At 66.7% G+C, this 56962-nt stretch carries 51 protein-coding genes, 1 tRNA gene and 1 rRNA gene (1 of these 53 cut by a window edge); 37 read left to right on the top strand and 16 right to left on the bottom strand.

The window, feature by feature from the left end:
- Positions 1 to 243 precede the first annotated feature (243 nt).
- The 11 genes from rrf (at position 244) to K4G53_RS20075 (ending at position 11568) form a co-directional block, all read left to right on the top strand.
- Positions 244 to 360 (top strand): 5S ribosomal RNA (rrf, locus tag K4G53_RS20025).
- A 375-nt stretch (positions 361 to 735) separates the two neighbouring features.
- A complete protein-coding gene (locus tag K4G53_RS20030) occupies positions 736 to 2583 on the top strand; it encodes a hypothetical protein (RefSeq protein ID WP_221387445.1) in 1848 nt (615 codons plus the stop codon).
- A 6-nt stretch (positions 2584 to 2589) separates the two neighbouring features.
- The gene (locus tag K4G53_RS20035; protein WP_221387446.1) at positions 2590 to 3579 is read left to right on the top strand and encodes an HAD-IIA family hydrolase; all 990 of its coding nucleotides are present in this window, start codon (positions 2590 to 2592) and stop codon (positions 3577 to 3579) included.
- A 9-nt stretch (positions 3580 to 3588) separates the two neighbouring features.
- Entirely contained in the window at positions 3589 to 3840 is a 252-nt protein-coding gene (locus K4G53_RS20040; protein WP_221387447.1) for a hypothetical protein, read from the top strand.
- Positions 3840 to 4655, top strand: a complete 816-nt coding sequence (locus tag K4G53_RS20045; protein ID WP_221387448.1) for a TlyA family RNA methyltransferase — start codon at positions 3840 to 3842, stop codon at positions 4653 to 4655. Before K4G53_RS20040 ends, K4G53_RS20045 begins: the two co-directional genes overlap by 1 nt.
- A 13-nt stretch (positions 4656 to 4668) precedes the next feature.
- Positions 4669 to 5694, top strand: a complete 1026-nt coding sequence (locus K4G53_RS20050; protein WP_221387449.1) for an NAD kinase — start codon at positions 4669 to 4671, stop codon at positions 5692 to 5694.
- A gap of 4 nt (positions 5695 to 5698) precedes the next feature.
- Positions 5699 to 7438: a DNA repair protein RecN gene (gene recN, locus K4G53_RS20055; RefSeq protein ID WP_221387450.1), complete on the top strand. Its 1740-nt coding sequence runs from the start codon at positions 5699 to 5701 to the stop codon at positions 7436 to 7438.
- 115 nt (positions 7439 to 7553) lie between these two features.
- Positions 7554 to 9341 carry a CTP synthase gene (locus tag K4G53_RS20060; protein ID WP_221387451.1) on the top strand — a complete coding sequence of 596 codons (1788 nt, stop codon included), beginning with the start codon at positions 7554 to 7556 and terminating at the stop codon, positions 9339 to 9341.
- Positions 9342 to 9366: 25 nt separating this feature from the next.
- Positions 9367 to 10026, top strand: coding sequence for an NUDIX hydrolase (locus K4G53_RS20065; RefSeq protein ID WP_221387452.1), 660 nt, complete (start codon positions 9367 to 9369; stop codon positions 10024 to 10026).
- Complete coding sequence (gene xerD / locus K4G53_RS20070; protein ID WP_221387453.1) at positions 10026 to 11063, top strand: site-specific tyrosine recombinase XerD; 1038 nt, start codon at positions 10026 to 10028, stop codon at positions 11061 to 11063. Before K4G53_RS20065 ends, xerD begins: the two co-directional genes overlap by 1 nt.
- 22 nt (positions 11064 to 11085) lie before the next feature.
- Entirely contained in the window at positions 11086 to 11568 is a 483-nt protein-coding gene (locus K4G53_RS20075) for an 8-oxo-dGTP diphosphatase (RefSeq protein WP_221387454.1), read from the top strand.
- A 139-nt stretch (positions 11569 to 11707) separates the two neighbouring features.
- Here K4G53_RS20075 and K4G53_RS20080 read toward each other — a convergent pair whose 3' ends face one another.
- From K4G53_RS20080 to K4G53_RS20095, 4 genes are all read right to left on the bottom strand, one after another.
- On the bottom strand, positions 11708 to 12847 hold the full coding sequence (locus tag K4G53_RS20080) for a bifunctional 2-methylcitrate synthase/citrate synthase (protein WP_221387455.1): 1140 nt from the start codon (positions 12845 to 12847) through the stop codon (positions 11708 to 11710).
- 62 nt (positions 12848 to 12909) lie between these two features.
- Entirely contained in the window at positions 12910 to 13812 is a 903-nt protein-coding gene (gene prpB, locus K4G53_RS20085; protein ID WP_221387456.1) for a methylisocitrate lyase, read from the bottom strand.
- A complete protein-coding gene (locus tag K4G53_RS20090; protein WP_221387457.1) occupies positions 13812 to 15332 on the bottom strand; it encodes an MmgE/PrpD family protein in 1521 nt (506 codons plus the stop codon). The genes prpB and K4G53_RS20090 overlap by 1 nt, the downstream gene beginning before the upstream one ends.
- On the bottom strand, positions 15325 to 15984 hold the full coding sequence (locus tag K4G53_RS20095) for a GntR family transcriptional regulator (RefSeq protein WP_221387458.1): 660 nt from the start codon (positions 15982 to 15984) through the stop codon (positions 15325 to 15327). Before K4G53_RS20095 ends, K4G53_RS20090 begins: the two co-directional genes overlap by 8 nt.
- A gap of 172 nt (positions 15985 to 16156) precedes the next feature.
- Between K4G53_RS20095 and K4G53_RS20100 the strand changes: the two genes are divergently transcribed.
- Positions 16157 to 18061, top strand: coding sequence for a propionyl-CoA synthetase (locus K4G53_RS20100; protein ID WP_221387459.1), 1905 nt, complete (start codon positions 16157 to 16159; stop codon positions 18059 to 18061).
- 33 nt (positions 18062 to 18094) lie between these two features.
- Here K4G53_RS20100 and K4G53_RS20105 read toward each other — a convergent pair whose 3' ends face one another.
- Both K4G53_RS20105 and K4G53_RS20110 read right to left on the bottom strand, forming a co-directional pair.
- Entirely contained in the window at positions 18095 to 18808 is a 714-nt protein-coding gene (locus K4G53_RS20105; RefSeq protein WP_221387460.1) for a response regulator, read from the bottom strand.
- Complete coding sequence (locus K4G53_RS20110; protein WP_221387461.1) at positions 18805 to 20439, bottom strand: sensor histidine kinase; 1635 nt, start codon at positions 20437 to 20439, stop codon at positions 18805 to 18807. The genes K4G53_RS20105 and K4G53_RS20110 overlap by 4 nt, the downstream gene beginning before the upstream one ends.
- A gap of 162 nt (positions 20440 to 20601) precedes the next feature.
- Here K4G53_RS20110 and K4G53_RS20115 point away from each other — a divergent pair, with 162 nt between their 5' ends.
- The 10 genes from K4G53_RS20115 (at position 20602) to K4G53_RS20160 (ending at position 30203) form a co-directional block, all read left to right on the top strand.
- Entirely contained in the window at positions 20602 to 21948 is a 1347-nt protein-coding gene (locus K4G53_RS20115) for a cation:dicarboxylate symporter family transporter (protein ID WP_221387462.1), read from the top strand.
- A 231-nt stretch (positions 21949 to 22179) separates the two neighbouring features.
- Positions 22180 to 23079 (top strand): ParA family protein, encoded by a 900-nt coding sequence (locus K4G53_RS20120; protein WP_221387463.1) that lies wholly within the window; start codon positions 22180 to 22182, stop codon positions 23077 to 23079.
- A gap of 7 nt (positions 23080 to 23086) precedes the next feature.
- Complete coding sequence (locus K4G53_RS20125; protein ID WP_221387464.1) at positions 23087 to 23902, top strand: ScpA family protein; 816 nt, start codon at positions 23087 to 23089, stop codon at positions 23900 to 23902.
- Between the two features lie 14 nt (positions 23903 to 23916).
- Entirely contained in the window at positions 23917 to 24558 is a 642-nt protein-coding gene (locus tag K4G53_RS20130) for an SMC-Scp complex subunit ScpB (RefSeq protein WP_221387647.1), read from the top strand.
- 110 nt (positions 24559 to 24668) lie between these two features.
- Positions 24669 to 25871, top strand: coding sequence for a pseudouridine synthase (locus tag K4G53_RS20135; RefSeq protein ID WP_221387465.1), 1203 nt, complete (start codon positions 24669 to 24671; stop codon positions 25869 to 25871).
- A gap of 3 nt (positions 25872 to 25874) precedes the next feature.
- Complete coding sequence (locus tag K4G53_RS20140; protein ID WP_221387466.1) at positions 25875 to 26984, top strand: prephenate dehydrogenase; 1110 nt, start codon at positions 25875 to 25877, stop codon at positions 26982 to 26984.
- A complete protein-coding gene (gene cmk / locus K4G53_RS20145; RefSeq protein WP_221387467.1) occupies positions 26984 to 27697 on the top strand; it encodes a (d)CMP kinase in 714 nt (237 codons plus the stop codon). The genes K4G53_RS20140 and cmk overlap by 1 nt, the downstream gene beginning before the upstream one ends.
- Positions 27690 to 28406: a 1-acyl-sn-glycerol-3-phosphate acyltransferase gene (locus tag K4G53_RS20150; RefSeq protein ID WP_221387468.1), complete on the top strand. Its 717-nt coding sequence runs from the start codon at positions 27690 to 27692 to the stop codon at positions 28404 to 28406. The genes cmk and K4G53_RS20150 overlap by 8 nt, the downstream gene beginning before the upstream one ends.
- 10 nt (positions 28407 to 28416) lie before the next feature.
- Entirely contained in the window at positions 28417 to 29967 is a 1551-nt protein-coding gene (gene der, locus K4G53_RS20155) for a ribosome biogenesis GTPase Der (protein ID WP_221387469.1), read from the top strand.
- Positions 29968 to 30126: 159 nt separating this feature from the next.
- A tRNA-Pro gene (locus tag K4G53_RS20160) sits at positions 30127 to 30203 on the top strand.
- A 73-nt stretch (positions 30204 to 30276) separates the two neighbouring features.
- Here the strand turns inward: K4G53_RS20160 and K4G53_RS20165 are convergent.
- Positions 30277 to 31146 carry an Fpg/Nei family DNA glycosylase gene (locus tag K4G53_RS20165; protein WP_221387470.1) on the bottom strand — a complete coding sequence of 290 codons (870 nt, stop codon included), beginning with the start codon at positions 31144 to 31146 and terminating at the stop codon, positions 30277 to 30279.
- A 166-nt stretch (positions 31147 to 31312) separates the two neighbouring features.
- On the opposite strand from K4G53_RS20165, the gene gcvH reads away from it, so the two are divergent.
- The 5 genes from gcvH (at position 31313) to K4G53_RS20190 (ending at position 34396) form a co-directional block, all read left to right on the top strand.
- Positions 31313 to 31699 (top strand): glycine cleavage system protein GcvH, encoded by a 387-nt coding sequence (gcvH, locus tag K4G53_RS20170; protein ID WP_221387471.1) that lies wholly within the window; start codon positions 31313 to 31315, stop codon positions 31697 to 31699.
- A gap of 154 nt (positions 31700 to 31853) precedes the next feature.
- Positions 31854 to 32330, top strand: coding sequence for an FHA domain-containing protein (locus tag K4G53_RS20175; RefSeq protein WP_221387472.1), 477 nt, complete (start codon positions 31854 to 31856; stop codon positions 32328 to 32330).
- Between the two features lie 23 nt (positions 32331 to 32353).
- Complete coding sequence (locus K4G53_RS20180; RefSeq protein WP_221387473.1) at positions 32354 to 33070, top strand: MerR family transcriptional regulator; 717 nt, start codon at positions 32354 to 32356, stop codon at positions 33068 to 33070.
- On the top strand, positions 33070 to 33573 hold the full coding sequence (locus K4G53_RS20185) for a bifunctional nuclease family protein (RefSeq protein WP_221387474.1): 504 nt from the start codon (positions 33070 to 33072) through the stop codon (positions 33571 to 33573). The genes K4G53_RS20180 and K4G53_RS20185 overlap by 1 nt, the downstream gene beginning before the upstream one ends.
- Positions 33574 to 33802: 229 nt before the next feature.
- On the top strand, positions 33803 to 34396 hold the full coding sequence (locus K4G53_RS20190) for a MerR family transcriptional regulator (RefSeq protein ID WP_018763528.1): 594 nt from the start codon (positions 33803 to 33805) through the stop codon (positions 34394 to 34396).
- Positions 34397 to 34474: 78 nt separating this feature from the next.
- On the opposite strand, the gene K4G53_RS20195 is transcribed toward K4G53_RS20190, so the two are convergent.
- Positions 34475 to 35293 (bottom strand): ParA family protein, encoded by an 819-nt coding sequence (locus tag K4G53_RS20195; protein ID WP_221387475.1) that lies wholly within the window; start codon positions 35291 to 35293, stop codon positions 34475 to 34477.
- Positions 35294 to 35595: 302 nt separating this feature from the next.
- Here K4G53_RS20195 and K4G53_RS20200 point away from each other — a divergent pair, with 302 nt between their 5' ends.
- Positions 35596 to 38994, top strand: a complete 3399-nt coding sequence (locus K4G53_RS20200) for a pyruvate carboxylase (protein WP_221387476.1) — start codon at positions 35596 to 35598, stop codon at positions 38992 to 38994.
- A gap of 76 nt (positions 38995 to 39070) precedes the next feature.
- Here K4G53_RS20200 and K4G53_RS20205 read toward each other — a convergent pair whose 3' ends face one another.
- Positions 39071 to 40879, bottom strand: a complete 1809-nt coding sequence (locus K4G53_RS20205) for a long-chain fatty acid--CoA ligase (RefSeq protein WP_221387477.1) — start codon at positions 40877 to 40879, stop codon at positions 39071 to 39073.
- A gap of 171 nt (positions 40880 to 41050) precedes the next feature.
- On the opposite strand from K4G53_RS20205, the gene K4G53_RS20210 reads away from it, so the two are divergent.
- Positions 41051 to 42148, top strand: a complete 1098-nt coding sequence (locus K4G53_RS20210; RefSeq protein WP_260323899.1) for an ROK family glucokinase — start codon at positions 41051 to 41053, stop codon at positions 42146 to 42148.
- Here the strand turns inward: K4G53_RS20210 and K4G53_RS20215 are convergent.
- The 3 genes from K4G53_RS20215 to K4G53_RS20225 are packed head-to-tail and all read right to left on the bottom strand — an operon-like array spanning position 42145 to position 44268.
- Positions 42145 to 42714, bottom strand: coding sequence for a hypothetical protein (locus K4G53_RS20215; RefSeq protein WP_221387478.1), 570 nt, complete (start codon positions 42712 to 42714; stop codon positions 42145 to 42147). The genes K4G53_RS20210 and K4G53_RS20215 overlap by 4 nt on opposite strands.
- Complete coding sequence (locus tag K4G53_RS20220; protein ID WP_221387479.1) at positions 42701 to 43483, bottom strand: carboxylesterase; 783 nt, start codon at positions 43481 to 43483, stop codon at positions 42701 to 42703. Before K4G53_RS20220 ends, K4G53_RS20215 begins: the two co-directional genes overlap by 14 nt.
- Positions 43480 to 44268, bottom strand: coding sequence for a carboxylesterase (locus K4G53_RS20225; RefSeq protein WP_221387480.1), 789 nt, complete (start codon positions 44266 to 44268; stop codon positions 43480 to 43482). Before K4G53_RS20225 ends, K4G53_RS20220 begins: the two co-directional genes overlap by 4 nt.
- Before the next feature lie 111 nt (positions 44269 to 44379).
- On the opposite strand from K4G53_RS20225, the gene K4G53_RS20230 reads away from it, so the two are divergent.
- On the top strand, positions 44380 to 45198 hold the full coding sequence (locus tag K4G53_RS20230; RefSeq protein ID WP_221387481.1) for a 1-acyl-sn-glycerol-3-phosphate acyltransferase: 819 nt from the start codon (positions 44380 to 44382) through the stop codon (positions 45196 to 45198).
- A gap of 96 nt (positions 45199 to 45294) precedes the next feature.
- The gene (locus K4G53_RS20235; protein WP_221387482.1) at positions 45295 to 46689 is read left to right on the top strand and encodes a class II 3-deoxy-7-phosphoheptulonate synthase; all 1395 of its coding nucleotides are present in this window, start codon (positions 45295 to 45297) and stop codon (positions 46687 to 46689) included.
- A gap of 54 nt (positions 46690 to 46743) precedes the next feature.
- On the opposite strand, the gene pknB is transcribed toward K4G53_RS20235, so the two are convergent.
- Positions 46744 to 48777, bottom strand: coding sequence for a Stk1 family PASTA domain-containing Ser/Thr kinase (gene pknB, locus K4G53_RS20240; protein ID WP_221387483.1), 2034 nt, complete (start codon positions 48775 to 48777; stop codon positions 46744 to 46746).
- A 105-nt stretch (positions 48778 to 48882) separates the two neighbouring features.
- A complete protein-coding gene (locus tag K4G53_RS20245) occupies positions 48883 to 50274 on the bottom strand; it encodes a lytic transglycosylase domain-containing protein (RefSeq protein ID WP_221387484.1) in 1392 nt (463 codons plus the stop codon).
- Between the two features lie 249 nt (positions 50275 to 50523).
- Here K4G53_RS20245 and K4G53_RS20250 point away from each other — a divergent pair, with 249 nt between their 5' ends.
- Entirely contained in the window at positions 50524 to 50877 is a 354-nt protein-coding gene (locus K4G53_RS20250) for an Rv2175c family DNA-binding protein (protein ID WP_221387485.1), read from the top strand.
- 18 nt (positions 50878 to 50895) lie between these two features.
- On the opposite strand, the gene K4G53_RS20255 is transcribed toward K4G53_RS20250, so the two are convergent.
- Both K4G53_RS20255 and K4G53_RS20260 read right to left on the bottom strand, forming a co-directional pair.
- On the bottom strand, positions 50896 to 51990 hold the full coding sequence (locus K4G53_RS20255) for a polyprenyl synthetase family protein (protein WP_221387486.1): 1095 nt from the start codon (positions 51988 to 51990) through the stop codon (positions 50896 to 50898).
- Positions 51987 to 52511 (bottom strand): hypothetical protein, encoded by a 525-nt coding sequence (locus tag K4G53_RS20260; RefSeq protein WP_221387487.1) that lies wholly within the window; start codon positions 52509 to 52511, stop codon positions 51987 to 51989. Before K4G53_RS20260 ends, K4G53_RS20255 begins: the two co-directional genes overlap by 4 nt.
- 156 nt (positions 52512 to 52667) lie before the next feature.
- Between K4G53_RS20260 and dinB the strand changes: the two genes are divergently transcribed.
- From dinB to K4G53_RS20285, 5 genes are all read left to right on the top strand, one after another.
- The gene (gene dinB, locus K4G53_RS20265; RefSeq protein WP_221387488.1) at positions 52668 to 53846 is read left to right on the top strand and encodes a DNA polymerase IV; all 1179 of its coding nucleotides are present in this window, start codon (positions 52668 to 52670) and stop codon (positions 53844 to 53846) included.
- 264 nt (positions 53847 to 54110) lie between these two features.
- Entirely contained in the window at positions 54111 to 54482 is a 372-nt protein-coding gene (locus K4G53_RS20270; RefSeq protein WP_221387489.1) for a DUF3040 domain-containing protein, read from the top strand.
- A 311-nt stretch (positions 54483 to 54793) separates the two neighbouring features.
- Positions 54794 to 55222, top strand: a complete 429-nt coding sequence (mraZ, locus tag K4G53_RS20275; protein ID WP_009358613.1) for a division/cell wall cluster transcriptional repressor MraZ — start codon at positions 54794 to 54796, stop codon at positions 55220 to 55222.
- A gap of 167 nt (positions 55223 to 55389) precedes the next feature.
- On the top strand, positions 55390 to 56382 hold the full coding sequence (gene rsmH, locus K4G53_RS20280; RefSeq protein ID WP_221387490.1) for a 16S rRNA (cytosine(1402)-N(4))-methyltransferase RsmH: 993 nt from the start codon (positions 55390 to 55392) through the stop codon (positions 56380 to 56382).
- On the top strand, positions 56379 to 56962 hold the 5' portion of the coding sequence (locus K4G53_RS20285; RefSeq protein WP_221387491.1) for a hypothetical protein. Its footprint extends 109 nt past the window's final position; 584 of the gene's 693 nt are visible here — the first part of the coding sequence; the start codon lies at positions 56379 to 56381; the stop codon falls past the right edge of the window. The genes rsmH and K4G53_RS20285 overlap by 4 nt, the downstream gene beginning before the upstream one ends.

A 56962-nucleotide genomic window follows, 5' to 3' on the forward strand; every position in this document is an offset into this window, starting at 1 on the left:
TGGAAGCGAGGACTAACGACTCGTGAAGCTGACCGGTACTAATAGGCCAACAACTTACACCACACAGAAACATACAAACTCTGCTTGCGTCCACTATGTGGTTCCCAACCAACAACCCCAACACCGGGTTGCACAGCCAGGAACCAACAATTGAATAACACCACTACCTGCCCCCAATCGGGCAGGGATGTTGTAACCACACAGTCTTCCCACCCCCCTGCAAGGGGGGACGGGTACAAGGGTTACGGCGGTCATAGCGTGGGGGAAACGCCCGGTCCCATTCCGAACCCGGAAGCTAAGACCCACAGCGCCGATGGTACTGCACCCGGGAGGGTGTGGGAGAGTAGGACACCGCCGGACACACACCACATGGTCGAGGCCCCAACCACACGGTTGGGGCCTCCCACATTTAAAACACCACCCACCACCCACCCCACCAAACACCACCACTTCCCGACACCCTTCCCGGCAACCCGCTGGCAGGCGGCCTGATAACGCGTCCCCGGGGAAGCGGCAGGACGTGATGGCGCGTTGGGGGAACCTGGCCTGGGGGACGTTTTGTGAAGATGGCCACGATGCCGTCGTCCGGGCCCGCGGTGTCCCGGCGGATTTTGCGGCTCCACTAGAATTGATGAAGATGTACGGGCTTCCCAGCGCTTGATGTGGGGTCGCGTAGCAAACGAAACGAGCGGCTGCCTTTGCGCCAGTGGTCGGCTCACAACAGGAGGAATCCATATGGCCGAGCACAACGGCGGCAACCGCGGCAACGACCGTGGCGCCTTCCGGGGCAACAACAACTCCGGCGGGGACCCACGCGGTTTCCGTTCACGCGGGGACCGGGACGGCAACTACTCCTCCCGAGGCTCTGGCAGCGGCGGTGAGCGTAAGCCGTTCGGTGATCGTGATCGGAAGCCGTTTGGTGACCGTCCGCGCCGTGATGGCGAAGGTGAGCGTAAGCAGTTCGGTGACCGCGACCGCGCGCCCTATGGCGATCGGGACCGCAAGCCCTATGGCGACCGTCCGCGCCGTGATGGTGAAGGTGACCGCCGCGGTTTTGGCGGTGGTGAGCGTAAGCAGTTCGGTGACCGCGACCGCGCGCCCTATGGCGACCGCGACCGCAAGCCGTTCGGTGACCGTGACAAAAAGCCCTTTGGTGACCGTCCGCGCCGTGATGGTGAAGGTGAGCGCCGCGGTTTTGGCGGTGGTGAGCGTAAGCAGTTCGGTGACCGCGACCGCAAGCCCTTTGGTGACCGCGACCGTGCGCCCTATGGTGACCGCGACCGCAAGCCCTTTGGTGATCGCGACAAAAAGCCCTTTGGTGATCGTCCGCGCCGCGAGGGGGATGAGCGCCGCAGTTTCGGTGATCGTGACCGCAAGCCGTTTGGCGACCGTCCCCGCCGTGAAGGGGAAGGTGAGCGCCGCGGTTTTGCCGGCGGGAACCGCAAGCCCTTCGGCGACCGCCAGGACCGTGGACCCCGCAGTTTCGAGGGAGGCCCGTCCCGCGGTGGATCTCCCCGCGGCGAGTCCGGTCCGCGCAGCTTTGGCCGCGGCCAGGAGGAACGTCCGGCCCGTGTACCCAATGCTGCCGACCTGCGCAGCGCCAACCGCCCGGACCGCGAACGCTCGCCGGAAATCGACGAGGACGTCACAGGCAAGGAGCTTGACCGCGCCACCCAGCACCAGATCAAGACCCTCGAGGCCAAGAGCGCAGAGTGGGTGGCCCGCCACCTGGTGATGGCCGGACGGCTCATCGACGACGAACCCGAGCTCGCCTTCCAGCACGCGCTGGCTGCCAGCCGCCGTGGCGGCCGGCTTGCCGCCGTCCGCGAGGCCGTCGGACTGACTGCCTACGCGGCTGGCCACTACGGCGAAGCGCTCCGTGAGTTCCGCACCTTCCGCCGTATCAGCGGTTCCAACGTGCACCTCCCTGTCATGGCGGACTGCGAGCGTGGCCTCGGACGGCCCGACCGTGCACTCGATGTTGCCCGCTCGGAAGAGGCCCAGGACCTCGATGCACCCGGCAAGGTGGAGCTTGCCATGGTGGCCGCGGGGGCCCGCACGGACCTCGGCCAGCTGGACGCCGCCGTGGCGGAACTCGAAATCCCGCAGCTGGACATCAACCGCGCGTTCTCATACAGCCCGCGCCTGTTCCGTGCCTACGCCGACGCGCTCAAGGCCGCAGGCCGTGAAGCCGAGGCTGAGAAGTGGAGCCGGCAGGCAGTGGTAGCCGAGAACGCCCTGGGACAGGGTGTGGACGAGGAACCTGAAATCATCGACCTTGGCTGGGACGAGGAAGAAGAGGCCCGCGAAGAGGCCGAACGCCGCAGGATGCTGGAGCGCGCGTCCAAGGCCTCCGCGGCAGGGGCTTCCGAAGCACCTGCCGCCGAAGCGCCTGCCGCCGAAGCAACCCGTGCCACCGAAGCGAAGGCTGCCCAGGACAGCAACCTCGATGACCAGGACGCCGACTACTTCGTCTCCGATGATGCAGAATCGGACGAGGACTCGGTGGGAGACGACGAGCTTGAATCCCAGCTGGATGAAGAGTCCACTACGGGCAACGGCCAGGACACCAGGGAAGACTGACAACGGATGAGTGAAGTTTCCCTGGTATCGCGCTTCGACGCGCTCCTCGCGGACCTGGACGGCGTGGTTTACGCCGGCCCGCACGCCATCCCCGGAGCAATTGAGTCGCTCACGCAGCTTTCAGGGTTGGGCATCGGGCTGGGTTATGTAACGAACAACGCCTCCCGGTCGCCGGCAGAAGTTGCTGCCCATCTCCGCGAGCTGGGCGCGCCGGCAGAGGACAACCAGGTGGTGAGCTCCTCGCAGGCAGCGGCGGACCTGCTGGCCTCGCTGTTGGCTCCCGGCTCCAGGATCCTCATCACCGGCAGCCCGGCTCTTGCCCGGGAAATCGAGTTGGTGGGCCTGGTGCCGGTGGGCAGCCAGGACGAGGAGCCCGTGGCCGTGGTCCAGGGGTTCAACCCGGCCATCGGCTGGAAGGACCTTGCCGAAGCCACCTACGTGGTCAACGCCGGTGCGCTCTGGGTAGCCACCAACACGGACATGTCCATCCCGCAGGCACGCGGGATCGCCCCGGGCAACGGCACCCTTGTGGCCGCCGTGGCTGCGGCCACCGGCCAGCAGCCCAGGGTGGCAGGCAAGCCCGAGGCCCCGCTCTTCCACTCAGCCGCCAAGCGTCTCGGCGCCGAGCGGCCCTTGGTGGTTGGCGACCGCCTGGACACTGACATCCTGGGCGGCAACAACGCCGGCTTTGCCACCGTCGCCGTCCTGACCGGCGTCGACACGCGCGAGACCATCCTGGCGGCCCGGGCTGCAGAACGTCCGGACTACATCATCGGCTCGCTGACCGACCTGCACCGCCCCTACCCGGACGTGACGCACGACGACGGCACGTACACCTGCGGCAACGCGACGGCACGGGTGGCCAACGGAGCTGTGGGCGTCATTGGCAGCAGGGACGACTTGGATTCCTGGCGGGCGGCCTGCGCTGCGTGGTGGGCAGCCACCCCCGGCGCCGCAACGGCAAAAGCGCCCAAACTGGCCTGGCTGGATCACTAGACTGGTCGGATGACTGAGCTGAGCACCGACGACGGACCTGCGGCTGTCCAGCCCTCCCCGGACTGGCCTGCCAGCCAAAAGGAAGTAGCGGACCCCTTGGTGCAGCGCGCGCTGGACCACCTGGAGACACTGCCGCAGGCCCCGGCGTCGGAGCACGAAGCGGTGTACAACATGCTCCACGACGAACTGCTGGCAGCCCTCAACGAGGACCCCGCCGGCAGCGGTCCCGAAGCAGATCACCCCACGGGCGGTGCAGGCTGATGGCAGTGCGCCTCGACCAGGCACTGGTTGCCCGCGGGCTGGCGCGGTCACGCACGCACGCGGCCTCGCTGATCGCCGACGGCAAGGTCAGCTCCGGCGGCCAGGTCCTCGCCAAGGCGTCCCTTCAGGTTGATGACTCGAGGGATCTCGCCGTGGAACATGATGACCGGGACACCTACGCCAGCCGTGCAGGGCACAAGCTGGCCGGTGCCCTCGACGCCTTCCCCGAGGTCTCGGCCCACGGCAAAAGGTGCCTCGACGCAGGTGCCTCCACCGGGGGTTTCACCGACGTCCTCCTGCGCCGCGGCGCGGCACACGTGGTGGCGGTCGACGTCGGGCACGGCCAGCTGGTGCCGCACCTGCGCGAGGATGCCCGCGTGGAGGTCCACGAGGGCATGAACGTCCGGTACATGGCTCCGGAGGACATCGGCGGCCCGGCCGCCCTGACCGTCGCCGACCTGTCCTTCATCTCCCTCACCCTGGTGGTGCAGCCGCTGGCGCACTGCACCGAACCCGGCGGCGACCTGGTCCTGATGGTCAAGCCGCAGTTCGAAATCGGCAAGGACCGCCTGGGCCGCACCGGCGTGGTCACCTCGGAACGGGAACGCCGGATGGCCGTGGAGAAAGTCGCCGCGGCAGCGCTCAACGCCGGGCTGGACCTGTGCGGACTGGCGGTGAGTCCGCTGCCGGGCCAGGACGGAAACGTCGAATACTTCCTGTGGATAAGACGCAGGATCAGCAAAGACTTGCCTAAGATCGAAGAGCGGGAGGCAGCAGTGGCTGCCTTGCTCGGACAAATCTTGCCGAAACACTAGAGAGCGGAACCTGATGAGCAGGCGTGTACTGGTCCTCGCCCACACTGGCCGCGAGGAGTCCTTGAAGGCCGCCTGGGAAGCCTGCGCCCTGCTGCATGGATCAGGAATGGTCCCTGTGATGCAGGAATCCGAGCTGGCGGACATGGAACGGTTCTTCGGGCACCTCGCCCAGCCGGTGGAGGTGCTGCACGACCATGTCCAGCTTCCCGACGTCGAACTCGTCATGGTCCTCGGCGGTGACGGCACCATTCTCCGGGCCGCAGAGCTGGTCCGCGAGGTGGACGTCCCGCTGCTGGGCGTCAACCTCGGCCACGTCGGATTCCTTGCCGAAAGCGAGCGGGCCGACCTCGCCCAGACCGTCGAATGGGTGGCGAGCCGCGAGTACACGGTGGAAGAACGCATGACCATCGACGTCCAGGTATGGGTCCGCGGCCAGAAAATCTGGCACACCTGGGCACTGAACGAGGCCGCCATCGAGAAGGCCAACCGGGAGCGGATGCTCGAAGTGGTCACCGAAGTGGACGAACGCCCACTGACCTCCTTCGGCTCTGACGGCATCGTGCTGGCCACCCCCACAGGGTCAACCGCCTACGCCTTCTCCGCCGGCGGCCCCGTGGTGTGGCCCGAGGTGGAAGCCCTGGTGATCGTGCCGATCAGCGCCCACGCGCTCTTTGCCAAACCGCTGGTCGTCTCACCCCGCTCAAAGCTGGCCGTGGAGGTCCTGGGCCGGACCGATGCCCAGGGGGTGCTCTGGTGCGACGGCAGGCGCTCCGTGGACCTGCCGCCCGGCGCGCGCGTCGAAGTCACTAAATCGGCCAACCCCGTGCGCCTCGCGAGGACCCACCAGACCCCGTTCTCCGCCCGCCTGGTCCGCAAGTTCCAGCTCCCCATCCATGGCTGGCGCGGGCCGGTGCCCAAGTCCGATGCCATCCACACCGGTCCCATCCCCATCGTGCGGACACCCCGGCCCATGCCCCCGCTGCAGGTTCCGCAGCCGGGAAACCCCGATCCCGATCCCGATCCCTCGACTGCAAAGTGAAGTCATGCTTGAAGAACTGAGAATCCGCGATCTTGGCGTCATTACCGACGCGACGCTCCCGCTGGGGCCGGGCCTGAGCGTGGTGACCGGTGAAACCGGTGCCGGCAAGACCATGGTGGTTACCGCCGTCGGCCTGCTGCTCGGTGCCCGCTCTGACGCCGGCGCGGTGCGGAGCGGGGCGAAGAGTGCCACCGCGGAGGCCGTGCTCAAGCTCGACGCCGGACATCCCGCCGTCGCCCGTGCCCTGGACGCCGGCGCCGAGGCAGAGGAGTTCGACGGCGGCGCGGAGCTGATCCTCGCCCGGCGCCTGGGCGCCGACGGCCGGAGCCGTGCCTTCCTGGGCGGGCGCGCCGCCCCCGTGGGCGTCCTCGCCGAGATCGGCGAATCCCTGGTGGTGGTCCACGGCCAGTCGGACCAGATCCGGCTCAAGGGGGCGGCCGCCCAGCGCGGAGCCCTGGACAAGTTCGCCGGCGAAACCCTGGCCGGCCCGCTGGCCGCCTACCAGGACCTCTTCAGCCACTGGAAGTCCAGCCAGGCGGAACTGGACACCCTGCGCAGCGCGGCACGGGACAGGCTCCGCGAAGCCGAATCCCTCGAAGCAGCCCTCGCCGAGATCGACGCGGTGGACCCGCAGCCGGGGGAGGACGAGCTGCTGAAGGCCGAAGCCGTGAAGCTCGCCAACGTCGAGGAACTGAGGATCGCCGCCAGCACGGCGCACCAGGCGCTGATCGCGGAGGACTTCGGCGAAGCGGGCGACGCCACCACCATGGTGGACACCGCGAAGCGCACTCTGGAGCATGTGGCCGAACACGATGCCGAGCTGGGTTCCGCCGCTGCGCGGCTGGCAGAAGTCGGCTTCCTGCTCAATGACATCGCCACCGACCTGGCGAGCTACCAGGCGGGGCTGGACACCGAAGGCCCGGAACGCCTCGCCGAAATCGAGGACCGCCGGGCGGCCCTGGCCAAACTTGTACGCAAGTACGCTCCCACCATCGACGAAGTGCTGGTGTGGGCGGAAACCGCCCGGGTCCGCTACGACGAACTGCAGGACGATTCCTCGCGGATCGAGGCGCTGGACGCCGAGGTGGAGCGCGCCGCGGCCGAACTGACCAAGCAGGCGGCCGCCATCAGTAAGATCCGGGCCAAGGCAGCGAAGGACCTGTCCGCCCGCGTGAGTGCCGAACTGAAGGCCCTGGCGATGTCGGACGCCACGCTGGTCATCAACATCGAGCCGGCCGGCCAGCTGGGACCGCACGGTGCCGACGAGATCTCCTTCCTGCTGCAGCCGCACTCCGGCGCGCCGGCCCGGCCCCTGGGCAAGGGCGCGTCCGGCGGTGAACTCTCCCGCGTCATGCTCGCCATCGAGGTGGTGCTGGCAGCCGTGGATCCCGTCCCCACCTTCGTCTTCGATGAGGTGGACGCGGGCGTTGGCGGCCGCGCCGCCGTCGAGATCGGCCGCCGCCTGGCCATGCTGGCCCGCCACGTCCAGGTCCTGGTGGTCACGCACCTGCCGCAGGTGGCTGCCTTTGCGGACCAGCACATCACCGTCACCAAGACATCCGTCCGGGGAGCCGACGGCGGCACCGCCACCGGGTTTACGTCCAGTGATGTTCGCCTCCTGGACGGGGCGGAACGCGTCCGCGAACTGGCCCGCATGCTGGCCGGGCAGGAGGACTCGGAGTCGGCGCAGGCGCACGCCCAGGAACTGCTGGATGACGCGAAACTCCTGCCACAGCGGGCCTGAAGGGCGAAAGCCGGAAGGCCCAAGGCGGGGAATACCCCTTGAATAAACAGGCCGTGGACCAGCAGACTGGAACGCTTGGGAACCCGTCCCTCCCGATCCGTGGAAGGCTCAATTGATGATAGGCTCGAATTCCGTGGTGCAGCGATCAAATTCCCGTGTAAATTCCCGGTTCCCGGGTTCCTCCAAGACGACCAAGCACATCTTCGTCACCGGCGGTGTGGCGTCCTCGCTCGGAAAGGGGCTGACGGCTTCCAGCCTCGGCCACCTGCTGCGGGCACGCGGCCTGTCAGTAACCATGCAGAAGCTCGATCCCTACCTGAACGTGGATCCGGGCACGATGAACCCCTTCCAGCACGGCGAGGTCTTCGTCACCGACGACGGCGCCGAGACGGACCTGGACATCGGGCACTACGAGCGCTTCCTCGACGAGAACCTCGAGGGCTCCGCGAACGTGACCACCGGCCAGGTGTACTCCACGGTCATTGCCAAGGAACGCCGCGGCGAGTACCTCGGCGACACTGTGCAGGTCATCCCGCACATCACCGACGAGATCAAGCGCCGCATGCGCCTGCCTGCCGAGGGCAAGAACGCCCCGGATGTCATCATCACCGAAATCGGCGGCACCGTGGGCGACATCGAGTCCCAGCCGTTCCTCGAATCCGCGCGCCAGGTCCGCCAGGACATCGGCCGGAACAACGTCTTCTTCCTGCACGTCTCGCTCGTTCCGTACATCGGCCCGTCCCAGGAACTGAAGACCAAGCCCACGCAGCACTCCGTGGCTGCGCTGCGCTCCATCGGCATCCAGCCCGAGGCGATCGTGATCCGCTCGGACCGCGAAGTGCCCGATGCCATGCGCGAGAAGATCGGCCGCATGTGCGACGTCGACATCGACGCCGTCGTTAACGCCGCGGACGCCCCGAGCATTTACGACATCCCCAAGACGCTGCACAGCCAGGGCCTGGACTCCTACATCGTCCGTGCACTCGACCTGCCCTTCAAGGATGTCGACTGGACCAGCTGGGACCGGCTTCTGGAAGCGGTCCACAACCCCAAGCACCACGTCGAGATTGCCCTGGTGGGCAAGTACATCGACCTGCCGGACGCCTACCTTTCGGTCACCGAAGCGCTGCGCGCCGGCGGCTTCGCCAACGAGGCAAAGGTCAAGATCCGCTGGGTCCCGTCCGATGAATGCGAGACCCGGGAAGGTGCCATCAAGGCGCTCGACGGCGTGGACGCCATCTGCGTGCCGGGCGGCTTCGGCATCCGCGGGCTTGAAGGCAAGCTGGGCGCCCTGAAATTCGCCCGCGAAACCAAGCTGCCTGTCCTGGGACTCTGCCTTGGCCTGCAGTGCATGGTGATCGAATACGCCCGCAACGTGGTGGGCCTGGAGGGCGCCTCCTCCAGCGAGTTCGAGCCCGACTCCAAGTACCCCGTGATCGCCACCATGGAGGAGCAGCTGGAGTTCGTTGAAGGCCGCGGGGACCTGGGCGGCACCATGCGCCTGGGCCTCTACGAAGCCAAGCTCGATGAGGGCTCCGTCATCGCCGGTACCTACGGCAAGACCACCGTCAGCGAACGCCACCGGCACCGCTACGAGGTCAACAACAAGTACCGCCAGCAGATCACGGACAAGGGCCTGGTCTTCTCCGGCACCTCCCCGGACGGCAAGCTGGTGGAGTTCGTGGAGCTGCCTGCCGACGTCCACCCGTACTACGTTGCCACCCAGGCCCACCCCGAGCTGAGCTCCCGGCCCACGCGTCCGCACCCGCTGTTCGCGGGCCTGGTCAAGGCGGCGCTGGACCACCAGGAAGCCGCTCAGCGGACCGCAGCCCAGGGCGTTGCCGACACGGCAGTGCCCGCGGCTGGCGAGCCCGCAGCATCGGGTAGCGTTGCCGCTAAGTAGTCAATAGAACAAAAAGGACGGCGCTATGCCTGGTACACACGAAGCCACCCCTGCCAAACAGGTTTCGGATGCACCAAGCCCGCGCCGTCTTTTGTCTACCGAGAAGGTGTACCAGGGCCGGATCTGGGACGTGGTGAGCGATACGTTCCAGCTCTCCGACTCGGGCGACGCCCTGACCCGGGACTACATCGACCATCCCGGGGCGGTGGCAGTGCTGCCCATGAACGACGAGGACCAGATCCTCCTCCTGAAGCAGTACCGGCATCCGGTGGGCATGGACCTTTGGGAGGTCCCGGCAGGCCTGCTCGACGTCGAAGGCGAAGATTTCGTGGTGGGGGCTGCCCGAGAGCTGGCTGAGGAAGCAGACCTTGCGGCAGGTACGTGGAACGTGCTGGCCGACGTCTTCAACTCCCCGGGCTCCTCCAGCGAAGCCATCCGGATCTACCTTGCCCGCGACCTTACCGAAGTACCGCACCACGAACGGCACGAACGTACGGACGAAGAAGCCGAAATCGAGTTCCACTGGATCAGCCTGGACGACGCCGTGGCCTCGGTCCTGGCCGGCCGCCTGCACAACCCGTCCGCCGTCGTCGGAATCCTCGCCGCCGCCGCCGCCCGCGCAGGCAACTATGAAGGCCTCCGCCCCGCGGACGCCCCCTGGCCCGCACGCCCCAGCCAGCGCTGATGGTCAGTGCTTCGGTGAGCGCCGGTCCCTCGGCTGAAGCGGTACCTGCGGTCGAACCTGTTCCGAACGCGGTAGCTGCCGGAGCCGCCCCGCCGGACATTCCTGCCGCCATCGACCGCGGCATCACGGACTACCTGCAGCACATGGGTGTGGAACGCGGATTGGCAGCCAACACCCTGGCGGCCTACCGGCGGGACCTGGCACGCTATGCACGCTACCTGGCCCGGGCCGGGTGCCAGCGTCCGGAGGATGTCACCCGCCACCACGTCACCGGGTACGTACGGGCCCTTGCGGATGGATCCGACGGCGGCTCGGCGCTCGGGGTGCGGTCGGCAGCAAGGACGGTGGTGGCGGTCCGCGGGCTGCACAAGTTCTGGGCGCTGGAAGCGTACACGCCGGCCGATCCGGCAAGCGACGTGCATCCCCCGATGGCCGGCAAGCGGCTGCCGAAGGCCATCACCGTCGACGAGGTCACCCGGATCCTCGAGGCCGCGGGAACGGATACAGCCACGGGGCTGCGGGACCGCGCCCTGCTCGAATTCCTTTACTCCACCGGTGCCAGGATCAGCGAGGCCGTGGGGCTGGACGTTGACGACATCTCCCTGGCAGAGCCGGACGCCGGGCCCGCGATTGTCCGGCTGTTCGGCAAAGGATCCAAGGAACGGCTGGTGCCGCTGGGCTCCTACGGCGCACGTGCGCTGGACGCCTACCTGGTGCGCGGCCGGCCCCTGCTCGCCGCCAAGGGCAAGGGGACGCCGGCACTGTTCCTCAACGCCCGGGGTGGCAGGATCAGCCGGCAGAGTGCCTGGACCATCCTGAAGGCGGCCGCTGAGAAGGCCAACATCACCCGCGATGTTTCACCCCACACTCTTCGGCATTCGTTCGCCACGCACCTGCTCGAAGGCGGTGCGGACGTCCGGGTGGTACAGGAACTGCTGGGCCATGCGTCCGTGACCACCACCCAGGTGTACACGCTGGTCACTGCCGACACCCTCCGCGAGATCTATGCCGCGGCGCATCCCCGGGCGCTGGGATGACCGGCCGGTTGGGGGTTCTGGAATGAGCGCCGCTGCCGTGACCCTGTGCTTCCTTCTGCGGGAGGGGGAGAACGGGGCCGAAGTGCTGCTGGGACTGAAGCAGACAGGCTTCGGCAAGGGCAAGATCGTGGGCATCGGTGGCCACGTGGAGCCGGGGGAGAGCGACGCCGAGGCCGTCATCCGGGAAGTGCTGGAAGAGACCGCGGTGGTGCTCCGCCAGGAGGACCTGGCCGACGCCGGCACTGTTCGCTTCGTTTTTCCCGCCAGGCCGGAATGGAACATGGCCACCCGGCTCTTCACGGCCCGGACCTGGAACGGCGAACCAACGGCAAGCGATGAGATCCTGCCCGAATGGTTCAGCGTCAGTTCACTGCCGGTGGACCGGATGTGGCAGGACGCCGACCATTGGCTTCCCGTGGTGCTTGAAGGGGGCAGGGTCAACGTCGTGGTCACGATGCACACGGACAACGAATCCGTGGCATCCTCGGAAAGCCTCCTGGACTGAGCAAAGCCTCCTGGACTAACCCATGCCTCCTGGGGGCTGGGCAAGCCTCCCGGGCTGACGGTTAAAAGGCCGACGGCGGCCGGGCACCAAAGTGCCGGACCGCCGTCGTACGTCCCTTGGTTGCTTCCCGGCAGGGACGCTAAGCCAGGTGGCGCTCCTCGTGCCCGTTGTATTCGCTCAGGGGCCTGATCAGCGAGTTGGAGTCCAGCTGCTCCATGATGTGCGCGGTCCAGCCGGTGATGCGGCTGGCCACGAACAGGGGAGTGAAGGTCTGCGTGTCGAAGCCCATCAGGTGGTACGTCGGCCCGGCGGGATAGTCGAGGTTCGGCTTGATCGCCTTCGCCTCATCCATGGCCGTCTCCAGCCCTTGGTAGAGGCCCAGGATTTCCGGCCGGCCGTAGTGCGCGATCATCTTGTCCAGGGCGGCCTTCATGGTGGGCACGCGGGAGTCGCCGTGCTTGTAGACGCGGTGGCCGAAGCCCATGACCTTCTTCTTCTGCGCCAGGGCGTTTTCCATCCAGGCCTTCGCCCGGGCCGCGGCCTCTTCGAGGGACTCCTCCTGCCGGATGCCGATCTCGTCGAAGGTGTGCATGACGGCCTCGTTGGCGCCGCCGTGCAGCGGGCCTTTAAGTGCTCCGATCGCTCCGGTGACTGCGGAGTGCAGGTCCGAGAGAGTGGACGTGATGACCCGGGCCGTGAAGGTGGAGGCGTTGAAGGAGTGCTCTGCGTACAGGATCATGGAGACGTTGAAGGCCTCCACCACCTCCGGCACCTGCTCCTCGCCGAAGGTCATCCACAGGAAGTTTGCCGAGTAGCCCAGGTCATCCCGGGGTTCCACGACGTCCTGCCCGTGGCGGCGGCGCTGGTCATAGGAAACGACGGCAGGCATCGCCGCGAACAGGTCCACGGCCTTCGCCATGTTCGCTTCCCGCGAGGAGTCCTCGGCCAACGGGTGCCGCGCCCCCATCACGGAAGCCGCGGTCCGGCACACGTCCATCGGGTGCGACGTTGTGGGCAGGGCGTCGATGACCTGTTTGACCACCGGGTCCAGGGCACGCCCGGCCCGTTCCCGCGCGGTGAATTCGGCCAGCTGCTCCTGGGTGGGCAGTTCGCCGTTCCAGAGCAGGTACGCCACTTCCTCGAAACTGCAGCGGGCGGCCAGTTCCTGGACGGGGTAGCCACGGTAGAGCAGCGAGTTCGTGTCCGGGTTGACCTTGGAAACCGCGGTGTAGTCCACCACGACGCCGGCAAGGCCCTTTTTGATCTCATTTTCAGCCACGCTGAAACTCCTTTGTTCCTCAAGCCAGTTGTCCGGCAGCTGCCGGCATTCCGGTGGTTGGTTTAGGTGCCGGGGATCTGGAAATTGAAGACCCCGGTGTCAAAGCGGTTGTAGGCCTCATAGTCAACGAGGTCGTAGAGCCGGGCACGGGTCAGCATGCTTGGAACCTGTGCCTCCTGAGTGCCGTCGGATTTGATCGATTCCAGAGTACGCTCAGCGGCACCCATGGCACTACGGAGCAGGGTGACCGGGTAGATGACCATGTTGACGCCGACGCCCGCCAGCTCGTCCACGGTGAACAGCGCGCTCTTGCCGAACTCGGTCATGTTGGCCAGGACCGGCACGTCGACGGCGTCGCGGATCGCCTTGAACTCGCTGAGGTCCTTCATGGCTTCAGGGAAGATCGCGTCCGCGCCGGCTTCGACGAGGGCCTTTGCACGCTGCTGGGCCGCCTCGAGCCCGTCGGTGGCACGGATGTCGGTCCGGGCCATGATCAGGAAGTTGGGGTCCCTCCGGGCGTCGGCGGCGGCGCGGATCCGCTTGGTGGCGGTGTCCAGGTCCACCACGTTCTTCCCGTCCAGGTGGCCGCAGCGCTTGGGGTTGAACTGGTCCTCGATGTGGCAGCCGGCCAGGCCGGCGTTTTCAAGCTCCTGGACGGTGCGGGCCACGTTCATCGGCTCGCCGAAGCCGGTGTCGGCGTCGACGATGGCGGGCAGGTCCGTCATGCGGGCGATCTGCCCGGCGCGGGTGGCGACCTCGGTGAGCGTGGTCAGGCCGATGTCCGGCAGGCCGAGGTCGTTGGCGAGGACGGCGCCGGAAATGTAGACCCCGGCGAAGCCCTTTTCCTCGATCAGCCGGGCAGAGAGCGGGTTGAACGCGCCCGGGAACTGCTGGATGGTCCCGGAGGACAACAGTTCCCGGAACCGGATCCGCTTCTGCTCCGGCGTGGTCTTCGAGTACAGCATCAGAAGAGTCCCTTCGGTGCCGCGGCCAGGTCGATGACACCCGGGGCCGCGGTGATGTTCAGCTGGTCCAGCTCCCCGGCGGCGAGCTGTGGGAGGCGTTCGACGGCGGCGAGGAACCGTTCGATTTCCGCCTCCTCAACGAGGCCCGCGGCGAGGGTGCGGAACTTGTTCACATACTGCTCGCGGGCGAAGGGCCGGGCGCCGAGCGGGTGGGCGTCGGCGACGGCGATCTGGTCGGTGATGACGGTGCCGTCCTTGAGCGTGATCTCGACGGAGCCGCCGAAGGCCTTCTCGGCGATATCGAGCGAGTGGTAGCGGCGCGTCCACTCGGGGTCTTCCACGGTACTCACCTTGTGCCACAGCTCCACGGTGTCCGGGCGGGCAGCGCGTTGCGGGGCGTAGGAGTCCACGTGGTGCCAGGCGCCGTCCTGCAGGGCGACGGTGAAGATGTAGGGGATGGAGTGGTCCAGCGTTTCCCGGGACGCGGTGGGGCTGTACTTCTGGGGATCGTTGGCGCCGGAGCCGATCACGTAGTGCGTGTGGTGGCTGGTCCTGATCAGCACGGATTCCACGTTGGCCGGGTCCGTGACCTCCGGGTGCTCGCGGTGCAACTTGCGGGCCAGGTCGATCCAGGCCTGCGCCTGGTACTCGGCGGAGTGCTCCTTGGTGTAGGTGTCCAGGATGGCCCGCTTGGCTTCCCCGGGCGTCGGCAGCGGGACCACGTAGGACGCGTCCGGGCCGTCCAGCATCCACGCGATGACGCCGTCCTCGCCCTCATAGATCGGCACCGGCGAGGTCTGGCCGCGCATGGCCCGGTCGGCGGATTCGACGGCCATCTTGCCGGCGAAGGCCGGGGCATGAGCCTTCCAGGTGGAGATCTCGCCCTTGCGGGACTGCCGGGTGGCCGTGGTGGTGTGCAGTGCCTGCCCCACGGACTGGAAGATGGTTTCGACGTCCAGGCCCAGCAGGGTGCCGATGCCGGCGGCCGCGGAGGGGCCCAGGTGTGCCACGTGGTCGATCTTGTGCTTGTGCAGGCAGATGGCCTTGACCAGGTTCACCTGGATCTCGTAGCCGGTGGCGATGCCGCGGACCAGGTCCCTGCCGCTGGAGCCCACGTGCTGGGCGACCGCGAGGATCGGCGGGATGTTGTCCCCAGGGTGGGAGTAGTCGGCCGCGAGGAAGGTGTCGTGGTAATCGAGTTCCCGGACCGCCACGCCGTTGGCCCAGGCCGCCCATTCCGGTGCCACGCGCTCCTCGATGCCGAACACCTTGGAGCCCTTACCGCCGGTGCTGGGGCCATGGGTAAGCGCCTGTGCCCGGGCCGCGACGATCGGTGCGCGGTTCAGGGAAGCGATGGCCACCGAAGCATTGTCGATCACGCGGTTGATCACCATGTCGGTGACCTCATTGGACACCTCCACGGGGTCGGCGGCGACCTGGGCGATCTTGTAGGCAAGCTGGTCCTCGCGGGCCAGGTTTTCCTCGCTCTTGTAGACGCGGACGTGGTGTTCCTTAACCATGGTGCTCCTTCTGGTGCGGTACGTGGGTTGCTTTGACGTGGGAAAGGCTGCGGTGCAGGTGGATGGTGGTCGCGGCCTCGGCGAGCTTCGGGTTGCCGGCCGCGATCGCCTCGGCGATGGCAGCGTGCTCGGCGGCCGCGGCGGTCAGGCGGCCGGCGTCGTCGGCTGCCAGCCGGCGGACCCGGACCAGGTGCACGCGCAGGCTGCGCATGGCCTGGGCCAGGTAGGAGTTGGAGATGGCGGCGTCGATGGCCGTATCCAGCCGGCCCACCAGTTCGTAATAGTCATGCAGCGCCGGGTTCGGCCCCCGGACCAGCTCCGGAGCCTCGAGCAGCTCGCGCTGCAGCTGCTCGAACGTCGCGCGGTCACCCCGTTCGGCAGCAAGCGCTGCGGCCTTGCCTTCCAGGGTTCCGCGCAGTTCGAACAGTTCGTCGATGTCCTCAAGGGAAATATCGGTGACGACGACGCCGCGACCTCCCGCCGCCGCCGTCAGGCCTTCCGCCGTGAGCCGGCTCAGCGCCTCCCGGAGCGGAGTGCGCGAGACACCCAGGCGTGCGGACTGTTCCACCTCGGCCAGGACGGTCCCCGGCGCCAGGCGCCACTCGATGATGTCGTCCCGCAGGGCAACGTAGGCTCTGTCGCTGGCCCGCATCACTGGCTCCTTCCTCATTGACTCCATCAGTGTATACAAGCAGGAGCGAAAAGCCAGAGGTTTCGCGCCTTCTTCCATCACGAAGCGCATCTATGTATACAAAGGCCTTGTGCGGCGTGGATCCCCGGCGCTACCATGAGCTGCATCACAACGCCGTGGATGGGATAACTTGATGGTCACCAGCAGCTACCGGGACACCTACCAGCGCAGTGTGGAGCAGCCGGAGGAGTTCTGGCTCGAGGCCGCCGGACAGATCGACTGGAGCACACCGCCGGTGAAGGCGCTGGACGCCAGCCGGGCCCCGCTGTTCCGCTGGTTTCCCGGCGGCGTGCTGAATACCTGCCACAACGCCCTCGACCGGCACGTGGCGGAAGGCCGTGGCCAGCAGGACGCCTTGATCTACGACTCTGCCATGCTGGGCGTCCAGCAACGCTTCAGCTACGCCGAGCTCACCGACCTCGCCGCCCGCTTCGCCGGGGTGCTGCGCAGCAACGGTGTGGGCAAGGGCGACCGTGTGGTGATCTACATGCCCATGATTCCCGAGGCCGCCATCGCCATGCTGGCGACCGCCCGGCTGGGAGCGGTCCATTCGGTCGTGTTCGGAGGTTTCGCGCCAAAGGAGCTCGCTGCCCGGATCCGGGACGCGGGTCCGGCGGTGGTAGTCACCGCGTCCGGCGGCATCGAACCCAGCCGCCGGATCGAGTACCTGCCATCCGTCGCTGAAGCCCTCGAACTGGCCGATGTGCCGGAGACCCCGGTTCTGGTCAAGGCACGCGAGGGTTTTGCGGCCACGACAGCCGACTACCCGGGCTGGCTGGACTGGGATATCCAGATGGGCCGGGCGGAGCCTGTGGCTCCGGTCGACGTCGAGGCCACCGACCCTCTCTACATCCTTTACACCTCCGGAACCACCGGTTCACCCAAGGGCGTGGTGCGGGACAATGGGGGACACGCCGTCGCCCTCCGTTGGACGCTGGAGAATATCTACGACGTCGGCCCCGGCGACGTGATGTGGACGGCCTCCGACGTCGGCTGGGTGGTGGGGCACTCGTACATCGTCTACGGTCCGCTGCTTGCGGGCGCCACCACCGTGCTGTACGAGGGCAAGCCGGTGGGGACACCGGACGCCGGTGCGTTCTGGCGCGTCATCCAGGACCACCGGGTCAACGTGCTGTTCACGGCCCCGACGGCGCTGCGGGCCATCCGCAAGGCGGATCCGGAAGCGGAACTTCTGAAAGGGTACGACGTCAGCAGCCTTCGTACGCTTTTCGCCGCAGGCGAGCGGCTGGACAGCGATACCTTCCAGTGGGCCTCCCGGATCCTGGACGTGCCCGTCGTGGACCATTGGTGGCAGACCGAAACCGGCTGGGCGATCTGTGCCAATCCGCGCGGCCTGGAGCAGCTGCCGATCAAGGCGGGGTCGCCGAGTGTTCCGATGCCCGGCTTCAAGCTCCAGATCCTTGACGGCGCGGGGGAGGAAGTCGAACCCGGGACGGAGGGCAACATCGTCCTGGGGCTCCCGTTGCCGCCGGGAACACTGGCCACCCTGTGGCGGAACGACGAGCGCTATGTTTCGTCCTACCTGCAGGCTTTCGATGGCTGCTACGCCACGGGAGATTCCGGTTACCGCGACGGGGACGGCTACGTGTTCGTCATGGGCCGCACCGATGACATCATCAACGTCGCCGGCCACCGGCTCTCCACCGGCGCCATGGAACAGGTCATCGGCCAGCACCCTGCGGTGGCGGAATGCGCCGTCATCGGCCTCGCGGACCCGCTCAAGGGCCAGCGCCCCAGTGGCTACGTGGTGCTTAAGTCTGGGGTGGACGTTCCGGAGGATGTCCTGGCCAAGGACCTGGTGGCCCTGGTTCGGCGCGACATCGGTGCCGTGGCGGACTTCAAGCACGTGACGGTGGTGGATGCCCTGCCCAAGACCCGCTCCGGGAAGATCCTGCGAAAGACCATGCGCCAGATAGCGGACGGCGAGGAGTACACGGTGCCCTCCACCATCGAAGACCCGGGGGTCATCGACCAGCTGATCGGCACCCTGCGGGTGGGCAGGGAACAAACCGGCTGAGGGCGCTGCCGGCGCGTTGGGACACCCAGTTCCTCAGCGGCCGCTCCAACGGTATTCGTTCTCGGGCCGGCCGGGGGTGCCGTAACGCGCCGTCCTGGATACCGTCCCGGCGTCGGCGAGGTACTCAAGGTAGCGCCGTGCCGTGACGCGGGACATCCCCAGGGCGTCCATGACTTCGGTGGCCGATACGGCTTCCGGCTGACGGCGGAGGAAATCCTGGACGGAACCCAGGGTGGACGTTGACAGCCCCTTGGGCAGGGGCAGCTCGGACGGCGCCCGAAGGCTTGCGAACGCCTGGTCCACCTCGCTCTGGGAGGCGCCGCCCTTGCCGGCGCCTCCCCCCGAACCGGCCAGCTGCCGGCGGAACTGCCGGTAGCTCTCCAGCTTGTCCGAGAAGGTAGCGAAGGTGAACGGTTTGATCAGGTACTGGACCACGCCGATCGCCACCGCGCTGCGGACAATGGCCAGTTCGCGGACGGCCGTGATGGCGATGATGTCGGCCAGGATCCCCGCGGAACGCATCCGTCGGGCGATGTCCAGGCCGTGGAGGTCGGGAAGGTTCATGTCCAGCAGGACCAGGTCCACCGGTTGGCCGGCGGCCACGAATTCGTTCAGCAACCGCAGCGCTGACTGCCCGTCCGGTGCTGTTCCGGCGAGCTCGAACCCTTCCAGCCGCTCCACATAGGCTGCATGGGCTGCCGAGGCGATGGCCTCGTCCTCGACGACGAGGACCCTGATGTTGCTCACTGTCTCTGCTCCTTTGCCGGGGGCGCCGCTGCCGGCAGGAAGACTTCGAACTTGGCGCCGCGCTGCCCGTTGATGGCCAGCGTACCGCCCAGCCGGCTGACAGCCTGCCGGACCAGGGCGAGGCCGATGCCCCGGCCGCCCATACCTGCGGGCTTCGTGCTGTAGCCGTGCCGGAACATTTGGTCCACAGCCGCGGCGTCGATTGCCGGGCCGGAGTCGTTGACAGCGATGTCCAGCCCCTCTTCGTCGGATTCGACGGTCAGGTCCACCCGCCGCGGCGGTGCCCCATCGGCGGCAGCGTCGATGGCGTTGTCCAGCAGGTTGCCCAGGATGGTCACCAGGTCCTGCACGGCAACACCGGGAGCCGCGCCCGAACCCAGGGTGGACACCTCCAGCTGTACGCCACGCTCGTGCGCCTCGGCCACCTTGCCCATGACCAGCGCACCCAGCACGGGTTCGTCGATGGAGCTCACCATGTCATCGGTCAGCCGCTGGCTCAGGGCCAGGTCCTGGGTGGCGAAGTCCAGGGCTTCCGCCGTCCGGCCGAGTTCCAGGAGCGAAACCATGGTGTGCAGCCGGTTGGCATGTTCATGGGTCTGGGCCCGCAGCGCGTCGGAAAGGGTCCGCATGGTCTGCAGCTCGTTGCCGAGGGCCTCAATTTCCGTCCTGTCACGCAGCGTTGCCACGGTTCCGTAGACAGGGATCTTCCCGCGTGCGCCAGGGGACTTCGGACCCCTGGCTGGCCCTTGGTTCACCACCAGGACCCGGGAGCCGGTCAGGACTATCTCATCCTTGGTGCTTCGTCCCGAATCGAACAGGCTGCGCAGTTCGCTGTCCAGGGGAAGGTCTGCCAGCGATGGAGGCCGCGTAGGATCGTTGCTGCCGGTTTCGGGCAAGCCCAGCAGCTCGGCGGCCTGGTCGTTGTACATCACCACGCGCTTCCTGGCATCGATCAGGATCAGGCCCTCGCGGACCGAGTGCAGGACGGATTCGTAGTAGGCGAACAGCTGCGCCAACTGTTCCGGCCCCCAGCCCCGGGTGACTCCGCTCAGGTACCGGCCCAGCAGCCAGGACGCCAGGGATCCGCCAACCAGCAGCGCGACGCCGAGGGCAAGCAGGGCGGGCAGGCGTCCGGCGAGGGCGACGTCGACGTTTCGGACGGTAACACCCGCAGCCACCAGCGCCTTCACCGTTCCCGCGGAATCCTTGACGGGGACGATGGTCCGCACTGAAGGGCCGAGCGTGCCGGCCGTGACTTCCGTGAAGGACCGTCCCTGCAGGGCGGCGTCGATGGAGCCGATGTACGGCCGGCCAAGCTCCTCGTCCTTGGGATGCGTCCAGCGGGTCCGGTCCGGAGCCATGATGGTGATGAAGTCAACATGCGCGGCAGCTGTCACGTCCCTGGCATAGGGCTGCAGGAGGGCGGACGGATCCTGTGTCGCTGCCGCCTGGAGCACCAGGGGATTGGCCGCGATGGACGCTGCCACCCCTTCCATGCGGCGGCCTTCCTCATCGTAGGTGCGGTCCTTCGCATCCACGTAGGCGGCGGTACCCACGATGGCGATGAAGGAAATGACGATCAGCAGGTTTGCCAGGAAGAGCCGGCGCGCGATACTCCAGCGGTGGATCATGCGTACCTCCAGCCTCTTCCCGGCCTGTGCGCCGCGACCAATATGAACGCAACGGTGAGCTGGATCACGGGGTGCCCAATGATGGATATCACATCGCAAGGACGTGTTGAGCCCAGAGACTGCGCCGCAGCGTCTATCAGAATATCCACAAGGAGACACATCATGGCTTCTCAACGAGGAGAGTCGCCCGAGACCGCGACGCCGCGGCGCAAGGGACTGGACAAGTCGCATTACCTCTACATTGCCGTTATCGCCGCCGTCATCCTCGGCGCAGTGGTGGGCCTGCTCTTCCCCGAGGTGGGCAAGTCCCTGAAGCCCCTCGGAGACGGCTTCATCAAGCTCATCAAGATGATGATCGCGCCAGTCATCTTCTGCACCATCGTCCTGGGCATCGGCTCCATCGCCAAGGCCGCCACCGTCGGCAAGGTGGGTGGACTGGCGCTGGGCTACTTCATCATCATGTCCACCTTCGCGCTGGCCATCGGCCTGGTGGTGGGCAACCTCATCCACCCCGGTGAAGGATTGAAGCTGACACCCTACGACCCCAACAAGAAGGCAGCCACGGACAGCACCGTCGACTTCCTGCTGGGCATCATCCCGGGTGACGTCCCCGTACTGCCCACCCTGCTTGCCGCCATCCTGGTTGGCTTCGCGCTCCAGAAGATGGGCGCCCAGGGCGCGCCGATCCTGAAGGCCATCGGCCACGGCCAGGCGCTGGTGTTCCGCATCCTCATCATGATCATGTGGCTCGCTCCGGTGGGCGCCTTTGGCGCCATCGCCGCTGTCGTCGGGGCAACCGGCGTCCAGGCGATCGTGAGCATGTTCACCCTGATGATTGCCTTCTACATCACCTGCGCCCTGTTCATCGTGGTCATCCTCGGCGGCCTCCTGCAGGTGGTGGCAGGCGTGAACATCTTCAAGCTGATGAAGTACCTGGCCCGCGAGTACCTCCTCATCTTCTCCACCTCGTCCTCCGAGGCCGCCCTGCCGCGCCTCATCGCCAAGATGGAACACCTTGGTGTCTCCAAGCCCGTCGTCGGCGTCACCGTTCCCACCGGCTACTCGTTCAACCTGGACGGCACGGCCATCTACCTGACCATGGCCTCCCTCTTCGTGGCCAACGCCATGGGAACCCCGCTGGACCTTGGTGCCCAGATCTCCCTGCTGGTCTTCATGATCATCGCCTCCAAGGGCGCCGCCGGTGTCACCGGCGCCGGCCTGGCCACCCTCGCGGCAGGCCTGCAGGCCCACAAGCCGGAGCTGCTGGGCGGCGTGGGCATGATCGTCGGCATCGACCGCTTCATGTCCGAAGCCCGCGCCCTGACCAACTTCACCGGCAACGCCGTTGCCACGGTCCTGATCGGCACCTGGGTCAAGGAAATCGACGGCGGCCAGGTGGGCCGCGTACTGTCCGGCCAGGAGCCGTTCGACGAAGCCACCATGCTGGCCCACCACCACGGCGAGATGGCACCGAAGGAAGAAGGCGCCCGCGAGGCAGCCAAGGCCTAGCCTTCGGCAGTACCATCGCGAAAAACCGCCCCCGCAGCCGTGCTGCGGGGGCGGTTTTCTGCATGCCAAGGGACAACCTTCGACCTCAACTAGAGGGTCAAGGCTCAACATCCGCGGAAAGTCAAGTTCCCTCGAATACCGTGTCGGGCGCTGTAACCTTGGGAGCAAGAACGAACGGCGCTGGCGAGCCAGCGGCAGGAAATCACCGTCATCGAAAGTGTGGACAGATACGTGAGCAGCGAACAGGGTTCGGCAACTCTGGAAGGCACGGAATTCGACCTGGATAACGCGGTGATGGGCCCCACGGGACGGCCACTGCGCGAGTTCCCCGAACCCGCGCCGCTGTCCTCCCATGGCCCGGCCCGCGTCATCGCCATGGTCAACCAGAAGGGCGGGGTCGGCAAGACCACGTCCACCATCAACCTTGCCGCGGCGCTCGCCGAGTATGGCCGCCGCGTCCTCCTGGTGGATTTCGATCCCCAGGGTGCGCTGTCGGCAGGGCTGGGCGTGAACCCGCACGAACTGGACCTCACCGTGTACAACGTCCTGATGGACCGCAAGGTGGACATCCGGGAAGCGATCCACCAGACCGGCGTGGAGAACGTCCACCTGCTGCCGGCCAACATCGACCTCTCCGCGGCGGAAGTGCAGCTGGTCAACGAGGTGGCCCGGGAGCAGGTCCTGGACCGTGCCCTCAAGAAGGTCGAGGACGACTACGACGTCGTCCTGATCGACTGCCAGCCCTCCCTGGGCCTGCTGACGGTCAACGCCCTCACGGCCGCCCATGGCGTCATCATCCCGTTGATCTGCGAGTTCTTCGCCCTCCGCGCCGTGGCACTGCTGGTGGAGACCATCGACAAAGTCCAGGACCGGCTCAACCCGCGGCTGCAGGTCGACGGCGTGCTGGCCACCATGTATGACGCACGGACGCTGCACAGCCGGGAGGTCATCACCCGCCTGGTTGAGGCCTTCGGCGAGAAGGTATTCGAGACAGTCATCAAGCGCTCCATCAAGTTCGCCGATGCCACCGTCGCCGCGGAGCCCATCACCAGCTATGCCGGCAACCACGTGGGCGCGGACGCCTACCGCCGCCTGGCCAAGGAGCTGATTTCCCGCGGCGGCGCACCCTAGCCACGCCGTGGCCGATCCCAAACCCGGCTTCGAGGTGCGGCTGGCCAACTTCACGGGCCCGTTCGACCTTCTCCTCGGACTGATCGCCAAGCACCAGCTGGACATCACGGAAGTGGCCATTGCCACCGTGACGGATGAATTCATCAAATACATCCGCAAGCTGCAGGATCTCGGCGAGGAATGGGCACTGGACGAGGCAAGCGAGTTCCTCGTGATCGCAGCCACACTGCTCGACCTCAAGGCGGCCCGGCTCCTTCCGGCCGGTGAAGTGGAGGACGATGAGGACATCGCCCTGCTGGAGGCCCGGGACCTCCTCTTCGCCCGCCTGCTCCAATACAAGGCCTTCAAGCAGGTGGCCGCCCTCCTCGGCGAAACCCTGCAGCAGGAAGGCCGGCGTTTCCCGCGGCAGGTGGGGCTGGAGGAGCATTTCGCCGCGATGCTGCCCGAGCTGGTCTGGAAACACACGCCGGACCAGTTCGCCGCCCTCGCCGAAGCGGCACTTCGGCCCAAGGCGCCGGCAGAACCTCCGCAGGTGGCCCTCGGCCACCTGCACGGCAGCAACGTCAGCGTCAAGGAGCAGGCAGAGATACTGGGGCTGCGGCTCCAACGGGAGTCGCCGCTTTCCTTCCGGTCGCTGATCGCCGACGCCGGTTCCCCCCTGGTAGTGGTGGCGAGGTTCCTGGCCCTGCTGGAGCTGTTCCGCGACCGGGTGGTGTCCTTTGACCAGCTCTCGCCGCTGGCGGAGCTGGCCATCCATTGGACCGCCGGGGACCGGGACTGGTCCGCAGAAAACGTGAGCGAAGAGTACGAGGAGCAACCGTGAATCCGGAACCGGAAATGGAAGCAGAGAATGATCCGGACTTCCTGCGGCGTCCCGGTGGCGCCAAGGCCGCGATCGAAGCAGTCCTGATGGTCCTGGACGAACCTGCCACGGAGGAGGAACTGGCCGCTGGGGTGGGGCTGACCGTGGGGGAGGTGCGGTCGCTGCTGGCAGAACTCCAGCGTGAGTACAGCGGCTATACTGTTAGTGCCCCGGATATGGAAGACGACAGCCCAGCTGGCTTCGGTTCCAGCCCCCGGGGTTTTGAATTGCGGAACATCGCCGGTGGCTGGCGGATCTACTCACGCGCAGAGTTTGCCGACGTCGTTGGCAAGTACGTGCTCGAGGGGCAGACCGCCAGGCTCACCCAGGCGGCATTGGAAACGCTGGCAGTTATTGCATACCGCCAGCCCGTTTCCCGGGCCAGGGTGTCTGCAATTCGCGGAGTCAATGTCGATTCTGTCGTACGGACACTGGCCCAGCGCGGGCTGATCGAGGACGCGGGACCGGATCCCGAGTCTGGCGCGCTCCTGTACCGGACCACCTCGTACTTCCTCGAGCGGATGGGGATTGGTTCGGTGGAGGACCTGCCTCAATTGTCGCCGCATTTGCCGGGGCTCGAGGGGATCCCGGAGTTCTACGACGCCGACACCATGTAGGCAGGAAGTTCCTGCCTGCGCGAATATTTTTATCAGGGCAGACTAAATCTGCGCGGCTGGCTAGGGTTGTCTTTGGACATCGTGCCGGCCAATACCTTGAAGGACGGGTCATGACACAGGCGGGACGCCAGGGTTCACCACGTAACGGTTCGGGACGCAGCGGCAAGGAACGCGGTTCCCAGCAGCGCAGCCCACAGGGCGGAAATTTCAGCGGGGGATCCCGCAGCGGCGCGGGCAAGCGCGCCTCCGGATTCGGCGGCGACCGGCCGCACCGCGCGCCCAAGCCGCGCGAGGAACGCTTCGTTGACCCCGATCTCGGTGGCCAGCCCGCACACGGAACGGAGGCCTCCAAGCCGGCCAAGCCGTCGTCGCGCAAGCCCGCAGCCCGCAAGCCCGGCGCCAAGAAGGCGCCCGGAACCCCCGGCGCGCCCAAGCCCAAGCCGCGCACCGGTGCCCCCGGCGCGGCAGCCTCCCGTGCCTTCGGCAGTGAACGCTTCGGCCAGAACCTGGGCCCGGTCCGCAAGCCCGGACGGAAGAAGAGCCCGCGCGGCAACGTTCCCCAGTCCGAACTCCATGATGCCGACGGCGTTCGCCTCCAGAAGGTGATGGCCTCGGCGGGAGTCGCGTCCCGGCGCGTCTGCGAGGAAATGATTGCCGAAGGCCGCGTGGAGGTGGACGGCCAGGTGGTCACCGAACTCGGCGTCCGCGTGGACCCCAAGACCGCGGTGATCCACGTCGACGGGCTGCGGATCCAGCTGGACGAAAACCTGGTCTACATGGTGTTCAACAAGCCCAAGGGCGTTGTTTCCACCATGGAGGACCCCGAGGGCCGCCCCTGCATCAGCGACTTCCTCAAGAGCAACAAGAACACCGGCGAACGGCTTTTCCACGTGGGCCGCCTGGACGTCGCCACCGAAGGCCTGCTGCTGCTGACCAATGACGGCGAACTGGCCAACCGGCTCACCCACCCGTCCTACGAGGTTCCCAAGACCTACCTGGTCCAGGTCCGTGGGCCGTTCCCGCAGGGCATCGGTGCGCAGTTGAAGGCAGGCGTTGAACTCGAGGATGGCATGGCTGCCGTCGACTCCTTCCGGCTGGTGGACTCCACGCCCGGACATGTCCTGATCGAGGTCGTGCTCCACTCTGGCAAGAACCGCATCGTCCGCCGCCTCTTCGACGCCGTCGGCTTCCCGGTCCAGCGGCTGGTCAGGGTCAAGGTCGGTCCCATCGGCCTGGGAGACCAGCGCCAGGGCAGCATCCGCAACCTGGGCAAGCAGGAAGTCGGGCATCTGCTGGCATCCGTAGGACTCTGACCAATGTCGGCATTCCACAGCCACGGCCGCGGACACCTGAGCGGACCGGTGGTGGTCATCGGAACGGGACTGCTGGGCACCAGCATCGGGCTGGGCCTGCGCGGCCGCGGCGTCCCGGTGTTCCTCTCCGACCCCTCACCGACCAACCAGGCAGTGGCCGTTGATATCGGGGCGGGGCGCCCCCTGGCCGAACTGGGCGATGCCACGCCTGAGCTGGTGGTCGTCGCGGCGCCGCCGGACGTCACCGCCCACGTGGTGCACCAGGCCCTGGAGACATACCCCGAAGCGGTAGTGGTGGACATCGCCAGCGTCAAGGCCGGCATCCAGTCCAGGCTCCGCAACGTGGGGGCCGACCTGTCCCGCTACGTCGGAACCCACCCCATGGCGGGGCGGGAAAAGTCCGGCCCGGTGGCAGCGCGCGGCGAACTGTTCACCTCCATGCCCTGGGTAGTCTGCCCCTCGGAGGAGACATCGGCGCATGCCCTGCAGGTGGCACGGTCGCTGGCCTCCGACCTGGGCGCCGTTGTTTCCCAGTTCACGGCCGACGAACATGACGAAGCCGTCGCCCTGGTCTCGCACCTGCCGCAGGTGATGGCATCGCTGCTGGCAAGCCGGTTGCAGGGTACGCCGCTGCACGCGCTGTCCCTCGCCGGCAACGGTCTGCGGGACACCACCAGGATCGCCGCCAGCGATCCCACCCTGTGGGTGCAGATCCTGGGCGGGAACGCTGCCAAGGTGGTCGAAATCCTCTACGGCGTCCGCGAGGACCTGAACCGGCTGATCGGAACACTGGAACACCCCACCGCGCCCGGAGCGCGGCTGGACCTTGCCCAGCTGATCAGCGAGGGCAACGCCGGCCAGGCGCGGATTCCGGGCAAGCACGGCGGACCGCCGCAGGCGTACTCATGGCTTACCGTGCTCGTGGACGACAGGCCCGGGCAGATCGCTCAGCTGCTCACCGAAATAGGTGAAATCGGCGTGAATGTTGAAGACCTCCGCCTGGACCATTCGTCCGGGCAGAACGTGGGCATGGTGGAATTGTCAGTGTTGCCCAACAAGCACGACCACCTGATCGAAGCACTTAACGACCGCGGATGGCGGGTACTCCAGTAATGACACAGGAACTTCTCGACACACTGCCCGCGCTCCGCGTCGGACGGCCACTGGTGGTTGCCATCGACGGGCCATCCGGCTCCGGCAAGTCCAGCGTCAGCAAGGAAGTGGCCCGCAGGCTGCGGCTCGCCTACCTGGACACGGGTGCAATGTACCGCGCCCTCACGTGGCACTGCGTCACCAACGGCATCGACCTCGAGGATGGCGCGGCGGTGGAGCAGGCTTCCCGGGACCTGGTCCTGGAACTGAGCACCAGCCCCAATGAGGAATTCGTTCGGGTGGACGGGGTGGACGTCACCGACGCCATCCGCGAACCCGCCATCTCCTCGGCCGTCAGCTCCGTCGCCACCACCCTCGGCGCCCGGACCGAACTCATCCGGCGCCAGCGCGAGCTGATCGAAAAGCACCACCGCCGCATGGTGGTGGAAGGCAGGGACATCACTACCGTCGTCGCGCCCGGCGCCGAGGTGCGGATGCTCCTGACCGCCAGCGAGGAAGCGCGCCTGCGGCGCCGGGGCATCCAGCTGGGCGGAACGCAGAATGCCGAGCAACTCGCGGCGCAGGTCACCCGCCGGGATGCCAGGGATTCCACCGTGGTCAACTTCACGCAGGCCGCGTCCGGCGTGGTGACGCTGGACTCCTCCGACCTCGACTTCGAACAGACCGTGGACGCCGCCCTCGTGATAGTGACCAAGGTCCTCAACCGTGACTGACGGGAGGGCTGGCGTGCCGTCCGGCCTGACCCTGGCATGGAGCAGGCCCGTGGGCTGGATCCTGGACCATCTGGTCTACCGGACCTCGGTGACGGGCAAGAGCCACGTCCCCACCGGGGGACCGGTGATCTTCGCGGCCAACCACATCAGTTTCCTCGATGGCCCCGTGATGTTCGGGGCGGCGCCGCGGCCCATGCACATCCTGGTCAAACAGGAAATGTTCAAGGGCTTCCTGGGGCGCGTGCTGACAGCGTCCGGCCAACTTCCGGTGGACCGAAGCGGGGACCGTGCCGCGCTGCAGCGCTGCAGGGAAGTGCTCGACGCCGGCCGGTGCGTGGGGATTCTCCCTGAAGGAACGCGGGGGAGCGGCGCGGCCGCGGACATCAACGGCGGCGTGGCTTGGCTCGCGCTGAACTCAGGGGCGCCGGTGGTGCCGGTCGCCATCCTGGGCACCCGGACCGGCCATGAGCACCTCGACTCAGTGCCGCGGCCGGGGCGGCGGTTCTACGTCAGCTTCGGTGGGGCCCTCACCCTGTCCCGCCGGGCCGGCGAAAGCGGCCGTGCTTCAATGGACAGGGCGGCGCAGGAGATCCGGGCAGCGCTCGCGGGGCACGTCCAGGACACCGTACAACTCAGCGGGCAGCCCCTGCCCTTCGCTGAACATCAAGACTTGACAGCAGTAGCCGGGACGCCGGCAGATGACCACTAAGGACAGTGCAATGAGCGACACCACCCAGACTTCGGGATATCCCGGCGCGGACGACGACGAATACACTCCCAGCGGCGCCGACCAGGTTGCAGAACGGCTGGCAGCCATCGACGACGACGAAGCGGAGCTGCGCGCGGCCTCCCTCCGGGCCGGGCTGGAGGACTACGACCTCGATGAGGACGACGCCGCCCTGCTGAGCGGAGAGTACGGCGACGAGGAGTTCGAAGGCCCCGTCAAACTGGACCCCGTGCTGGCCATCATCGGCCGGCCGAACGTGGGGAAGTCGACCCTGGTGAACCGCATCCTGGGCCGCCGCGAAGCCGTGGTGGAGGACACCCCCGGGGTCACCCGTGACCGCGTCATGTACTCGGCCAACTGGAACGGCCGCAACTTCACGCTGGTGGACACCGGCGGCTGGGAACACGACGCCCGCGGCATCCACGCCCGCGTGGCCGAGCAGGCTGAGATGGCCGTGGAGCTCGCTGACGCCGTGCTCTTTGTGGTGGACTCGGCCGTCGGGGCAACCGCCACGGACGAAGCCGTGATGAAGATGCTGCGCCGCAGCAAGAAGCCGGTCATCCTGGTCGCCAACAAGGTGGACGACTTCGCGCAGGAAGCGGACTCGGCCGTCCTCTGGGGCCTCGGCTTCGGCGAGCCGTACCCTGTTTCGGCGCTGCACGGCCGCGGCGTGGCCGACCTGCTGGACAAGGTCATGGACGTGCTGCCGGAATTTTCCACCATCGAGGGCACTGACCGTTCCGGCGGACCGCGACGCATCGCCCTGATCGGCCGCCCGAACGTGGGCAAGTCCTCGCTGCTGAACAAGCTGGCCGGCTCCGAGCGCGTGGTGGTGGACAACACCGCCGGCACCACCCGTGACCCGGTGGACGAGTTCATCGAACTCGGCGGCCGTACCTGGCGCTTCGTTGACACGGCAGGCATCCGCCGCCGCCAACACATGGCGCAGGGCGCCGACTACTACGCCTCGCTGCGGACCCAGGCCGCCCTCGAAAAGGCGGAGGTCGCCGTCGTGCTCCTCGCTGTGGACGAGGTCCTGAGCGAGCAGGACGTCCGTATCCTGCAGCTCGCCATCGAGTCCGGCAGGGCGCTCGTCCTGGCCTTCAACAAATGGGACCTGCTCGACGACGAACGGCGCCGCTACCTCGAACGTGAGATCGAGCAGGACCTGGCCCACGTGGACTGGGCTCCGCGCGTGAACATTTCGGCAAAGACGGGCTGGCACAAGGACAGGCTGGTTCCCGCCCTGGACCTGGCCCTGGAGAACTGGGACAAGCGCATCGCCACCGGACGCCTCAACGCCTTCCTGGGCGAGCTCGTGGCCGCGCACCCGCACCCGGTCCGCGGCGGCAAGCAGCCGCGCATCCTCTTCGGCACGCAGGCCTCCAGCCGCCCGCCGAAGTTCGTGCTGTTCACCACCGGGTTCCTGGACCCGGGGTACCGCCGGTTCATCACCCGCCGGCTGCGTGAGACCTTCGGCTTCGAAGGCACGCCCATCGAGGTCAGCATGCGCGTGCGGGAAAAGCGCGGCCGGAAGCGCTGATCCCGGTGTTGTCTTCGACACGTTGGGACTGAAATCCGGAAAGTGTCATTCGCACCGCTCCGGATCGTGTAAGCTCTTCTAGGTGGTTCGGCCGGACTGCTGATGGAAATCCTCGGAGGAATCCCTGGGTGGAAGTTCAGCGGAGAACGGCGGAACCAGCGGGCTGTAGCGCAGCTTGGTAGCGCACTTGACTGGGGGTCAAGGGGTCGCAGGTTCAAATCCTGTCAGCCCGACCAAAAGCGGAAGGCGCCGGAGAACATCTCCGGCGCCTTCCGCTTTTGTGGTTGCGTTACTGTTTGCGCGGGTTTCCTACTTCAGGAACTTCGAAGTCCTGCGGTCAGCCAGGATCTTGCCCTTGGTCTGGCAGGTGGGACAGTACTGCAGGGCCGTGTCCGCGAAGGAGACTTCCCGTACCGTGTCGCCGCAGACGGGGCAGGGCTGGCCTGTACGGGCGTGCACCCGCATATGGCTGCGTTTCACATCCTTGAGGTCCTTGGGCGGCTTGCCCGCCGCCTCTGCCAGGGCTTCGCCCAGCACGCTGTGGATCGCGTCGTACAGCACCTGGACCGTCTCCCGGTCAAGGGACTTTGCAGTGGCGAAGGGGGAGATCCGGGCCGCGTGCAGGATTTCGTCACTGTAGGCATTCCCAATGCCGGCGATGACACTCTGGCTGCGCAGGAGGCCCTTGATCTGTTGTGAACTGCCGGCCAGGATCTCAGCCAGCATCTCGGCGTCGAACGCCTCGGTAAAAGGATCGGGGCCCAGCGTGGCGATGCCCGGCACCTCCTGCGGATCCCGCACCACGTAGACCGCCAGGCTCTTTTTGGTGCCTGCTTCCGTCAGGTCAAGGCCCCGCGGCCCCTCCGGGCCGGAGAACGCGCAGCGGACCGCGATGAGGCCCTTGCCCATCCGGAGCTGGCTGTCCGCAGGGGACTCGGTGAACCGCACCCAGCCCGCCCGCGCCAGGTGGAACACCAGGGAAACGCCGTCGGTGTCGATGCTGATGAACTTTCCGAACCTCCGGACACCGGACACCGTCCGGCCCTCAACCGCGGTGAAGGGCGGGTCGGCCGTCTTGAGCACGGCGAAGGAGGTGATCTGCAGTTTCGTCACCGTGCAGCCCCGCAGCTGTGCGTCAAGGAACGCGGCCAGGCCGGCGACTTCAGGCAGTTCCGGCATGGCCTACCTGCCCTGTCCCAAAGATGCTGCACCTGCGCTTGCACTCATGGGTCCCATCTTGTCAGAAACCCGGGTGGTGGCCGGGGCACTTGTGCCTATACTTTCAGCGGCGGCCCGATCACCGGGGGCCGCCGTGACGTTGGTGTACCCCGATGAAAGGCCCCCCATGAGCAACATTCCCGAAGACCTGTCCTACACCGCCGAACATGAGTGGGTGTCGGCCCCCAATGCCGACGGCGTGGTCCGGGTGGGAATCACCGACTTCGCCCAGGATGCGCTTGGAGATGTTGTCTACGCCCAGATGCCCGAGGCCGGCACGAAGATTACGGCAAACGAAGTCGTGGGCGAGGTGGAGTCGACCAAGAGCGTCAGCGACATCTACGCACCCGTCAGTGGCGAAGTAGTGGCCCGCAACGACTCCCTGGACACTGATTCGGCCCTGATCAACACCGATCCATACGGTGACGGCTGGCTCATCGAGGTCAAACTGGCCGAACCTGACGCCGTTGAGTCGTTGCTCAGTGCATCGGAGTACGAACAACAGGTAGGCTAAAGCTAACCGGTATTTCCGGTCCGGCCCCGCGTCGCAGGCAGGACGTCTTCGCACGTCAGCGGCCGGATGGGGGAGCCGGGGCCGGACCTGCCAGGGCCGGAGCGTAAACGTTGGCTGCAGGCCTGGAACCTGCAGCGTCGAAGAGGAGGAATCCATGGCTGGCCACACACACAACCCTGCCGATGGGGATTACGGCGCGGGTGCGGCTAAGGCGTCGGAGACCACCTCGATCCATCTCACCCCGGTCACCGATGAACCCACTATCGCGCCGAAGCTGTCCTTCGATGAGCGCAACTCGGTTGAGGCCCTGCCGGCCGGTTCTGCGCTGCTCGTGGCGCACAGCGGCCCGAACGCCGGCGCCCGCTTCCTGCTCGACTCGGACGTGACCACGGCAGGCCGGCACCCTGACGCGGACATCTTCCTGGATGACGTGACGGTTTCCCGCCGCCACGTCGAGTTCCACCGCACCGCCCGCAGCTTCGAGGTCGTTGACAAAAACAGCCTCAACGGCACTTACGTCAACCACGACCGTGTGGACCGGGTGGAGCTGAAGTCCGGCAGCGAAGTCCAGATCGGCAAGTTCCGCCTCACCTTCTACCTGAGCCCTGCCACAGCTGCAGGCCGCGGCTGATCCGGGGACCGCTGCCTGTGGCAATGGCACAACCGGAACGCCGGGGCCCCCAGGTCCTGAACATCGGCGAAGTCCTCGCCCAGCTCAGCGCGGACTTCCCCGGCATGACAGCGTCGAAAATCCGGTTCCTGGAAGAGAAGGGCCTGATCAATCCGCGGCGCACGCCGGCGGGTTACCGGCAGTATTCCGACGGAGACGTCGAGCGGCTACGCTTCGTGCTTGCCCTGCAGCGCGACCAATACCTGCCCCTGAAGGTCATCAAGGACTACCTTGATGCCATCGACAGGGGAGAGCGGCCGGATAACCTGCCGCCCGGCGTCGTGGTTTCCCCGCGCATCGTTTCGGACGAGCTCGCCGCTGAGCTGCAGAACCGTGGGCGAAAGCTGACCGAGGAACAGTTGCGGACGGAATCCGGTGCCAGCGTGCCCCTGCTCCAGTCGCTCCTGAGCTTCGGACTCATCAGCCACAGCAACGGCCAGTTCGATGAACACGCCCTGCAGGTGGCGCGCGCGTGCGTCCAATTGGAAAGCCACGGCCTGGAGCCGCGGCACCTTCGCCCTTTCCAGGCGGCGGCCGAACGGGAATTCGGCCTGGTGGAACGAGCCGTGGCACCGCTTGCCTCGCGCAAGGACGCGGCATCGCAGGCACGGGCAGCCGAGGCTGCCCGTGAAATCAGCGACCTCTGCCTCACCCTGCACAGGGCCCTGGTGCAGGACCACATCTCACGCATGGACATCTGATGATTGAAGTCGAGATCGTAGGCGTTCGCATCGAACTGCCCTCCAACCAGCCCCTGGTCCTGCTCAAGGAGATGCATGGGGAACGCCACGTCCCCATTTGGATCGGCACCCCCGAGGCCAGCGCCATCGCCCTCGCCCAGCAGGGCGTGGTCCCGCCCCGGCCGATGACCCACGACCTCCTCGTCGACGTCGTGGAGTCCCTTGGCCACTCCGTTGTCAGCGTGAACATCGTTGCCGTGGAGGACAACATCTTTTACGGGCAGCTGCAGTTCGAAAACGGAACCACAGTGAGCTCCCGCGCTTCCGATGCCCTAGCCATCGCGCTTCGCGCCAAATGCCGGATCTGGTGTGCCGACGCCGTGATGGATGAGGCCGGGGTCCGCATCACCGAACACGATGAGGGAGAAGACGCCGAGCCCGGCCCCACGGTGGACGAGGAGCGCGAACTGCGCCGCTTCCGGGAGTTCCTCGACGACGTCGAGCCCGAGGATTTCGACGGCTAGGTCACGTTAAGGTTAAAGTCGAGGCTCAAAGTTTCGACACGCCCCTTCGAAGGGCCCAACATCTTTGACCTCGGGGGCCGCCGGGCCTAACGTCGAAGTATCAAGTTCCCTTGCCTACGGCAGCCGCGCAAGTCACACTGGAAAGTGCGCCCCGCGAGAATCACACGCATGGTCTTCATGCCAAGTCTGCTGCACTGGTTATCGGGAGCGTACGACAAGGAGGATCCACGTGAGTCCCAAAGGCGAAGCAGGCGGGCTGAAGCAGCCCACGGCTGGTGTTGCTGTGCCCGTGAGCGGTGCCCAGGGCCTCCTGTTTACCGAGGACCTCCCGGTGCTGGATGAGGACGCCGGCTACCGAGGGCCCACGGCCTGCAAGGCCGCGGGCATTACTTATCGCCAGCTCGACTACTGGGCGCGGACCGGGCTGGTGGAGCCGGCTGTCCGTGGCGCGGCAGGATCGGGGTCGCAGCGACTGTACGGCTTCCGCGACATCCTTGTCCTGAAAGTGGTCAAGCGGCTCCTGGACACCGGAGTTTCCCTGCAGCAGATCCGCACCGCCGTAGAGCACCTGCGTGAACGCGGGGTGGAGGACCTGGCCCAGATTACCCTGATGAGCGACGGCGCCAGCGTCTACGAATGCACGTCTGCCGACGAGGTTATCGACCTCGTGCAGGGCGGACAGGGCGTCTTCGGCATTGCGGTGGGCCGCGTGTGGCGGGAAGTGGAAGGCAGCCTCGCCTCCCTGCCCAGCGAGCACGCCGCCGAGCAGTCCTTCCCCGACGACGAACTCAGCAAGCGCCGCGCCGCACGCAAGATCAGCTAAGACCTTAGGAACAGCAGAAGGGGCCGCTCTCCGGATGGAGGGCGGCCCCTTCTGTGCCGGTACTTGCGGGTGGCCGTCTTACCGGGTGCGACTCCGCAGCCCGCTGCCTGCCGACATCAGGTTGGCCAGCAGGTCGTCGAACAGTCCGGCAGCGGATTTGGCGGAGTCGCCGGGCCAGTGGTGGACCGGGTGTGCTGCGCCCTGGATCTGCTGCCAGTTGGCCTGTTCCGGGATCCGCGGGCTGAGCAGGAGTTCGCCGAACATGGATTCCATCTCGGCCAGGCGGTACGTGTGCTCCGACGAGCCGGACCGGACCCGGTTGGCCACGATCCCGGCGGGGGAGAGATTTGGTGCGAACTCCTGCTTGAACAGCTGGATGGCCCGCATGGTCCGCTCCGTGCCGGCCACGGAGAACAGCCCGGGCTCGGCCACCAGTGCCACCTTGTCACTGGCTGCCCACGCCATGCGTGTCAGGCCGTTCAGCGACGGCGGGCAGTCCACCAGGACCAGCTGGTAGGCGTCGGTGCCAGCCAGGACCGCGGAAAGCCTGCGGAGGTCGCGGCGGCCCAGGTCCGGCCGGTCGTAGATGCCCGTGAAGGCGGAGCCGACGGCGACATCCAGCACCGCAGGCCCCGAGCCGTTGGTGCGGGCCCGGTCCGTCCAGGAGCTGCGCACGACGTTCTCGGCAAGTTTCGCGCGGCGGGGGTTCTTCAGCATCCGGCCGATATCCAGCTGGTCGCCCGGCTGGACGCCGAGGGCGGTGGTGGCGTCGGCGTGCGGATCAAGGTCCACCACCAGCGTGTGGATTCCCGCGGCCAGCGCCGCAGACGCCAATCCCGTGGTGACGGAAGTCTTGCCGACTCCACCCTTAAGGCTGCTGATGCTGACTACTTGCACTTGAGAGACCAAAACCTAACGCCGGAAGCAGTGTTGGGAGTAATGTTTGCTGCGGCAGAGCCGAAGCCGGACGGTCCTGCCGCCCTACTCATCATATGTTGATGCGTCGGCGAATCCTGCTTAATCGGACGTCGGCACGGCACCGACTGTGCTGCCGGGGCGGATTCCGCCAGCCAGGCTGTAAGCGTTCGTGACATGACGGGGAAATCTGTGATGGTTGACACAAAGATTTGTGTTTGTCCTTGTAGGTCCTAGACACTGTGACCACTCACCGATCCACCCAGCAATGATGCAGGAGAAGTATGTTTTCCAAAGTTCTGGTGGCCAACCGCGGCGAAATCGCGATCAGGGCCTTCCGCGCCAGCTACGAGCTGGGCGCCAAGACTGTTGCCGTCTTCCCCAATGAGGACAGGAACTCGATCCACCGCCAGAAAGCGGATGAAGCGTACCTGATCGGCGAGGAAGGGCATCCTGTCCGGGCCTACCTGGATGTGGATGAAGTGATCCGGGTGGCCAAGGAGTCCGGCGCCGACGCCATCTACCCGGGCTACGGCTTCCTTTCAGAGAACCCCGGGCTGGCACGTGCCGCGAAGGAAGCCGGCATCACTTTCGTCGGCCCGCCCGCCGAAGTCCTGGAGCTTGCCGGCAACAAGGTGGCTGCGCTGAAGGCAGCCCGCGAAGCCGGCGTACCGGTGCTGAAGTCCAGCGAACCGTCCAAGGACCTGGACGAACTGCTGGCTGCCGCGGATGAGATCGGCTTCCCCATCTTCGCCAAAGCCGTCGCCGGCGGCGGCGGGCGCGGCATGCGCCGGGTGGACACCCGGGAAGCCCTGCCCGAGGCCTTGAAGTCGGCCATGCGTGAAGCCGACGCCGCATTCGGTGACCCCACCATGTTCCTGGAGCAGGCTGTCCTGCGTCCCCGGCACATCGAAGTACAGATCCTGGCCGACGCCGAGGGCAATGTCATGCACCTCTTCGAGCGTGACTGCTCCATCCAGCGCCGCCACCAAAAGGTCATCGAGATTGCCCCGGCGCCCAACCTGGACGAGGGCATCCGACAGGCCCTCTACCGGGACGCCGTCAAGTTCGCCCAGGCCCTGAACTACGTCAACGCCGGCACCGTGGAGTTCCTCGTGGACACCGAAGGCGAGCGGGCCGGCCAGCACGTCTTCATCGAAATGAACCCCCGCATCCAGGTGGAACACACGGTGACCGAGGAAGTCACGGACGTGGACCTTGTCCAGGCCCAGATGCGGATCGCCTCCGGTGAGACCCTCGCCGACCTTGGCCTCTCCCAGGACGCGGTCAAGCTGCGCGGTGCCGCCCTGCAGAGCCGCATCACCACCGAGGACCCGGCCAACGGCTTCCGCCCGGACGTCGGAAAGATCACCGGCTACCGCTCCGCCGGTGGCGCCGGGGTAAGGCTCGACGGCGGCACCGTCTACTCGGGTGCCGAAATCAGCCCGCACTTCGACTCCATGCTGGTCAAACTGACCTGCCGTGGCAGGGACTACCCGTCCGCCGTCGCGCGTGCCCGCCGTGCCTTGGCCGAATTCCGCATCCGTGGTGTCTCCACGAACATCCCCTTCCTGCAGGCCGTGCTGGATGACCCCGACTTCATCGCCGGCGACGTCGCGACCAACTTCATCGACCAGCGCCCGCAGCTGCTCAAGGCCCGTGTCTCCGCCGACCGCGGCACCAAGCTGCTCACCTGGCTGGCCGACGTCACCGTCAACAAGCCGAACGGCGAGCTGACGGTCCACTCGAACCCCGCGGACAAGCTTCCCTCGTTCAAGGGCCTGCAGGCGGCGCCCGGATCGCGCCAGAAGCTCCTCGAGCTGGGCCCGGAAGGGTTTGCCAAGGCGCTCCGGGAGCAGAATGCAGTCGCCGTTACGGACACCACCTTCCGCGACGCGCACCAGTCGCTGCTGGCAACCCGCGTCCGCACCCGCGACCTCGTGGCCGCCGGCCCCGCTGTCACGCACCTGCTGCCTGAACTGCTGTCGGTTGAAGCGTGGGGCGGTGCCACCTACGACGTCGCGCTGCGCTTCCTGGGCGAAGACCCCTGGGACCGGCTCGCCGCGCTGCGCCAGGCCATGCCGAACGTCTGCATCCAGATGCTGCTGCGCGGCCGCAACACCGTGGGTTACACGCCGTACCCCGAGGAAGTCACCGAAGCCTTCGTCAACGAGGCAGCGGCAACCGGTATCGATATCTTCCGCATCTTCGATGCCCTGAATGACGTCAGCCAAATGGCGCCGGCCATCCGCGCCGTCCGCGCAACCGGCACCGCCGTCGCCGAAGTCGCCCTCTGCTACACCGGCGACCTGCTGGATCCGGCCGAAAAGCTGTACACCCTGGACTACTACCTGGACCTGGCGCAGAAGATCGTTGACGCCGGCGCCCACATCCTGGCGATCAAGGACATGGCCGGCCTGCTTCGGCCTGCCGCGGCGGCCAGGCTTGTCACCGCGCTGCGGGAACGCTTCGACCTGCCCGTGCACCTGCACACCCACGACACCGCCGGTGGCCAGCTGGCCACCCTGCTGGCCGCCGTCGACGCCGGCGTGGACGCCGTGGACGTCGCCTCCGCGTCGCTTGCCGGCACCACCAGCCAGGTGTCGGCGTCGGCCCTGGTGGCAGCGCTGGCCCACACACCCCGTGACACGGGCCTGAGCCTGGACGCCGTCAGTTCGCTCGAACCGTACTGGGAAGCGGTGCGCCGCGTGTACGCGCCGTTCGAGTCGGGCCTGCCTGGACCCACCGGCCGTGTGTACAAGCACGAAATCCCCGGCGGCCAGCTCTCAAACCTCCGCCAGCAGGCCATGGCGCTGGGACTGGGGGAGCGGTTCGAGGCCATCGAGGACATGTACACGGCTGCCGACCGGATCCTGGGCCACCTGGTGAAGGTGACGCCGTCCTCCAAGGTGGTGGGTGACCTCGCCCTGCACCTGGTGGGCCTCAACGCCGACCCGGCCGACTTCGAAGCGAACCCGCAGAACTACGACATCCCCGACTCCGTGATCGGCTTCCTGTCCGGCGAGCTGGGTGACCCTCCGGGAGGCTGGCCCGAGCCCTTCCGCACCAAGGCCCTGCAGGGCAGGAGCGTGAAGGTCCGCGACGTCGAGCTCAGCGCGGAGGACAGCGCTGCGCTGAAGTCCGACTCGAAGACCCGCCAGCACACGCTGAACCGGCTCCTCTTCGACGGGCCCACCAAGGATTACCTGAAGAGCGTGGAGACCTACGGCAACATCTCCGTTCTCGACACCCGCGACTACCTGTACGGCCTGCAGCGCGGCACCGAGCACGAAATCCAGCTGGAGCGCGGCGTCCGGCTGATTGCGTCCCTGGAAGCCGTCTCGGAGCCGGATGAGAAGGGCATGCGCACGGTCATGTGCACCCTCAACGGGCAGTCCCGTCCGGTGGTGGTCCGCGACCGTTCCGTGGTCAGCAACGTCAAGACCGCCGAGAAGGCCGATCCGTCGCAGCCGGGCCACGTGGCCGCACCCTTCGCGGGCGCCGTCACCGTGACGGTCAAGCCGGGGGAGACGGTCAAGGCCGGCGACACCGTGGCCACCATCGAGGCAATGAAGATGGAGGCATCCATTACGACGCCGGTGGGCGGCAAGGTCAGCCGCCTCGCCATTTTATCGGTGGAGCAGGTGCAGGGCGGAGACCTGCTGCTGGTCATCGAACAGTAGGCAGGGACGAACCACGGCAACAGCAAGGGGCCGCTCCGTTCGGAGCGGCCCCTTGGCGTTGCTGGAGCGGGGAGCGTCAGGCGCGGGGCGCCGAGTACATGTCCTCGATGACGTTTTCGAAGTCCTTCATCACCTGGGCGCGCTTGACCTTCATGGAGGGGGTCAGGTGCCCCGAGGCTTCGGTGAAGTCGGCTGCCACGATCCGGAAGGACTTGATGGCCTCGGCCTGGGACACGGAGCTGTTGGCGGCGGTGATCAGGTCCTGCACAGCGGCCTTCACCACCGGGTTGTCTGCCGCGGCTTCCAGGGACTTGTCCGCCGGGAGTCCGTGCCGCTGGAGCCAGCCGGGCAAGGCCTCCTGGTCCAGGGTGACCAACGCCCCGATGAAGGGCCGGTTGTCGCCCACCACCAGCACCTGCGAAACCAGGGCATCGGCCCGGATCTGGTCCTCGAGCAGGGCGGGGATGACGTTCTTGCCGCCCGCGGTGACGATGATCTCCTTCTTCCGGCCGGTGATCCAGACGAAGCCGTCTTCGTCCAGCCTGCCGATGTCGCCCGTGCGGAACCATCCGTCCGCAAACGCTTCCGCCGTCAGGTCCTCGCGCTGGTAGTACCCCCGCATGACGCAGGCTCCCTTGGCAAGGATCTCGCCGTCTTCGGCAATCTTCACGGCGTTGCCGGGCAACGGTTTGCCCACGGATCCGATCTTGATCCGTGACGGGGTGTTGACCGTGATGGGAGCGGTGGTTTCCGTGAGGCCGTAGCCCTCGAGCACCTGCAGGCCGATGCCCTGGAAGAAGTGGCCGAGCCGTTCGCCGAGCGGGCCTCCGCCGGACACCGCATGGGCCACGTGTCCGCCCATGGCAGCACGCAGCTTCCCGTAGACCAGCTTGTCGAACAGGGCATGCCGCAGTTTCAGGCCAAGGCCCACCCGGCCTTCCTGGCGGGCCTTCGAGAAGGCGATGGCCGTTTCCGCGGCCCGGTGGAAGATGGCGCCCTTGCCGCCGTCCTCGGCCTTGGTCAGTGCGGAGTTGTAGACCTTTTCGAAGACCCGGGGCACGGCCAGGATGAACGTGGGCTCGTAGCTTTGCAGGTCCGCCAGGAGGTTCTTAATGTCCGGGGTGTGCGCCACCGTGGTTCCGGCTGCCATCGCCAGGACGGAAATGAAGCGTGCAAACACGTGGGCCAGGGGAAGGAACATGATGGTCTTGGCGTTCTCGTGGACGATCTCGCCGATGATGGCCAGGGCGTTGTCCGAGAGTTCGACGAAGTTGCCGTGGGTCAGTTCGCACCCTTTGGGCCGTCCCGTGGTACCGGACGTGTAGATGATGGTGGCGACGTCCCGAAGGCCCGCCGCACTGCGCCGCGCCTCGAGTTCATCGTCGCTGACGCCGCGGCCCGCCTCACGGAGCGCATCCAGGCCCTGCCCCTCAAGCTGCCAGACGTGCTGCAGGGCGGTGAGGCCCTCGGCATTCACTGCCTGCCGGATGACGTTTTCGTGGTGGGCGGACTCGCCGAAGGCGGCCACGGCACCGGAATCCCCGAGGTTCCAGGCGACCTGGGAGGGGGAGGAGGTTTCATAGATGGGAACCGAAACGGCGCCCGCGAACCAAATGGCGAAATCCACCAGGGCCCACTCGTAGCGGGTACGCGACATGATGCCCACCCGGTCACCGGCCCCCACGCCGCTGGCGATGAGCCCCTTAGCCAGTGCCCGGACGTCGGCCAGGAAATCGGTGGCGCGGACGTCCTCCCATGACCCTGCGGAGGTCCGGCGCGAAAAGAGCGCGGGGTTGCTGGGCTTGGCTGCCTGCCGCAGCACCAGGTCCGTGATGTTGGTTTCCAGTGGGACAACAACAAGAGGCGGAACACTGAATTCGCGCACTATAGCTCCTTTGATATCCGAGGTCCCACGCCGGGGCATGCCTAAAGACTAATACCCACGGCCGGACTGTGCAGTACCTAAACCTACTGGCGAGTAACTTAGCCGTCAATGCAGGGACACATCGCCTGCGTATGTCAAGACAATCCTGCTCCCCGCCTAGAATGAAACACTATGTACGGACCGCTGCCCGGCGACCAGGCCGGCCCCCTCAAAAGACCGGCACCCCGCCGCTACGCCGCCTACCGCCCCGGCCGGCTGCCCGTCGGTGCCGCCCGCGGACACCTGCGCCTCAACCGCAAAGGCCTGGCCATCGGGATCGATATCGGGGGAACCAAGGTGGCGGCGGGCGTGGTTGACGCCGAAGGACGGATCCTCAGCGAGGCGCGCAGGTCCACGCCGGGAACTGATCCGCGGGCAGTGGAGCGGGTCATCCTGGAACTGGTGGAGGAGCTCAGCCGCGGGCACCGGATCAGGTCCGTGGGAATCGGTGCGGCCGGCTGGATGGACCTCGCCGGTGGAACGGTCCTCTTCAGCCCGCACCTGGCATGGCGCAATGAACCGTTGCGCGAGAACCTGGAGCGGCTCCTTCGCCGTCCCGTGCTCCTGACCAACGACGCCGACGCCGCGGCCTGGGCGGAGTGGCGCTTCGGCGCGGGCCGGGGGGAAGACCGGCTGGTCTGCATCACGCTGGGCACCGGCATCGGCGGAGCCATGGTGATGGACGGCAGGCTGGAGCGCGGCCGTTTCGGCGTGGCCGGCGAGTTCGGACACCAGGTCATCATGCCCGGCGGACACCGGTGCGAGTGCGGCAACCGGGGGTGCTGGGAGCAGTACGCCTCCGGCAACGCCCTGGGCCGGGAGGCGAGGCTGCTGGCCCGTGCCAACTCTCCCGTTGCCCAGGACCTGCTGGCTGCGGCCGGGGGGCATCCGGAAGACATCACCGGAGCCATCGTCACGGAACTTGCCCTGGCCGGCGACCGGGCGTCGCGGGAACTGATCGAGGAGGTGGGCGAATGGCTCGGGCTGGGCCTGGCCAACCTCGCCGCCGCGCTGGACCCGGGGCTCTTCGTCATCGGCGGCGGATTGTGTTCAGCAGGGGACCTGCTGGTGGAACCGGCCCGGAAAGCCTTCTCCCGGAACCTGACCGGGCGCGGCTTCCGCCCGGCGGCAGGCATCGAGCTGGCCGCCCTGGGCCCGAACGCCGGACTGATCGGCGCCGCCGACCTTTCACGCGTCAGCAGCCGCGTGCGCAGCCAAGGAGCGCGCTAGACCCTCGCGCCGTCGTCGTCCTCGTTCTTTTCCTGCGGCAGTTTCATGATCAGGTACACCGTGCCGAGCACGAACACGGCAACAATGCCGACAATGGCAAGCAGCGGAGCGGCGCGCCAGAACATCGCCGACAGCAGCAGGGCCACCGGTCCACCCACGGCGGCAAGCCACGCAAGCATGGTCAGCGGATCCGTGCCGGCCAGGCTGGGAGGCTCCTCCGGCACGAACTCCCCGCCGTCGTCGTCCACGTCATAGTCGCGCGGGCCGGCCGGGTCATGCTGCGACGTCCGCCCGCCGCCGGACGTGCCGGCAGCGTCAGCGGCGGCTTCGCGCTCCGCGGCGGACAACCCGGCCGGCGGAGTTCCGGCCAGTCCCAACGGGTCGAAGTCGCGAAACGACGGCGGCGGGTTTCCGGGGCTGCCGGCCTTGTCCGGCTGCCGCCCGGGTCCGGGCGGGTCAGGGCGCGTGGCGACAGTGTCCGACTCCAGGCGTGCCACCAGGTCAAGCCAGACGGCGTCGTCCTGGTTGGCGCCCGGGTCCGGCGCGCCGGGGTCAGGCCTTGCCATGGCGGACCTCGTGACCGGGTTGCAGGACCCGCAGGATGAAAGCCACGGAGCCTTCGAAGATACGGTCGGCGTCGTTGTCCAGCGTGGCAACGTGGTAGCTGTTCTCGAGCTGCACCACCTCGAGCGGCGCATGCGTCAGCCCGCGCCGCAGCAGGGCCATGCTGGAGTCGGACACCACATGGTCCACGGTGGAGCGGTACACCTGGACGGGCGCGGTGACCCGCGGCAGGAGCCGGACGGTGTCCTTGAACATCTTGTTGAGCTCATGGGCCGCGGCCACGGGCGTGCGGGTGTAGGCCCCCTCGTCCATGCCGGCTTTGAGGATGTCATTGCCGATGGCGGGGGTGCTCTTGAGCACCAGCTTCAGGATCCCGGCCAGCGGGGCACGCGGATCATCGACCGTCAGGCCCGGATTGACCAGGAGAACCCCGGCAACCGGACGGGTTGCGGCGATCCTCAGCGCCAGGGCCCCGCCCATGCTCAGGCCTGCCGCGAACACCTGGTCGCACTGGGCGTCGAGTTCCAGGTAGGCCTCATCGAGGGCGCCGTGCCACTGCTGCCACCGCGTCCGGTTCAGGTCCTGCCAGCTTGTCCCATGGCCCGGCAGCAGCGGCATGCGGACGGCGAAACCGGCAGCAGCGAGGGCCTGGGCCCAGGCCCTGAGCCCATGTGGACTTCCGGTGAAGCCGTGGGACAGGACCACTCCGGTGCGGGAGCCGTCGCCGCTGAAGGCGCTGCTGAAGGGGCTGTGGTCAGGGCCGGCGGTCATGGGGCCTCCAAAGTGCTGGTGCGGCGGGCGTGGGCTCCGACAAAGGCTGCCGACTCCGTAAAGATCAAGGGCGCGTCAACGTCAAGGGTAGCCACGTGGCCGCTGCTGGCAAGGTCAACCACCGGGGCCAAATGCGCACCCAGGCCCTTCTTCAGCAGGCCCAACGAGGTGGGCGGGACCACGGCGTCGGTGCGCGACCTGAAGACCTGGACCGGCGCGTCCACCCGGGGCAGGCTGCGCACCGCGGCAGCGAACAGCTTCTTCAATTCGTGTACTGCAGCCAGCGGAGTCAAGGAATAGTCGCCGTCGTTGGTCGCCGGCGCCCCGGTCTGGTCCTCCTGGATCGGGACTGTGGTCCGCTGGAAATATTTCAGCAGCCCGATCACCCGCACCCTGCGGTCATAGAAACTCAGGCCGGGATTGACCACGCTGACCCCGGCAACCGAATGGCGGGAAGCGGTGAGCAGGGCAATCGCCCCGCCCATGGACAGCCCTGCCGTGAAGCAGGCGTCGGTCCGTGCCGACAGGTCCAGGAAGGCCGCCTCATAGCAGCGGTACCAGTCGCGCCAGGCGGAACGGGCCAGTTGGCGCCAGTCTGTTCCATGACCGGGCAGCAGCGGAACGGTGACGGCGTAGCCCTGCTCTGCCAGGTACTCCGCCCACGGCATGACACTCAGGGGACTGCCGGTGAACCCGTGGCAAATGGCGATCCCGGTGCGCGCGTTGGCTCCGTGGCCGGGGTAGCTGAAAGCAGCCGGACGGGACGGGGTGCTGCTTTCAGTCATGAGTCCATCGTGTCACTGTTCCAGCCAAATCTCACTAGAGTAGGGTTGCATTGAATCGCTGGCCAGGCCCGATGCGGGGACTGGGAGCCGCCTTCCGGAGAGGTTCACTACGTGTTCTATTGGGTCATGAAAAGGATCTTCCTCGGTCCGGTGATCAAGCTGCTTTTCCGCCCCTGGGTCAAAGGCCTGGACAACATCCCGGCGCAGGGGCCCGCCATCATCGCCTCCAACCATCTGTCGTTTTCAGATTCCATCTTCATGCCGCTCATGGTCCACCGTCCGGTGGTGTTCCTGGCCAAATCCGAATATTTCACGGGCACCGGCGTCAAAGGCAGGCTCACGGCGGCGTTCTTCCGGCTTACCAACCAACTGCCCATGGACAGGTCCGGGGGCGCCGCTTCCGCTGCGTCCCTCAACGCGGGTATGGATGTGCTCAACCACGGCGGCCTGCTGGGCATCTATCCCGAAGGGACGCGGAGCCCGGACGCGCGGTTGTACCGCGGCAAGGTGGGGGTGGCCAGGCTCGCCCTGCAGGCCGGTGTTCCCGTCATTCCCGTGGCAATGATCGGTACCGACAAAGTCCAGCCCATCGGCAAGCGGCTGCCCAACATCCGGCGGATCGGCATGGTTTTCGGTGAACCGCTGGACTTCAGCCAGTACCGGGACCACGCCGAGGACAGGACAGTCCAGCGCAAGGTCACGGACGAGATCATGTCCCGGTTGATGCGCCTCTCCGGGCAGGAGTACGTGGACGAATATGCGGCTGTGGTCAAGCTCCGGCTCGCGGGCAAGGCCGCGGAACCGGAGGCGGCGGCCGAGCCGCTGGCCGTACCGGAACCGGTGGAGGGCGGCTTTGCCCAGGGGACCGGTCCCGCTGCCGGCGGCCAGGGTCCCAAGGGCGACGACGACGGCACTTCCGCCGCGGGCTAACGGCGCCTCACGCCGGGCTTCGGCGCAGTTGTGACGCAGCGGGTGCACAGCGTGACGGGGCGGTGTCCACCGGCCGCGGCCTGCCGTTAGTCTTAGATGGTGACTGAGCTATCTGCAAAACCCGCCTTTACGCTGTCCAGCACCGCCCAGAGCGGAGCCGCCAACTATCCCGGACTCGACAACTGGCGGGACCTTCCCATCTCGCAGCAGCCCAGCTGGCAGGACCGGGAGGTCTTTGAGGCCTCGGTCAAGGAGCTCTCCGTACTTCCGCCGCTGGTCTTTGCCGGCGAGGTGGACATCCTGCGTGAGCGGCTCGCTGCTGCCGCCCAGGGCAAGGCCTTCCTGCTGCAGGGCGGCGACTGTGCCGAAACGTTCGAAGCCGCCACCGCGGACAAGATCAGCGCCCGCGTCAAGACCATCCTGCAGATGGCAGTGGTACTCACCTACGGTGCGGCCATGCCCGTCATCAAGATGGGCCGGATGGCTGGCCAGTTCGCCAAGCCCCGTTCCTCCAACGACGAAACCCGCAACGGCGTGACGCTTCCCGCCTACCGCGGCGACATCGTCAACGGCTACGATTTCACGCCCGAGTCCCGTGGCCACGACGCCTCGCGGATGTTGCGCGCCTACCACACCTCCGCTTCCACCCTGAACCTCATCCGGGCCTTCACCCAGGGCGGGTTCGCGGACCTCCGCTCGGTCCACCAGTGGAACAAGGGATTCACCGAAAACCCTGCCCACGCCCGCTACGAGTCGCTGGCCCGGGACATCGACCGGGCCATCAAGTTCATGGACTCCTGCGGCGCCGACTTCGAGGCCCTCAAACGGGTCGAGTTCTTCGCCAGCCACGAGGCCCTGCTGCTGGACTACGAGCGCGCCCTGACCCGGATCGACTCCCGCACCGGCTTCCCGTACGACACCTCGGCCCACTTCCTGTGGATCGGCGAACGTACCCGTGAACTCGACCACGCACACGTGGACTTCCTCTCGCGGGTCCGCAATCCCATCGGCGTCAAGCTCGGCCCGTCCACCACCGGTGACGACGCCCTGCGCCTGATCGACAAGCTCGACCCGGAACGCGAACCCGGCCGCCTGACCTTCATTACCCGCATGGGTGCCGGCAACATCCGCGCGAAGCTGCCCGCCGTCGTCGAAAAGGTCACCGCGTCCGGCGCGCAGGTGCTGTGGGTCACCGACCCCATGCACGGCAACACCGTGACCTCGCCCAACGGCTACAAGACCCGCAATTTCGACGACGTGATCGACGAAGTGCGCGGGTTCTTCGAAGTGCACCACGGGCTGGGGACGGTTCCCGGCGGCCTGCACGTGGAAATGACAGGCGACGACGTCGCCGAATGCCTCGGCGGCGCGGACCCAATCGACCAGGACGCTTTCCTGGACCGCTACGAGTCGGTGTGCGATCCCCGTCTGAACCACATGCAGTCCCTGGAAATGGCGTTCCTGGTGGCCGGGGCGCTGGCGAAGCACTAGCTCCTTTTTCCCCTGCGGCGGGCCGGCCCGGGCCGCCGCAGGGGCCGCGCTTGGCTAGACCACCGTGATGGTGACGACCGAGCCCTCCGGGACCTTCCGGTTCACCGGGTCCTGGTCACGGACGGTGCCGAAGAATCCGCCGAGGATGTTGTTCACCCGGACCTGGAAGCCGAGGGCCTCCAACGACTTCCTTGCCTCCGAAGCCTGCTTGCCGATGAAGCTTGGCACGTCCACCATGCGCGGGCCTTTGGAGATGGTCAATGTCACGGTGCCCCCGCGGGTCAGCGTCCCGTTCGCCGGCGCCTGGCTGACCACGGCGCCCTCCGGGACGCTGCGGTCAAACACTTCGTCGCGGGCGACATCGGCTTTCAGCCCGGCGGCTTCAATGGCGTTCACGGCCTCGCCCTTCGCTTTTCCCACCACGGAGGGAACGGGGATGGGCTGCGGCCCCTTGGAAACCGCCATGGCCACGGGGGTGCCGTGGCGGGACGGCGTGCCGGCGGCGGGATCCTGGGACAGTACCGTTCCTGCAGCGGCCTTTTCATCGAACTGCTCAGTAACCGTGCCCAGCGCCATTCCGGCCGCATTCAGGGCATCCTTTGCCTGGTCGAGGGTGCCGCCGCTCAGTTTCGGCAGGGGAAACAGCTGTGGACCTTTCGAGACGAGAAGGGAAACAGGCTGGAATTTCCTGATCTCCGTCCCGGCGCCGGGCTCGCTGCCCACCACCAGCCCGGTCGGCACCTGGTCGTCGAAGACCTCGCTGGTAGTGGAGCGGAAGCCCGCCGCATCCAGCAGCTGCTGCGCCTGCGCCACGGTTTTGTTGGCAACGGCCGGTACGGCGGCGGGAGCGCCCGGCCCCATCCCGAAGAACCATCCGGCGCCCGTGGCCAGCAGTGCAGCCAGAATCAGGACGATCACCCACAGAAGTCCCCGGCGCCGCGGGTTACCCTCCCGAAGCGTCCTGGCCGGGGTGACCGCTGCCCGCGCGCGGTCCCTGGCGTCTTCTTTTTCGGCCCGGCGTTCGGCCCGCTTGCCGGTCCGTGGCAGAGGGGGAGGCCACGCAGCCCCGGCATCCTCCTCGTCAGGGAGCGCAAGGCCCGGGCGCTGTCCGGGTGGGTGCGCCGGGGCCGCCGGCCGGCCCGCAGGCATCAAGGTGGTTGGATTGCTGGAGCGGGCCAGGACTTCGGTTTGATGCTGCCCGGGTGCAGCAGCAACGGCTGCCGGCGGAAGCAGGTCCAGTTCCGCGTCCGTGAGGTTGGTACGGATGTGCCGGAGCTCCTGGAGGAGTGCATTGCCGTCAACGGGGCGGTTCTCCGGGTCATTGGCCGTGCACCACTGGACCAGTTCATCCACTTCCGCTGCCAGTCCCGGCACAAGGTCCGACGGCGGTCCTACCACGCCGTTCACGTGCTGGTAGGCGACCTGGATGGGGACTTCGCCGTCAAACGGCTGCCGCCCGGTGAGCATTTCGTAGAGCATGATGCCCACCGCGTAGACGTCGCTGCGCGCATCTGCTGGTTTCCCCAGCACGAGTTCCGGAGAGATATAGGCGACTGTGCCGATCAGGGCACCGCTGCTGGTTGAGCTTGTGACGGCCCGGGCCAGTCCAAAATCACCAATCTTGATCCTGCCGTCGTCGGCAATCAGGACGTTTTCCGGCTTCACGTCGCGGTGGATAAACCCGGCGGCGTGTGCGGCCCCCAGCCCTTCGACGACGGGATCGATCAGTGCCAGCGCCAGCCGGGGCGGCAGTGCGCCCCTGTCGCGGATGACGTCCCGGAGCGTGTGTCCCTTGATGTACTCCATGACCAGGTACGCCGCATGCCCGTCGCTGCCCTGGTCGAGGACACCCACCACGTGCGGATGGGAGAGCCGGGCGGCAGCCTTGGCTTCACGGCCAAGCCTGCCCAGGAAGTTCTCATCGGCAGCCAGGTGCGGGTGCAGCACTTTGAGCGCCACCTCGCGGTCCAGCCTCTGGTCAACAGCCAGGTAGACGGTGGACATGCCGCCCCGGGCCAGTTTCGATGTGACGGCATAGCGGTTGTCCACCAGCGTACCCACCAAGGGGTCTGACACGTGTTCCTGCACCTTACGATCCTAATCCCGCAGCCAAACGTGCCTGAAACGGAACGGGTCCGAACCGGTAACGGTTCGGACCCGCTGCTGCGTCCGGGCAGGTGTTGCCCAGGCGCCTCAGCCGAAGTTCTTCTGGTGTGCCTTGATCGCAGCCAGGTACGCCTTGGTGTCGTCGTACATGCCGTACTTGCGGACCGAATACTGGCCCTGGTAGTACCCCGCGATGGCAGTGTCCTGATCCTTGCTGGTTGCGAGGAGCTGGCGGATGATGGCCACGCCGGCGGTGGCGTTGTCGTACGGGTCCAGCAGGTTCAGTTTCCGCCCCACCAGGTCCGACGCCCACTGGCCCGAGCTGGGAATGACCTGCATGGTGCCGATCGCGTTCGCCGGGGACACCGCCCGCTGGTTGAATCCTGATTCCTGGAACGCGAAGGCGAGGGCAAGGGAGGGGTCCACGCCCATCCGCCGTGCGGTGTCTGCCACGATGTTCTTCATCTCTTCCCGGGACGGAACAGGCGAAGCATTCAGGAGGGCCTTGTTCTCGTTGGCCGAGCTCACCACGGCGGCGGGGTAGCTGAAGCCGAGGAAGGAGCTGGGTACCAGGGGAGCGGCGGCAGGCTGGGGCGCGGCTGCCGGCTGCGGATCAGCCTGGCCTGGAGCGCCGGGAATCACGAGCTTGCTGCCGGGGTAGATGACCGTCGTCATGCCGAGCTTGTTCGCCGAGAGAAGGTCGGACAGCTTCACCCCGTGCCGGGATGCGATGGCAGAGAGCGTATCGCCGGCCTTGATGGTGTAGGAGCCCGACGCCGGGGCAGGAGCCGCGGGCGCCGACGTGTTCGCCAGGACAGGGGCGGCTGCAGGTGCAGCGGGAGCCGGGGCCGGGGCGGAGTCGCCGGCGGCGACCTTGATCTTCTGGCCCGGGTAAATGATGGAACGCATGGACAGGTTGTTCCAGGCAAAGACATCCGACAGGCCAACGTTGTGCCGGGCGGCAATGGCACCCAGGGTGTCGCCGGGCTTGACCGTATAGGTTGCCCCGCTGGCGGCTGCGGGAGCTGCGGGGGCGGGTGCAGGAGCGGGCGCCGCGGGCGCGGCCGAACCTGACAGCTTGAGTTTCTGTCCCGGGTAGATGAGGGTGTTCGGCTGGAGGTTGTTCAGCTTCAGGATTTCCCCGGTCTGCAGCCCGAACCGCCCGGCGATGGCACTGACAGTGTCGCCGCGGGCGATCGTGTACTCGGCCGGAGCTGCCGGCTGTGCGGGCTGGAAAGCAGCAGGAATCGTGGTGGACACCGAAGCTGCCGGAATCACCGTGCCGGCCGCCTTGGCGGCAGCTTGGGCCTTCATTGCCGCGGCCAGGCTGTTGGGGATGGACCTGGCGGGCTGCTGTGCCGCGGCCGGCTGGGCCAGGGCCAGGGATGACAATACGACCGCTGGCAGCGCCGCTGTGGTGGCGGCAATCATCGGCAGACTCGGTTTGGGGGGCTGCTTGGGCGAGCGGGACGTCGTCATGGAAGGAATCCTCTTCTCAACTGCGGGCGCGGACGCGGACGGGGGATCCGCGGATAATCTTGATACTACTGTGACTTATGTTATTTCTGTTACTGCTGTGATGAAAGTGAATCTCTCATGAAAATCGCAATAGCACAAGAATTTGCCATTTCCGGGTAAAGCGTTCTTTTCGGGAGTGTCCGCAGACCGGGGCGGGAAGAGGAATTCGCCGACTAGGCGCCGCGGCGGCCAGCGTGGCAACCTTGATCCGTGAGTAATGTAGAAAACCTGGTGGGCGAGTGGTTGCCGCTGCCCGACGTCGCCCGTTTATTGGATGTTTCCGTCACCAAGGTGCACAGCCTGCTGGATGAGCATGCACTCGCGGCATTGCGGGTGGGGGAACGGAAAATCCGGTCGGTTCCTGCCGAATTCATCCAGGACGGCCAGGTGGTGGATAGCTTAAAGGGCACCATTGTGGTGCTGGCCGACGCCGGATATTCCGACGAGGACCTTATCGTGTGGCTGTTCACGCCCGATGAATCACTGCGTGGCCGGCCGATCGACGCCCTGCGTGAAGGACGCAAAACGGAAATCCGGCGGCGGGCCCAGACGCTCGCCTGGTAACCCTTACCCGGGAAATCCCTAGGAGGCTCGGCTGACAGTCGCCTCAGCCAGCCTCCGCAGGGCTGTTTTTGGCAGTTCGTCCAACTCAAGTTCCTCAAGGGCGGCAAACGCCGCCGCGCCGAATTCGCTGATGAGAACTTCGGTGGCCTGCAGTGCCCCTGAATCTTCGATAATCCGGCGGATCTCAAGAATGTCCGCTTCCGAAAGGTCGGGGCTGCCGAGGCTGGCGTCGATAAAGGCCGACTCCCTGGGAGAGGCCTGGTCCAGCGCCAGTGCCACCAGGACGGTGCGCTTGCCCTCGCGGAGATCGTCACCGGCCGGTTTGCCCGTGGTGAGCGGGTCGCCGAACACGCCCAGCACGTCGTCGCGAAGCTGGAACGCTTCGCCGAGCGGAAGGGCAAAAGCGGAGTAGCCGCGGAGCAGGTCATTGGAGGCGCCGGCGAGGGCGCCGCCGAGTGCCAGCGGGTGTTCCGTGGAGTACTTCGCGCTCTTGAACCGGATGATCGACTGTGCCCTGCCCACGGCGCCGGCACGGTCCCGGACCGGCCCGGCGACCTCTTCCAGGATGTCCAGGTACTGCCCGGCCATCACTTCCGCCCGCATCAGGTTGAAGATGAGCCGGGCCCGGCTTCCTGACGCTGCGCGTTCACCGATGTCCGTGAACGCCTCCTCGCTGAAGGACAGGCAGAGGTCGCCTGCAAGAATGGCGGCGGCCTGTCCGAACCGCTCGCTGTCCAGAGCCCATCCCTGCGAGGTGTGGAGCTGGCTGAAGCGCCGGTGGACGCTTGGGCCGCCACGCCGCGTGTCCGAGCGGTCGATGATGTCGTCGTGGATCAGTGCCGCCGCCTGGAACAGTTCCAGCGCCGCTCCTGCCGTGACGATCTGGCTGGCTCCGGCCTCGCCGCCGGCACCGCGCCATCCCCAGTAACACATCAGGGCGCGGAGCCGTTTGCCGCCGGTGACCAGGTTGGAGATGGACCCCATGATCGGTTCGATGTCCGGGGAGATGCCGGACATTACCGACTGGCGCGAGGTGAGGAAGCCGGTCAGTTCCCCGGCCACGCCGGCCACGAAATCCGCCTGCTCATTCCGCAGCTGCTCTGCGGCCGTCACTTGGCTGACTCAGCTGCGACGTTTGCGCCGATAGTGAAAGTGGAAACCCCCGCGGCTTCGACCACGGAAAGATTGACGGTCTCGTTTTCGCCACGGACAAAGTCCTTGGAGGCCACGCCGCCGACGGCGTCGCCGGGTACTGCCTTAAAACCCTGTGTCTCCAGCGCCTTCGTGTAAAAGTCCACAACAGCAGCCGTTGGTGCCGGGACTTTCGCGACCAGGGCGGCGGTTGCGGGGGTGGACGCCTTGTCGAAGCTGCTGGACACCACCGTTGCCCCGTTCATCAAGGGGAGGAGCTGCTTCGGGAACCCCTCCACGACGGCGCCAACGGTCGCCGAAGTGTTGGGCGCGGCGGAAGGGCTTGGCGGCGCAGTGAGCGCGGCCTGCGTGCTGGCGCTTGCAGCGGAAGAGGAAGTCTCTGCTTGTCCCGACGGGCTCTGGCTGCATGCTGCAAGGGCTAGTGCCGCAGCGGCGGCGAGGGCCGCCACGCCAGCTGGCTTGAAGTTTCCAATGGCCGTCACAGAGACTTTCCTCCTGGTGTTGTTGCCGGGACCAGCCTCCAGTTTAGCCAGCCTCCAGATCAGCCAGTACCAACGGATAGGATTGCAGCCGTGGGGCCCGCAGCCAGTAACCAGCCAGCAGCAGCGCGCCATCCCGGGCGCCGCAGGACGTGCATCATGCACGTGGACATGGATGCCTTCTTCGTCTCAGTCGAGCTGCGCACACGTCCCGAACTCCGTGGGAAGCCCGTGATAGTCGGGTTCCCCGGTGAACGTTCGGTGGTCCTCTCCGGGTCCTACGAAGCCAGGGCTTTCGGGGTCAAATCCGCCATGCCCATGGCCGTGGCGATGCGCATGTGCCCCCAGGCCGTGATCATTCAACCCCGGCACAAGCTTTACTACGAGGTGTCAGCGGAACTGATGGCGATCTTCGAGTCCATCACCGCGCTCGTCGAGCCGCTCAGCGTCGACGAGGCATTCCTGGACGTCACCGGCGCCCTCCGCAGGCTCGGTCCGCCCCGCGGAATAGGGGAGCTCATCCGCCGCCGGGTGGCATCAGAGCTGGGTATTACAGCTTCGGTGGGGATCGCCGAGACCAAGTTCGTGGCCAAGATCGCCTCCACCCGGTGCAAGCCCGACGGACTCTTGCTGATCGGGCCGGATGAAACCGTCCCGTATCTCCACAGCCTCCCGGTGGGCGCCCTGTGGGGAGTGGGGGCGAAAACCGGCGAGGTCCTGGCGAAGATGGGTATCAGGACGGTGGCTGATGTGGCGGCAACGCCGGTGTCAGCCCTGAAGAAGGTACTCGGCGCCACTGGGGAGCACGTCCACCGGCTTTCCTGGGGCATCGATCCCCGTCCCGTCACGCCCGTGCGGCTTGAGAAGAGTATCGGCGCGGAGGAGACCTTCGCGGTGGACACGGCCGACGATGCCCTCCTGCACCGGGAGCTGCTCCGCCTGTCCCATCGAACGGCCGCCCGGTTGCGCACGTCCGGGATGGTGGCCCGGACAGTGGCACTCAAGCTGCGGTTTGCCGATTTTTCGACCGTCACCCGCAGCAGGACCATGCAGACCCCGGTGGACAGCGCACAACTGATTTACTCGGTGGCGCAGCAGTTGCTGGCCTCGCTCGGGTCCAGGGCGATGGCTGTGCGGCTCGTGGGCGTCAGGGCCGAACAGCTCGAGGAGGCATCCCGGACCGCGCGCCAACTGAGCTTCGACCGCAGGGATGAGAACTGGCGCGCGGCGGAACAGGCCCTGGATGAGGTCACGCGCAGGTTCGGCAGCAAGTCCATCCTCCCGGCCCGGCTGATGGACCCGGAGGCGCGGCTGGAACCGGGGCCGGAGGGCCCCTAGGGCGCCTTCGGAGGGGCTCCGGCAAAGTCATTGCCGTCTTTCAGATCGGCCCTCAACAATCTATCCTTAGAGGTACATAGTTTCGAGTGAATGGACTTACTGCCGGACCCTCTTGGACATGCTCCCGCTCCAGCGACTGCATGCAAGGTTAGCGCTGCCGCCACAGCCGGCGCAGCGGGAACTTACCAGCAACAGCAGACGTTCTACGGAGTAGAAGTAGTGGCTGGGATCAGCCCGGACGTTGGCCTACAAAAGGAGGTCGTGATGCCGCTGTCGGAGCACGAACAGAAGCTGCTGGAGCAGCTTGAAAAGCAGCTTCACGAGGACGACCCGAAGTTCGCGAACTCAATGGGTTCGGACCCGGGGCGTTCATGGTCAACCAGGCATGTGGTTATTGGGGTGCTTTGTGCGCTTGCCGGAGTCTTCCTGCTGCTTGTAGGCGTCACCCTCCAGAACATCTTTGTCGGGGTCCTGGGTTTTGTGGTGATGGGCGGCGGCGTCTACTTCGCCACCATGCGCAGTTCGGGCGGAGCGCGGGGATCCAAGGGCCGCACACCGAAATCCGGAAAGCAGAGGAGTTCTTTCATGAGCGGCCTTGAAGAGCGCTGGGATGAAAGGCGCAGGGGAGAGCCCTAAACCTCCCGGGGCGTCGCCTCTTCGATCCTCCATTTCGCTCCCCAGGCACCGGGGAAATGCGAAAAGACCCGCTTCAGGCGGGTCTTTTCGCATTTAAGGCAGTTTCCGCCGCCCCGTCGAGGCCCAAATTCCTCCACTTCTCACCCCGGCCGGAAATCCGCGTCTTTTCGCGGACCAATTCCCACGAAATCGCCGCGCCAACAGCGGATTTGCGTTGACTGTGGTGGAAAGTGGAGTAATGTGGAGGACATAAGAGGGTGGTTGCAACACAGGGGATGTGCAGTTCCTGACAGCGGACAGGCGGTGGGCCAGTGTTTCTGGGCACTCACTCGCCACGTCTGGATGAAAAGGGACGGATCATCCTCCCCGCGAAGTTCCGCGAGGAGCTTGCCAGCGGGCTGGTGCTCACGAGGGGCCAGGAACGTTGCATCTACGTCTTCAGCGAGAAGGAATTTGCACGGGTCCACGAGCAGATGCGGGAGGCGCCAATCTCCTCAAAGCAGGCCCGTGACTACATCCGTGTATTTCTCTCTGGAGCCTCTGATGAGGTACCTGACAAGCAGGGGCGCGTGACCATTCCACCGGCGCTCCGGGAGTATGCAGGACTCGGGAGGGAACTGGCCGTCATCGGCGCCGGTTCCCGTGCCGAGATCTGGGACGCCCAGGCTTGGAACGAATACCTTGCGGAGAAGGAAACGGCCTTCTCCGAAACTGACGATCCCATTCCGGGCATTCTCTGAATTCCGGAACGGGGCAGCGGGTGGCTTCTTGGATGAGATCTCCAGCCGGCCCATCGGCTGCCAACCTGGCTCACCTTCCCCGGAGCCAGGCGGGCGGGACGATAGGCGCGGATGGGGATCTGGTTTCAGAAGCAGCAGGTGACAACGATGGCGGGAAAGGACCAGGCATGAACGATCAACCCAAGCCCACGTCCGAACGCCATGTGCCGGTCCTGCGGGACCGGTGCATCAATTTGTTGGCGCCGGGATTTGAAGCGGCCAGGCTCCGCGGCGAAACGCCGGTTGCTGTGGACGCGACGCTGGGCATGGGCGGCCACTCCGAGGCCATGCTGCAGCGCTTCCCGGACCTCCACCTGATCGGCATCGACCGTGACGAGGAAGCCTTGGCCCTGGCAGGCGAAAGGCTGGCCCCCTTCGCCGCACGGACAGATCTCGTCCACGCCGTGTACGACGAGATCCAGGACGTCCTGGAAGACCTCGGCGTTGCTGAAGTCCACGGCATCCTGATGGACCTCGGCGTCTCTTCGCTCCAGCTGGACGAGCGTGACCGCGGGTTCGCCTACTCCTTTGATGCGCCCCTGGACATGCGCATGGACACGAGCCGGGGCCAGACTGCTGCCGACGTCGTGAACACCTACAGCGAGGAAGACCTGGTCAGGATCATCCGGAAGTGGGGCGAAGAGAAGTTCGCCGGCCGGATCGCCAACCGGATCGTCACGGCGCGTGCCGCCAAGCCGTTCACCACCACCGGCGAGCTGGTCGAACAAATCCGGTCCGTCGTCCCGGCCGCGGCCGCAAAGTCCGGCGGACACCCTGCAAAGCGCACCTTCCAGGCCCTGCGGATCGAGGTCAACGAAGAGCTTGACGTCCTGGAACGGGCCGTACCAGCTGCCGTTGACTCACTCGCCCTGGGCGGCCGCATCGTGGTCATGTCCTACCACTCGCTGGAAGACAAGATCGTCAAGAGCGTCTTCCAGGCCCGCTCGAAGTCTTCGGCCCCCCTTGGCTTCCCCGTGGAGCTGGAGGAACACAAGCCCGAGCTGAAGACCCTGACCAAAGGCACCGAGGTGCCCACCGCCGTCGAAATCGCCGAAAACCCGCGCGCTGCCTCCGCAAGGCTCCGCGCGGCCGAACGAATCAGAGCCAGGAGAGCTGCATGAGCACCGCCGCCGTCAAGAACTTTCCCGTTGTCTCCGGCAGTTCGGCGGCTGACGCCAGGCCGGCAGGTGCGCCCGGCGCAGGACGGAAGGGCCGCACTCCGCTCTCCGTGGTGCGCACCGCCCCCCGCAAGCGCCGGGCCCCCTTCGTGGTGCTCTGCTTCGCCATGTTGGCGGTGGCGCTGCTTGCGGTGCTGGTCCTGAACATCTCGGTATCCACCGCCCAGTACCAGCTGGTGGAGCTGCGCGCCAAGCAGAGCACCCTGACCAAGCAGAACCAGGACCTTACCCAGCAGGTGCAGGGCTACGAGGCACCCCAGAACCTGGCTGCCAAGGCCACGGAACTGGGAATGGTGGCATCCACGGTCAAGGGCCAGATCGACCTGTCCACGCTGTCCGTTACAGGAAAAGCGACGCCGGCAGCCAAGGGCGCCGCCGCGGGAGCCGTCATTCCTGCCCCGGCGGTCGCTGGCCAGCAGATTGTTCCGTCGGCGGCCAAGGCTGCGGCGGATAAGGCTGCCGCGGACAAGGCTGCCGCCGACAAGGCTGCGGCGGACAAGGCTGCCGCCTCCGCGGCAGCAAA

Source organism: Arthrobacter sp. MAHUQ-56 (assembly GCF_019710585.1).
In the GTDB taxonomy this organism is placed as follows: domain Bacteria; phylum Actinomycetota; class Actinomycetes; order Actinomycetales; family Micrococcaceae; genus Arthrobacter.

Bases quoted from the DNA above. Each gene is read 5' to 3' on its own strand.
- K4G53_RS20030 (WP_221387445.1), top strand. From the start codon at position 736: ATGGCCGAGCACAACGGCGGCAACCGCGGCAACGACCGTGGCGCCTTC.
- K4G53_RS20035 (WP_221387446.1), top strand. From the start codon at position 2,590: ATGAGTGAAGTTTCCCTGGTATCGCGCTTCGACGCGCTCCTCGCGGAC.
- K4G53_RS20040 (WP_221387447.1), top strand. From the start codon at position 3,589: ATGACTGAGCTGAGCACCGACGACGGACCTGCGGCTGTCCAGCCCTCC.
- K4G53_RS20045 (WP_221387448.1), top strand. From the start codon at position 3,840: ATGGCAGTGCGCCTCGACCAGGCACTGGTTGCCCGCGGGCTGGCGCGG.
- K4G53_RS20050 (WP_221387449.1), top strand. From the start codon at position 4,669: ATGAGCAGGCGTGTACTGGTCCTCGCCCACACTGGCCGCGAGGAGTCC.
- recN (WP_221387450.1), top strand. From the start codon at position 5,699: ATGCTTGAAGAACTGAGAATCCGCGATCTTGGCGTCATTACCGACGCG.
- K4G53_RS20060 (WP_221387451.1), top strand. From the start codon at position 7,554: ATGATAGGCTCGAATTCCGTGGTGCAGCGATCAAATTCCCGTGTAAAT.
- K4G53_RS20065 (WP_221387452.1), top strand. From the start codon at position 9,367: ATGCCTGGTACACACGAAGCCACCCCTGCCAAACAGGTTTCGGATGCA.
- xerD (WP_221387453.1), top strand. From the start codon at position 10,026: ATGGTCAGTGCTTCGGTGAGCGCCGGTCCCTCGGCTGAAGCGGTACCT.
- K4G53_RS20075 (WP_221387454.1), top strand. From the start codon at position 11,086: ATGAGCGCCGCTGCCGTGACCCTGTGCTTCCTTCTGCGGGAGGGGGAG.
- prpB (WP_221387456.1), bottom strand. From the start codon at position 13,812: ATGCTGTACTCGAAGACCACGCCGGAGCAGAAGCGGATCCGGTTCCGG.
- K4G53_RS20090 (WP_221387457.1), bottom strand. From the start codon at position 15,332: ATGGTTAAGGAACACCACGTCCGCGTCTACAAGAGCGAGGAAAACCTG.
- K4G53_RS20095 (WP_221387458.1), bottom strand. From the start codon at position 15,984: ATGCGGGCCAGCGACAGAGCCTACGTTGCCCTGCGGGACGACATCATC.
- K4G53_RS20100 (WP_221387459.1), top strand. From the start codon at position 16,157: ATGGTCACCAGCAGCTACCGGGACACCTACCAGCGCAGTGTGGAGCAG.
- K4G53_RS20110 (WP_221387461.1), bottom strand. From the start codon at position 20,439: ATGATCCACCGCTGGAGTATCGCGCGCCGGCTCTTCCTGGCAAACCTG.
- K4G53_RS20115 (WP_221387462.1), top strand. From the start codon at position 20,602: ATGGCTTCTCAACGAGGAGAGTCGCCCGAGACCGCGACGCCGCGGCGC.
- K4G53_RS20130 (WP_221387647.1), top strand. From the start codon at position 23,917: ATGGAAGCAGAGAATGATCCGGACTTCCTGCGGCGTCCCGGTGGCGCC.
- K4G53_RS20135 (WP_221387465.1), top strand. From the start codon at position 24,669: ATGACACAGGCGGGACGCCAGGGTTCACCACGTAACGGTTCGGGACGC.
- K4G53_RS20140 (WP_221387466.1), top strand. From the start codon at position 25,875: ATGTCGGCATTCCACAGCCACGGCCGCGGACACCTGAGCGGACCGGTG.
- cmk (WP_221387467.1), top strand. From the start codon at position 26,984: ATGACACAGGAACTTCTCGACACACTGCCCGCGCTCCGCGTCGGACGG.
- der (WP_221387469.1), top strand. From the start codon at position 28,417: ATGAGCGACACCACCCAGACTTCGGGATATCCCGGCGCGGACGACGAC.
- K4G53_RS20165 (WP_221387470.1), bottom strand. From the start codon at position 31,146: ATGCCGGAACTGCCTGAAGTCGCCGGCCTGGCCGCGTTCCTTGACGCA.
- gcvH (WP_221387471.1), top strand. From the start codon at position 31,313: ATGAGCAACATTCCCGAAGACCTGTCCTACACCGCCGAACATGAGTGG.
- K4G53_RS20175 (WP_221387472.1), top strand. From the start codon at position 31,854: ATGGCTGGCCACACACACAACCCTGCCGATGGGGATTACGGCGCGGGT.
- K4G53_RS20180 (WP_221387473.1), top strand. From the start codon at position 32,354: ATGGCACAACCGGAACGCCGGGGCCCCCAGGTCCTGAACATCGGCGAA.
- K4G53_RS20185 (WP_221387474.1), top strand. From the start codon at position 33,070: ATGATTGAAGTCGAGATCGTAGGCGTTCGCATCGAACTGCCCTCCAAC.
- K4G53_RS20200 (WP_221387476.1), top strand. From the start codon at position 35,596: ATGTTTTCCAAAGTTCTGGTGGCCAACCGCGGCGAAATCGCGATCAGG.
- K4G53_RS20210 (WP_260323899.1), top strand. From the start codon at position 41,051: ATGTACGGACCGCTGCCCGGCGACCAGGCCGGCCCCCTCAAAAGACCG.
- K4G53_RS20215 (WP_221387478.1), bottom strand. From the start codon at position 42,714: ATGGCAAGGCCTGACCCCGGCGCGCCGGACCCGGGCGCCAACCAGGAC.
- K4G53_RS20220 (WP_221387479.1), bottom strand. From the start codon at position 43,483: ATGACCGCCGGCCCTGACCACAGCCCCTTCAGCAGCGCCTTCAGCGGC.
- K4G53_RS20225 (WP_221387480.1), bottom strand. From the start codon at position 44,268: ATGACTGAAAGCAGCACCCCGTCCCGTCCGGCTGCTTTCAGCTACCCC.
- K4G53_RS20235 (WP_221387482.1), top strand. From the start codon at position 45,295: ATGGTGACTGAGCTATCTGCAAAACCCGCCTTTACGCTGTCCAGCACC.
- K4G53_RS20245 (WP_221387484.1), bottom strand. From the start codon at position 50,274: ATGACGACGTCCCGCTCGCCCAAGCAGCCCCCCAAACCGAGTCTGCCG.
- dinB (WP_221387488.1), top strand. From the start codon at position 52,668: ATGCACGTGGACATGGATGCCTTCTTCGTCTCAGTCGAGCTGCGCACA.
- K4G53_RS20270 (WP_221387489.1), top strand. From the start codon at position 54,111: ATGCCGCTGTCGGAGCACGAACAGAAGCTGCTGGAGCAGCTTGAAAAG.
- rsmH (WP_221387490.1), top strand. From the start codon at position 55,390: ATGAACGATCAACCCAAGCCCACGTCCGAACGCCATGTGCCGGTCCTG.